We start from the raw sequence: 57,671 nt of genomic DNA, 5'->3' as shown, positions 1-57,671 counted from the left end.
CCATGAACACGAACTTCTCCGGATAAAGCCGTGTTCATAGACCCTGGATCAAGTCCAGGGTGACGACTGGAGGGGTAACCGGTAAAAGTGCCTCACAGCCCGGAGCCGCATATGACCGACGACCTCATTCTCCAGACCTTGCTGCCCACCACCCACGATCTCGGCGGGTTCAAGGTGCATCGCACCTTGCCGCACAAGGAGCGGACGATGGTGGGGCCGTTCATCTTTTTCGACCAGATGGGACCGGCGCACCTGCCGCCGGGCGAGGGGATCGATGTCAGGCCCCACCCGCACATCAACCTCGCGACCGTCACCTATCTGTTCGCGGGCGCCATCGATCACCGGGATTCGCTGGGCACTTTCCGGACCATCGAGCCGGGCGCGGTCAATCTGATGACGGCGGGAAAAGGCATCGTCCATTCGGAACGCTCGCCGGCCAGCATGCGTCCGGGCGGGCCGGAACTGTCCGGCATCCAGACCTGGCTCGCTTTGCCGCAGGCCAAGGAAGAAATGGACCCGGCCTTCGAGCATGTCAGCAAGGACGCCCTGCCGGTCGCGGAAGGAAGCGGTGCCCGCGCCCGGATCGTGATGGGGACGCTTTGGGGCTGCGCCTCGCCGGTCACCTGCCACAGCGAAACCATCTACGCCGACATCGCCCTTTCCGCGGGCGGAAGCATTCCGGTCGATCCGTCCGCCGAGGAGCGTGCGCTCTATGTCGCGGAAGGGGATGCCAGCCTCGACGGACTGCAGCTCGATCCGGGGACGCTCTACGTCCTGCGCCCCGGAACGCGCGCGACCTTGCGCTCGGAACGCGGCGGCCACGTCATGCTGTGCGGCGGCGCGACGATGGACGGGCCACGCCATGTGTGGTGGAATTTCGTCTCTTCCAGCCGCGACCGCATCCGCCATGCGCGGGAGGAGTGGAAGGCGGAGCGCTTTCCGGTCGTGCCGGGGGACAATGTGGACCGCATCCCGCTTCCCGAAGTGCCGAAGACGGTCAGCTATCCCTAGCTTGTATCCCGGCGAAAGCCGGTATCCAGAGGCTGGGCTCCGGCCTTCGCCGGAGCACTAAGAGGCGGTAACCGGCAGCTCCGGAACCAGCGGCTGCCCCGCCGCCTGCTTGGCCTGAATTTCCGCGATGGCGCGCTTCGCCGCTTCCATGCGCGCGCCCCGGCCCGGATGGGTGCCGTCGGACAGGAAGCCTGGGCCCATCGCGCGGCCGTAACGGTCCCAGAAGCCGGGCGCCGCGCCGATGTCGAAGCCCGCTCGCGCCATCAGATAGAGGGCGAGATAATCGGCTTCCTTCTCCGTCACCTTGATCTTGCCCGCGCTGCCGTCGAAGGTCTTCAGGAGGCCTCGCGAGACGTTCTGCGCGTCCAGCCGGGCGCGGTGGCCCAGGATGTTGTGGGCCATTTCATGCGCGACAATGAGGGCGAGCTCGTCGTCATTCTTGGCAAAGGCGACGATGCCGGTGGTGAGCTGCGCATAGGTGCCGTCAGCCGAGGCGTTAAGGCGGCGGGCGGGGATGAGCTGCACGCGCGACGCGCAGCCGGTTTCGGGCTGGAGCGTGATCGTGCGGGCTTGTCCGTCGCCGGCGATAATGAGGTCCACCGGGCCTTGGGCGAGGAGGCTTTCCAGCCGTTCCTCGAAGGCCTTGATCCGCGCATAGCTTCTCTTCTTCGAAGGCGCCGCGGCGAGCGTCTGACCGGCCATCGCGGCGATCCGGTCGCCGACCTTGAGGCCCGCACGCTCGGCGGCGGAGCCGGGGGCGACGAGAAGAACGACGGGCGTGTCGGTGAAGCCGAAGGTCGCGGCGACGATCTTGCGCGCCTTGGGGTCATATTGGTCGAGGGCGTGGATCGAGAAGCCCGGCACCGGCTCGACCTTGGGGCAGATTTCCCGGTTGGCGAGCGCGATGCGATGGCCGATGGTGGCGACGCGCTGGTCCAGGGCTTGTAGCGCGCGCAAGGGCGCGCCGGGTTCTTCTGCGCGAAGGGGAGCGGCGAGCGCCAGAAGGGCAAGGAAGGACAGGAGCTTGGGCATATGCGAACGCTAGACGAGGCCGGATGCCAAGGCGAGGGAGAACCGGCGATGAACGAGGGGCTGGAACGGATCGCGCTGTCGACGGGCGTCATGCTCGCGGTGCGGATGGCTGGGCCGCGCGAGGCCGATCCGATCCTCTTCCTCCACGGCTTTCCCGAATCGCACCGCACTTGGCGGCATCAGGTCGCGGACTTGTCGCGCGATCACTTCTGCGTCGCGCCGGATCAGCGCGGTTTTGGAGCGTCGGACAAGCCGGGCGCGGTGAAGGCTTACAAGACCGACAGGATCATCGAAGACTTGATCGCGCTTGCCGACCAGCTTGGGATCGGGCGCTTCACCCTGGTGGGCCACGATTGGGGCGGCGCGGCGTCGTGGCTCGCGGCGCTGCGCCATCCGGACCGGGTCGTGCGGCTGGTCATCGTTAATGCGCCGCATCCGCTCATTTTCCAGAAGAGCCTGATCGACGATCCGGAGCAGCGCGCCGCGTCCCAATATATCCGCGCCTTCCGCAATCCGCTGATGGAGACGGGGGTGAGGGCGATGGGATTGGAGCGCTTCTTCGAGAAGAGTTTCGGCGCGCATGTCGACCTTGCGCGCATTCCCGAGGAGGAAAAGCAGGCCTATCTCCGCGACTGGGGGCGGGAGGGGGCGCTCACCGCCATGCTCAACTGGTATCGCGCGTCGAACATCAAGGTGCCCAAGACCGGCAGGCGGGCGATGAAGCCGCTCTGGACGCACGCGCCTTTTCCGAAGCTCAAGATGCCGGTGCTGGTCGTCTGGGGCATGAAGGACAAGGCGCTGCTGCCGGTGCAGCTGGAGGGGCTTGATGCGCTGGTCGATGATCTGGCGTTGGTGCGGGTGGAGGATGCGGGCCATTTCGTCCCCTGGGAAAAGCCGGACGCGGTGACGGGGGCGATTCGCGATTTCCTCTCCACCTGACGCCTTCCTGGCGGACGGGATTTCGGGACGAGATGGCACCCTTCTCCCATGAGATTCCGGCTTCCGCCGGAATGACGACAGAAAGTGGGGAGTGGCGCTAGCGGGAGGGGTGTGGTGCTTTTCGCGGCGTGCCGCTATGCCGCGCCTCATGTCCGCGACTCCCGCCCGTTCGAAATCCCGCTCCGCCGCCCGGCTCGCCGCCGTGCAGGCGCTCTATCAGCAGGAGATGGAGAAGACGCCGCTGCGCACTTTGCTCCACGAATTCCACCATCACCGCCTCGGCGCGACGATCGAGGAGGTCGAATATGCCGATGCGGAAGTCGATTTCTTCGACGATGTGGTGAGCGGCGTCGACGCGCGCCGCGCGGAGCTGGACGGGATGATCGAGAAGAGGCTCGCCGAAGGCTGGAGCCTCTCCCGCCTCGACAAGCCGATGCGCCAGATCCTCCGCGCCGGCGCCTATGAGCTCGCCGCCCGCATCGACGTGCCGACCGGCAGCGTCATTTCCGAATATGTCGACGTGGCCCACGCCTTTTACGACAAGAAGGAAGCCGCCTTCGTGAACGGATTGCTGGACGCCATCGCGAAGGACGTGCGTGGCTAAAGCCCTCCCCCTCGACGGGGGAGGGTTGGGTGGGGGTGATGGTTGGCGTAGGGTGCCATCGTGAAAAGCCACCCGCCATCAGGATCGACGAAGCGCGCACGGGAATTGCGCGGTAATCCTACGGAAGCCGAAAAGACGATGTGGAAGTTGTTGCGGGAGGATTTCCCGGAGCAGCGGTTCCGACGCCAAGTGCCGATCCGGCATTATATCGCCGATTTCGCGAGTCATCGCGCCAAGATTGTTGTTGAAGTCGACGGAGGGCAGCATTCGGAACAAGCGGATGCGAACCGAAGCAAAATGATCGAGGCCGAAGGTTATCGTATACTTCGCTTTTGGAACAATGACGTTCTTGAGAACCATGAAGGTGTTGCTGAAGCTATCTTCTTAGCTCTACGTCCGGCATCACCCCCACCCAACCCTCCCCCATCAAGGGGGAGGGCTTTAGAACGCGACTTCATTTCCAGTCTGCGCGGCGTCGTCACCGATCCCGCCGCCCGTGGACTAATCGACGATGCCGCCGTTTTAGAAGTAAGCGGGACGAAGCTGGTCTTGACCCATGATATGATCGTGGAAGGGGTCCACTATCTGCCCAGCGACGCGCCGGAAGATGTCGCCTGGAAGCTGGTTGCGGTGAATCTGTCCGATCTCGCGGCGAAGGGCGCGGGGCCGCTCGGCCTGATCGCAGGCTATTGCCTTGCAGGCGATGCGGATTGGGATGACCGTTTTGTACGGGGATTAGGCGAGGCGGCCCGGACGTTCGCCGCGCCTCTGCTCGGCGGAGATACGGTGGCGGTGCCGGAGGGGTCGGCGCGCGTGCTTGGCCTGACCGCAATCGGCAGTGCGGCTCATGCGCCTGCGCGCAACGGGGCGCGACCGGGCAATCTTGTCTGGGTAACGGGCACCATCGGCGATGCCGGCGCCGGGCTGGACATTGCCGCAGGGCGCCTGGAGGGGCCGGGGGGACTGGCCGAACGCTATCGCCGCCCGATGCCACGCCTGGCGGCGGGACAGGCGCTCGCGCCCCATGTCGATGCGATGATGGACGTGTCGGACGGTCTGTTGATCGACGCTTCCCGCATGGCGGAGGCGAGCGGCGCTGCTTTTGTCGTCGATTTTGCCCGCATTCCCCTGTCGGGAGATTTCGAGATTGCCTTGGGCAACGACCGCCCGGCGCGCCTCCGGGCGGCGACGGCGGGGGACGATTATGAGCTCTTGTTCGCCGCCCCGCCCGAGAAGAGCGAAGAGATCGGCAGGATTGCCGACAGGCTCGGCCTTCTTATGACGATGATCGGCGAGGTCCGTGAAGGCCTGGGCCTCCGCCTCGTCGAAAATGGAGAGGAAATCCCGCTGCCCTCCCGCCTCGGCTACGAACACGGCGCCTGATCGCGACTCTTGCAACCGCGCGCGCCGCTGTTACACCTTGGCGCCAAACCGGGCATGCCAAAGCAAAGCAATCCTGCCCGGGAACAATCAGGGGAAGGAAACTCAATGACGGTTGTGCTAGTCGCCATCGCCTGCGGGATACTCGCAGTGCTCTATGGCTTCGTGACCTCGCGGCAGGTGCTCGCCGCGCCCGCCGGGAACGAGCGGATGATCGAAATCGCCGGCGCCATCCAGGAAGGCGCCAAGGCCTATCTCGGCCGCCAATATACCACCATCGCCGTCGTCGGCGTGGTGGTTGCTGCGCTGGTATTCTACTTTCTCGGTTTGACCGAGGCGATCGGCTTCCTGATCGGCGCGATCCTGTCGGGCGTCGCGGGCTATATCGGCATGAACATTTCCGTGCGCGCCAACGTGCGCACCGCCGAAGCCGCGCGGACCAGCCTGCAGAGGGGCCTCACCGTCGCGTTCCGCGCGGGCGCCATCACCGGCATGCTGGTCGCGGGCCTCGCGCTCCTCGCCATCGCCATCTTCTTCTACGTGCTGGTCGACGGCGGCGCCGAACCTGCCAGCCGTGAAGTGGTGGACGCGCTCGTCGCGCTGGCGTTCGGCGCTTCCCTCATCTCCATCTTCGCGCGCCTCGGCGGCGGCATCTTCACCAAGGCCGCCGACGTCGGCGCCGACCTCGTCGGCAAGGTCGAGGCGGGCATTCCGGAGGACGATCCCCGCAACCCGGCCGTGATCGCCGACAATGTCGGCGACAATGTCGGCGATTGCGCGGGCATGGCCGCCGACCTTTTCGAAACCTATGTCGTGACCGTCGGCGCGACGATGGTGCTCGTCGCCCTGCTCGTCGGCAGCGCGGCGTCCAATATCCTCAATCTCATGTCGCTGCCGCTCATCATCGGCGGCGTGTGCATCATCACCTCCATCATCGGCACCTACATGGTCCGTTTGGGCGCCAAGGAATCGATCATGGGCGCCCTCTACAAGGGCTTTTGGACCACTGCGATCCTGTCGGTCCCGGCGCTTTATATCGTCACGCAATGGGCGCTGGGCGACATGAACGCCGTCATTGGCGGCGCGGAACAAGCGGCGGGTCTTGAAGTCGAACCGCAGGTCGCGGCTGCGGCGGCGGGCTTTACCGGCTGGGATCTCTTCTATTCGATGCTGGTCGGCCTTGCGGTCACCGGCCTCCTCGTCTGGATCACCGAATATTATACCGGCACCAACTACCGCCCGGTGAAGTCGATCGCCAAGGCCTCCCAAACCGGCCATGGCACCAACGTCATCCAGGGCCTCGCGATCAGCCTGGAATCGACGGCGCTGCCGACCCTCGTCATCTGCGTCGGCATCATCGTCGCCTATCAGCTTGCGGGCCTCATCGGCATCGGCTTCGCGGCCACCGCGATGCTGGCGCTGGCGGGCATGGTCGTGGCCTTGGACGCCTATGGTCCGGTCACCGACAATGCGGGCGGCATCGCCGAAATGGCGGGGCTTGAGGATGCCGTACGGGTGCGCACCGACGCATTGGACGCGGTCGGCAACACGACCAAGGCGGTGACCAAGGGCTATGCGATCGGTTCGGCCGGTCTCGCCGCCCTGGTGCTGTTCGGCGCCTATACGACCGATCTCGGGCTCTACTTCCCGGGCGTGGCGGTCGATTTCTCGCTGTCCAATCCATATGTCATCGTCGGCCTGCTCCTCGGCGCGCTTCTGCCTTACCTCTTCGGCGCGATGGGCATGACCGCCGTCGGCCGCGCGGGCGGCGCGGTGGTCGAGGAAGTGCGCGGCCAGTTCCGCGACAATCCGGGCATCATGGAAGGCACCAGCCGCCCCAATTATGCGCGGACGGTGGACCTCGTCACCAAGGCAGCAATCCGGGAGATGATCATCCCTTCGCTGCTGCCGGTGCTGGCGCCGATCCTCGTCTATTACGTCATCAGCTGGACCGCGGGCCAGGCCAACGGCTTCGCGGCCCTCGGCGCCCTGCTCCTCGGCGTGATCGTCTCCGGCCTGTTCGTCGCCATCTCGATGACGAGCGGCGGCGGCGCCTGGGACAATGCCAAGAAATATATCGAGGACGGCAATTACGGCGGCAAGGGCTCGGAAGCCCATAAGGCGGCCGTGACGGGCGACACGGTCGGCGATCCCTACAAGGACACCGCCGGTCCCGCCGTCAACCCGATGATCAAGATCACCAACATCGTGGCCCTGCTGCTCCTCGCGGCGCTGGCGGGACACGGCGCGGGCTGATCGGCTGATCTTTTTCAAGGGAGAGGCCCGTCCGAATATTCGGGCGGGCCTTTTCTGTTGCGGCCGGTTTCCATCCGTCTATCAGGCGGCATGACGCGGATCGGGGCCTTCGAAAATCAGCTCGCGCAATTAAGCGCGGCGGGACGGCTGCGGCGGCTTTCGCCGCGCGCCGGACGGGATTTTTCTTCGAACGACTATCTCGGCCTGGCGGGCGATCCGGGGATCGCGCGCGCGGTGGCGGAGGCGGTTGCGGCGGGCGTGCCGGTGGGATCGGGCGGATCCCGGCTGCTCCGCGGCAATGCGCCCGAACATGAGGCGCTGGAGGCGAAGGCCGCGGTCTTTTTCGGAGCCGAAACGGCGCTTTTCTTCTCCTCCGGCTTTGCCGCGAACATGGCTTTGTTGTCGACCCTGCCGCAGAGGGGCGATCTCATCGTCGCCGATGCGCTCGTCCATGCCAGCGCCCATGACGGCCTGCGGCGGGCGCGGGCGGAACATGTTTTCGCCGCCCATAATGACGCCGATGCCTTCGAAACCGCGATCCGCGCCTGGCGGCGGCGGGGCGGCACGGGGCGGGTATGGATCGCCGTCGAAACCCTCTATTCGATGGACGGCGACCGTGCGCCTATTGATGCGCTGGCCGCTCTCGCGGAGGCGGAGGATGCCTGGCTGCTGATCGACGAGGCGCATGCGACGGGGGTCTTCGGCCCGGCCGGGCGCGGCCTCGCCGCCGCGCTGGAGGGGCGGGACAATGTCATCGCCCTCCACACGTGCGGCAAGGCCCTGGGCGTGGAAGGCGCCATCGTCACCGGTCCGCGCGTCATGATGGATTTTCTCGTCAATCGGGCGCGGCCCTTCATCTTCTCGACCGCGCCGTCGCCGCTGATGGCGGTCGCCGTTTCCGCCGCGCTCGACCGGATCGCGGCGGGCGACGATCTCCGCGCGCGCCTGGCGGAGCGCGTCGCCTATGCCGGGAAGCGGATTTGCGCGCCTTACGGCCTTCCCCGGCCGGACAGCCAGATCCTGCCCATCATTCTGGGCGGTGAAGGGCGCACCATGGCGGCCGCCGCAGCGTTGCAGGAGGCGGGGTTCGACGTGCGCGGCATCCGGCCGCCGACCGTGCCGGACGGGACGTCGCGCCTGCGCATTTCACTGACGCTCAACGCCGGGCTGGACGATATCGACGCGCTGTCCGGCGCGCTGGCCGATATCATGGAAAGGGTCTCTTGATGGTGAGCAGGATCATCGTCACCGGTACGGATACCGGCGTCGGCAAGACGGTGTTCGCGGCGGGCCTGGCGGGCGCGCTCGGCGGTTTTTACTGGAAACCCGTTCAATCCGGCATCGATCCGGAAGGCGACAGCGAGACCGTCCGTCGCCTCTCCGGCCTCGCCGCCAGCCGCATTCTTCCCGAGGCCTATCGCCTGCAATTGCCCGCATCGCCGCATCTTTCGGCGCGCGAGGAAGGCGTGGAAATCGACCTCGCGCGCCTGATGCCGCCTATCCAGGATGGACCCCTGATCATCGAAGGCGCGGGCGGCGTGCTCGTGCCCCTCACCGAAACGCTGCTGATCGCGGATTATTTCGCGCGGCTCGCGGCGCCCGTCATCCTCTGCGCGCGCACCGGGCTCGGCACGATCAACCACAGCCTGATGAGCGTCGAGGCGCTCCGCGCGCGGGGCGTGCCGGTGGCGGGCATCGCCTTCATCGGCGATCCCCATCCGGAGAATGAGCGGATCGTGCCGAAGCTCGCGGGCGTGCCGCATCTCGGCCGGCTGCCGATGCTGGACAGGCTGGACGCGGCCTCGCTGGCGACGGCGATGGCGGCGATGGATCTCGGCACCATCCGGAAGGCGATGTGATGTCCGCCGTCTGGCATCCCTTCACCCAGCATGGGCTCGGCGAGGATATTCCGCGCGTCGAGCGGGGGGAAGGCGCGCTCTTGCATCTCGCCGACGGCCGCACCCTCATCGACTGCATCTCGAGCTGGTGGGTGACGACGCACGGCCATTGCGAGCCGCGCATCGCAGCCGCCATCGCCGCCCAGGCGGGCAGGCTCGACCAGCTCATTTTCGCGGGGCACACCCATGAACCGGCCGAGCGGGTCGCGGCGGCGCTCGTCGCGATGACGCCACCCTCGCTCACCCGCATCTTCTTCTCCGACAGCGGATCGACCGCCGTCGAGGTCGCGCTCAAGATGGCGCTCGGCTACTGGCACCGGCGCGGCGAGGCCCGGCATCGCATCCTGGTTCTCGAGCACAGCTATCATGGCGACACGATCGGCGCGATGTCGATCGGCGCGCGCGGCGTCTTCAACCGCCGCTACGAACCCTTGCTCTTCGACGTCGGCACCATTCCCTTTCCCGCGCCCGGCCGGGAACAGGCGGCGCTCGACGCGCTGGAAAGCGCCGCGACGGGGCCGGACCGTCCGGCGGCCTTCGTCATCGAGCCGCTCCTTCTCGGCGCGGGCGGCATGCTGATCTACCCGGCGGCGGTGCTAAGGGAGATGGCGGCGATCTGCGCCCGTCACGGCATTCTCTTCATCGCGGACGAGGTGATGACCGGCTGGGGCCGCACCGGCAGCTTCCTCGCCGTGGAGCAGGCAGGGATCGCGCCCGACATCCTCTGCATCGCCAAGGGGCTGACCGGCGGCGCGCTCCCACTCGCCGCGACCCTTGCCAGCGAAGCCATATTCGAGGCGCATCTGTCGAACGACCGCGCCGATATGTTCTACCATTCGAGCAGCTATACCGCGAACCCGATCGCCTGCGCCGCCGCCGCCGCCAACATAGAGATCTGGCAGGAGGAGGACGTGATCGGCCGGATCGCCCGCGTCGGCGCCGCCCTGGCCCGCGGCCTCGAAACGCTCGCCGGTCATCCCGCCTTTGACAATCCCCGCCATATCGGTGCGGTCGCCGCGGTCGACCTGAAGGCCGGAGACGCCGGTTATCTGTCCAGCCTTGCGCCTGCCCTGCGCGCTTTCTTCCTGGAAAAGGGCCTCCTCCTCCGGCCGCTCGGCAACACCATCTATGTCATGCCGCCTTACTGTCTCACGGAGGAGGAAGCCGCCCGCATCTTCGCCGCGATCGCGGAAGCGGGCGACCGCTTCGGCCAGCCGGACTAGCCCCGCTTCCCTTTTGAAGCTCAAGTCGTTACATGCCCCGCAACTTTACCTGATATTGAAGAGACTGAATGGCCAAGGAAGAACTTCTGGAAATGCGCGGGCAGGTGGTGGAGCTTCTCCCCAATGCCATGTTCCGCGTGAAGCTTGAGAATGATCACGAAATTCTCGGCCACACCGCGGGCAAGATGCGCAAGAACCGCATCCGCGTGCTCGTGGGCGACGAAGTGCTCGTCGAGCTCACCCCCTACGATCTGACCAAGGGTCGGATTACCTACCGCTTCAAATAAGCGCGGGTCCGCCGGTGCGGCTCATCCTCGCTTCGTCCAGCCAGCGGCGCCTGGATCTGCTCGCGCGGATCGGCGTCGTGCCGGATGCCGTTCACAGCCCCGAGATCGACGAAAGTCCGCTGCCCGGCGAATTGCCGCGTGCCTATGCGCTTCGCCTCGCCGAGGCGAAGGCGCGCGCGGTGCCGCGAGAAGCGGGGACGATTATCCTGGCGGGCGACACGGCCATTGCGGTCGGCCGCCGCATCCTGCCGCCCGCCGACACGGAAGAGGTGCAGCGCCGCCTGCTCGGCCTTTTGTCCGGGCGGCGCCACCACGCCCTCTCGGCGATCTGCGCGATCGACGGCGCAGGCCGCGCCCGCACCCGCATCGCCGACACGATCGTCGCCTTCAAGCGCCTGTCGGATGCCGAGATCGACGCCTATGTCGCCTGCGGAGAGGGACTGGGCAAGGCAGGGGGCTATGCGATCCAGGGCCGCGCCGAGGCCTTGATCCGCACGATCGGCGGCAGCCATTCCGGCGTCGTCGGCCTGCCGCTCTTCGAAACCCGCGCGCTGCTCGCCGCCGCCGGCTATCCGCTGGCATGACCGGCGCCTAACATGGCTATGTGGCTGTTCGAGGACGGAATCGGGGAAAGCCGCGCCATCCGGATCCAAGGCGAGGGGATCGTCGAAGCCGCCATCGAACTGGATGAAACCCTGCGCGTCGGCACGGTGGCGCGCGGACGCCTTGCCGGCATCATGATTCCAGGCCGCCGGGGCCTTGTTCAACTCGATTGCGGGGTGGAGGCGTTGCTCGAGCCCTTGCCCGGCGGCCTGACCGAGGGCCAGGCCCTGCATGTCGAGATCGTGCGCGAGGCCCTGCCCGAGCCCGGCCGCCCGAAGCGGGCCAAGGCGCGCATGACGGACGATGCTTCCCGATCCGGCCCCTCTCTCCGCGACCGCCTGATCGCCGCCGGCCATAGTGTCGTGCCGCATCCGGCGCACGGCCCCGATCGATTCGAAGATGCGGGCTGGTCGGAACTGCTTGAGGAAGCGGAAACCGGCGAGATCGCCTTTGCCGGCGGCGCGCTGCGGATGGCGCTGACGCCGGCCATGACCTTGTTCGACGTCGACGGGCCATTGCCGCCTCTCGCCCTCGCCAAGGCCGGCGCCGCGGCGGCGGGGCGGGCGATCCGGCGCCTCGGCATCGGCGGGTCGATCGGGCTCGATCTGCCGACCCTCGCGGCGAAGGCCGACCGCCAGGCCGTGGCCGCCGCGCTCGATGCCGAATTGCCCCAGCCCTTCGAACGGACGGCGATGAACGGCTTCGGCTTCCTGCAGATCGTGCGGCGGCGGGAGCGCGCGTCGATCCCGGAACTTCTGCAATCCGATCCGGTGCAGGCTGCCGCCCGCGCCCTGCTGCGCCGCGCGGAGCGTTCTGGCGGCATGGGAGAACGGACCATCCTTGCCCATCCCGCGGTCGTCGCGGCGATCGCGGCGCGGCCGGACTGGATCGCGGCGCTGTCCGTCCGGATCGGCGCCACGGCCGCCTTGCGGGCCGATCCGGGCCGCGCCATATCGGCGGGCGATGTCCACAGCCAGCACCCCTGACCGCACCCGCGCCGTCTGCCCGCTCTGCCGCAAGCCGGAAAGCGCGGATCACGCCCCCTTTTGCAGTCGGGGCTGCAAGGATCGTGACCTCTTGAATTGGCTTGGCGAAGGCTATCGCGTCCCCGGCCTCCCCGCCGAGCCCGCCTCCGGCGATTTCGAGGAGAAATAAGCTGGACAGCCCGCCCGCCCCCTGCTTATAGCGCGGCTTCCGCTTCGCCGGACATGCCCAGGTAGCTCAGTTGGTAGAGCATGCGACTGAAAATCGCAGTGTCGGCGGTTCGATCCCGTCCCTGGGCACCATTACGTCTCATCTCCGAAACACGGCCATACAGAGATTGGGTGTTATCGCGGGCATGCAGCTTCATTTCGCCATGTGAATTGATCGGGCAAATTGGGCGTTAAATGGAGTGCTTCCTCCGCATTGACCACCAATTTCCTCTCCACGACGTCGTATCCGACCGGACTACGCCGCCCATCCACATGCCTTTCGCTTTGGAGGCTGCGATCTTGTCGCGGATGCCTTCGCCGGTCACCCCTCGCTCAAACTGCGCGAACGACAGGAGGACGTTCAGCGTCAGCCGTCCCATGCTCGTCGTAGTATTGAACGCTTGTGTCACCGACACGAAGCTCGCGTGGACTGCGTCCAGAATCTCTACCATGCGCGGGAAGTCGCTAAGATGACGCGTCAGGCGGTCCACCTTATACACGACGATCACATCTACTCGGCGCGCGCGGACGTCCTCTAGCAGCCGGTTGAGAGCTGGTCGGTTCATTGTACCACCGGAAAAACCACCGTCATCATAATCGCCCCGAAGCAGAGTCCATCTCTCGTGCTTCTGGCTCGTGATGTAGGCAGCACAGGCTTCCTTCTGCGCATCGAGGCTGTTGGAATGCCTGGTCCAGACCTTCTTCCGTGGACGTGCGGGTATAGATGGCACAACGGATTGGGTGGGATGGAATGCAAGGGGGAGCCACGCAGTTAAATCCCTGCGGGAGTCGAGTGTGTCAGTCCAAAAAACCGGGGCCCCGACCCACTTCGTTCCGGTCACTACCCTGGCGATCTGCGAAAGCGAAGCGTAGCGCTCCCCTTCATACTGAAAGCCGTCCTGAAGAACCAGAAGTTGAAAGGTGCGCCCCTGCCACTCGCGGACTATTCGCGTCCCGGGCTTGAGGGCAAGCCGACGCTCCACGTCCAAGTCTGCCGAGGAATCCAGCTGCTCGGCAGGGCACGTGAGTTCGAGCTGAAGCGATCGCGTATAGCCACAATGGGCCTTTTCCTGCTCCTTCCACCGGATGCCACGATAAAGAAGCTCATGACCTAAGCCATCCGGGAGCGGGTACCCCGAATTCTTGTTCCCACAACAGCCTGAGCTGGGGTGTTCTGATTGGGCCGCGCTTTTGCTCCCAAGAGATGTTCTTCGGCATGCCGTCTTCCCGCAATCTCATTGAGCCATACGTCTCGATGGAGCACCTGTCGTCTCAGAGGCTGAGAGTAGCCTCAGTCTCGATGGGCGAATTGCTCTGGGTCTGAAAGTGAAGCCAGCGGAATCTTGCTCCGCTCAATGTCTCTGCGTTCCGCGACAAATACAGGCCATCCCTGTCCGCAGATCGCATATCTGCTGGCAGCTTCTTTCGAGTGCGAGTCACATCACTGCAAAACTTCTTGCTTCTGTATGCCAGTCGAGCAAATTGCTCGCACTCCTCGTGAAAGCCGAGGAGCGGGGCGTGGAAACCCCTTCTTACAGTGCTCGGTCGACAGCATGCTGTGGCCGGGTGGCATGCGCGTATGTCCAGCCGGCAACGGTAAAGGCGCATGCGCCTGTCTGTAAGCAGGTTTCCAACATCCGGCTTCGGCCGTCGCCCCGAGAGGACATAGGAGCGACGTGGAAGCTGATCGAAGCGTCGCCCCTGAAAGGGAGGGACGATGCACAATCTAAAGAACGACCTCGTGTGGTTGGTAGCCGTGCTGGCAGCGGCACAGCCGGCTGCGGGTTTTGCCAATGGTAAGAACGTGGACCTTAGCGCCTATCGGGAGATGTCGCCTGAGCAGACACTCCCCTTCATTGCCAAGGCGTTGCGTGATAATCTTCTCGATGCCGGATCGGTCACGAACTTCTCGGCCTGTTACCCACCTGTCAAAGTCAAGTTCAAGGACGGCAGGCCTGTTCGTTGGACGATCATGTTATCCCTGAACGCGAAGAACAGTTATGGCGGCTATACCGGCCTCGAGCAAATGGCTGCGGTTTTCTATGCAGACAAACCCGTGATGTTGGGTTCAACCGGGATGTCTCCAAGCAGTAAGCTGTTAGGGAGTTGCACTCGCGTCTCGGACGCCGAGATCCAGCGGATGATCCAAGAATGAATCTGAAGTTCATCATCACTGCCGCAGGCCTCCCGCAGCTCGCAGCCTGCAGCGACGCTCCGACGACAGCGAAACAGCAATATGAGATTGTCAGGAGAAACGGCGGATCGCCGGCAGAAGTATGTGAGAAGGCTCGGATGGTAGCGGATGCCTATCTCCAAGCTCAGAATGCCGGAGAATACCGCACTTGGAACAGAACAGCTAACATCACGTGCGCCGTAGCGTATTACTAGAGGATAGATCCCTCTCTATAGAAGTTACGTCTCCTATAGGGCGGAAGGTGAACGTTGCACCTTCTCCATACATTCTAAAAGACGTTCGGCGTGAGATTTAGTCGTTGGACTAAGTGTTTAAGGCTCAGGGAAACGGGAGTTGTGAAGGAGATTTAGGGTGAATTAATGGCCGAGCCGAGAAGTTTAAATCGAAGCAGAATAGTCTACCAAAAACCTAGGCCTATCGCTATCAATGGCATCCGCTCCGTGTGATAGATTAGCAAATCGCCCAATGAGCTCGATACAAAGGCCGTGGCTACGAGTGATGTTGATCTTCACGGCACTCTTCTATCCAGCCTTCGAGCGCGTCCACCAAACGCTCGCGGTCAAACTCCCGTTTTCCGTATCGTTGACCGTTTCGTCCCATTCGCCTGCGAGTTTCTGTATCACTTTTCATCAAGCGCAACACGTTGGCAGATAGCGCAGCGCTGTCTCCAGCTGGGCCAACTAGCCCTGCCTCTGCCTCGGCAACGACGCGGCCACCTTCACCGTCCAGCATCGCCAGTAGGGGCTTGCCCGTCGTGAGGTAAGCTTGCACCTTGCCGGGGATGGTCATGCTCCAGATTGGCTCCTTGCGAAGCGACACGAGTAACGCATCGGCGCTATTTAAGAAGGAGGGCATTCGCTCCAAGGGGTATCGACCCAAGAAGATGATTTTGTCGCCTAACCCTCGACGCTTGACCTCCTCATGCACATGTGGCGCGGCCCGACCATCTCCGACGATAATCCACCGTAGCCGGGGGGTATCTCTCAGGGCTTCGACCGCATTCAGGATCGCCGGAAAGTCCTGCGCTTCCCCGATATTGCCGGCAAACAAGATCTTGAAATCGTCAGCGTACGGAACCAGTTCCGGCGGCATGGCAACTGGTATGTCCCCTCGATCGAAAACAGCTTCTGCCCATCCCGGAAAATAACGGAGCGCTTCACTTCCCCCTACCAACGAGGTGACTTTGGGTGAAAATGCACGCGATTGAAGCAGAATCCGATCACACCTTTTGTACACAAAACACACTAGGTGTGCGACCAAGCGGAGTAGGCGTGGGGACTTGACGACGCCGATGGCGGACAATGTGTCAGGCCACAGGTCGAGAATCCACATCAGCATGGGTGCCCGTTTGATGCGTCGCAACAGTATTGCGGGCAGCGCCGCTGTTATGGGTGAGGTTTGAAATACAAAAATTGCGTCGAATCGGCGCCCGCGCAAGCGCAGCGGGCCAAGGATCGAGGCGCTTAGCGCGAAGCTCAAATAGTTGAATACCAAGCGCAGACTTGTATTTCCACGCGGCACAATGGGGACGCGGATGACAGTAGCGTCTCCGAAACACCGGTAGGCTTTCCGATTTGAGCAAAAGTCGGGAAAGATGCGTCCTTCGGGATAGTTCGGCTCTCCGGTCAGCACGGTCACCTCGTGCCCCCGGCGCGATAGCTCGTCTGTTAGGTCGTTGATTCTGAAATTCTCTGGCCAGAAGTATTGGCTAACAATTAGAATCCGCACGGCTCAGTCATACTCTCGCCATACCACACGGCGGATGTAATCCGTGTAGCTGTGCAGGATTCGAACGACCTTAGCAGAAACGTTGGGCATCGAATAATCAGACACGAGGCGTAGGTCACGCTGTTCACCCCGAGCTTGATCTTCAAGGATGGATAACGACTGCCGGACCCGATCAAGGTTGAGCCCAGTTAGCATTACCGCACCTTCTTCCATGCCTTCCGGCCTCTCATGTGCCTCACGGATGTTAAGCGCAGGAAAATTAAGGATCGAAGCCTCCTCCGTGATAGTTCCACTGTCGGACAGCACTGCACGAGCGGATTTCTGCAGACGCACGTAATCGTGGAAGCCGAGCGGCTTTCCGAGTTGCACATGCGGGTGGAAGGAAACGCCGGCTGCATCTATTCGGTTCTTGGTCCGGGGGTGAGTTGAAACAATGACTGGCTGATCGTAGCTCTCGCCCAGATAATTCACGATATCGACGAGGCGGAAGAACGTGCGATCTGATTCGATGTTTTCCTCGCGATGGGCGCTGACGACGAAATATTGATGTTCAGTGAGGCCTAGCCGTGCAAGCACATCTGACGCGTCGATTTGAGGCATGTAGTGATGGAGCACTTCAAACATCGGGCTACCGGTCTTGATAATCCGATCCGCCGGCAGACCTTCGCGCAATAGATATTCGCGCGCGATATCGCTGTACGTCATGTTGATATCCGCCGTGTGATCAACGATCACTCGATTCGTTTCCTCGGGCACCCGCTGGTCGAAACAGCGGTTCCCTGCCTCCATGTGGAAGACGGGAACGCGAAGGCGCTTCGCAGGGATCACTGAAAGGCAGCTATTGGTGTCGCCTAGAACCAGCAAAGCATCAGGATTTTCCGCCTTCAGCACCTCTTCCATGGCAATCAGTATATGCCCGATCGTGGCCGACGGGCTGCCCTTGGCAGCCTCGAGGAAGCGATCCGGCATACGGATCCCGAGATCATCAAAGAACACTTGGCTCAGTTCATAGTCATAATTCTGCCCGGTGTGGACGAGCACATGGTTGCAGTGCTGGTCCAGGGCACACAGCACCCGCGAGAGCCGGATGATCTCCGGTCGCGTGCCGACGACGGTCATCACCTTCAGTTTGGTCATCGCTCTCATACCTTCATTGCGAAGGTGTCGGGTCGATCTCGATCGAAGATCTCGTTCGCCCAAAGCATCACCACCAATTCGCCCTCCCCGATATTGGTGATGTTATGCGTCCACCCTGGAATGGTTTCCACAACGCGGGCCTCTTGCCCTTGAACCACAATCTCATGGCACTCTTCGGTTTGAATGTGGCGGAATCCGAAACGGGCTGTACCGGAGATCACCAAGAACTTCTCAACCTTGCTATGGTGGTAGTGGTCGCCGCGCGTTACTCCGGGCCCGGCTGTGAAATAAGAGAACTGACCGCAATCCGGAGTCTTAAGCATCTCAACGAAGCGGCCGCGCGGATCAGCATGGATCGGAAGATGGTATTCGAAACATTCGGTGGGCAGGTAGCTGAGGTAGGTCGAGTAAAGTGCCCGCACGAGGCCGGTGCCCACACGTGGGGTGATCAAGGTATCGCGGCTTAATGGGAAGCTCCGTATAATATCCGCGACTTCGCCCACGGTGGTTTCGTATACCGGCGCGATGTGGTGATAGCCGGTTTTGAAGCTAGCTTCGATCAGGCGCAGAAAAGTATCGACGACATCGTCCACATAGACGAGTTGCAACGCTGCCGCAGCGTCGTGCACTTCAATAGGTTCGTCGCGCGCCACGCGGTGGCAGAACGTAGCAACAGCAGAATTATAATTTGGCCGAGCCCACTTCCCGAAAACATTAGGCAGTCGGAAGATTGCGACTGGAGAATTCATTCTGCTTGAATAGTCTAGTTGGGCATCTTCTGCCGCTGCCTTGCTCTGACCGTAAGGGTGATCATGGCCCGCCTGAATAGAGGAGGAATAAAGGATTGGCGCACGATTGCCAGCCCGGGCCAGCAGGTCGCAAAGTCGCTGTGTGAGCTCGACATTTCCCATCGCAAATTCGAATTCTTCGGTGGCACGGTTCACGCCAGCCAGATGAACGACTACATCTGCGTTCCGGACCGCGGCACTCCATGCATCCTGGTCATCGTCGCGACCTAGGCGGATTACTTCGTGGCCCAATTCTCCAGCCCGAACTACGACATTCTTTCCAAGAAAGCCGTTGGCTCCGGTAACCAAGAGCCTCACGCGTAGGCATCCTCAGAGATTGGTTCACCCTTTAGAACTTTCTGGATCAGCGGCAACTTGCGGAGAAGCGCCTTCATCTCCTCAACGTCCAAACGATGTGTATTATGCGAGTTGTATTCCTCGCTCTGGCTGAGGCGCGCCTCTCCCTGATCTATAAACTTGTCGTAGTTTAGGTCACGACCGTCCGGCGGCACACGAAAATACTCGCCCATGTCGTCGGCAACTGCGCGTTCTTCGCGGCTCAGCAGGGATTCGTAGAGCTTCTCCCCATGACGGGTGCCAATGACGCGTACTTCATGATCTGCTTGGTTGAGAAGATCCTTCAGCGCCGCAACGAGCGTGTCGACGGTAGCTGCCGGCGCTTTTTGGACGAATATGTCTCCATTGCCTCCATTGTTGAAGGCGTAGAGCACCAATTCGACCGCATCTTCGAGCGTCATCATGAACCGTGTCATGCTCCCATCGGTGATCGTGATGGGCCGGTTTGCCAGTATCTGATCGACAAACAGGGGTATTACGGAGCCGCGTGAAGCCATGACATTTCCGTAACGCGTACCGCAGATGACCGTTTGTGTTGTGGAGAGATTGCGCGAGGAGGCGACCATCACCTTCTCCATCATTGCCTTGCTGATCCCCATGGCATTGATGGGGTAGACCGCCTTGTCCGTCGACAAACACACTACTCGTTGCACTCCCGCTGCAATTGCGGCCGCCAATACATTCTCAGTGCCGAGAACATTGGTCCGGACGGCTTGCATCGGGTGGAACTCGCAAGACGGCACCTGCTTGAGAGCTGCGGCATGGAAACAATAATCTACACCGCGCATGGCTGCCGCGACGCTACCTTCATCGCGAACGTCCCCTAGGTAAAACTTTATGCGAGAGCTGCTGTACAGCTTCCGCATATCATCTTGCTTCTTCTCGTCGCGACTGAAGATGCGAATTTCGCGAAGGCCGGAATCCAAAAAGCGGCGGAGCACAGCATTGCCGAACGATCCAGTGCCGCCGGTGATAAGAAGCGTTCTATCATCGAACATGATTGTTCCTTTATCAGGCGGCGAGCGCGGAGCGCACGATCTGCTCCTTGGTTTCGGGATCCGGGTAGTTGATCAGAACTGCGCGATAAGCCCCCTTGAACACGAAGAGGCTGCCTGCCGCCGCGCCGACCACACCCACTTGCCGAATGAGAGACTCAACATCCGCCAGAGACCCGGCGCCACCGAGGAAAGTAACGGGCACCGGTAGTACGTCGCGCATACGGCGAGCGAGCTTCAGGTCATAGCCGCGCATCGTTCCATCAAGGTCGATAGAATTAACGACAATCTCGCCAGCGCCCAGTTGAACCGCATCTTGCGCGAAGGTCACGGGATCAAGCCTGTGGGCACGGCTCCCGTTGTGTGTTCGCAGTTCATATCCGCTGAGCCTCTTCTTCCTCAGATCGAGCACAACGACGACGCTCTGGCGTCCAATCTCGACGGCGATCTCATTGATCAGCTCCGGCCGCTCCACGGCTGCAGCGCTGAGAGCCACCTTCTCGACTCCAAGACCAATGATGTGCTTCGCCTGCTCGGCGGTGCGTACACCGCCGCCGTAACAGAGTGGCATTCTGCATTCGGCCGCCAGATGTGCGATTACTTTGTAGTCTGGCTCCACCCCCTGCACAGTTGCATCAATGTCGAGAACGATAAGTTCGTCACTCTCTTTCTCGTTAAATATTTTCACCGCGTTAATCGGGTCGCCGACGTATTTTGGATCCTTAAAACCCACCGTTTTCACAAGGCCGCCTTCATGGATCAGCAGGCAAGGAGTAACGCGAGGCCGTAGCACGTCCTAAATCTCCGCAAAATTCTTAAGCAGCATCGCACCGAAGTGATGGCTCTTTTCCGGGTGAAACTGGACCCCCCACACATTATCGCGCCGAACTGCGCAGGCGAACGGCGACCCGTAAGTCGCGGTGGCAACCCTATCGGACAGGTTGGCGCATTCGTAATAGAAGGAATGTAGGAAGTAGAAACGTGCATCGCGCTCTAGGCCGCGGAAGAGCTTTTCTTCACCACGCGGTTCCACATCGTTCCAGCCCATATGCGGAAGCGGTAGGTCGTTCGGGGCCGGCATGGAACGAAAATGGCGAACAATCCCAGGGATCCAACCCAAGCCTGGTCCCTCGCCTTCCTCGCTTGTGTCAGCTAAGATCTGCATGCCAACGCAGACGCCAATAACGGGGACCTTCTCGTGAATGACCTTTTCCTCAAGCAGCGGCCGCATCCCGGACGCATCGAGTAACTCGATCGCGTGATCGAATGCGCCGACGCCTGGCAGGATGATCCGCTCAGCATCGCGCAATTCCTCAGCTGTACGCGCCGCCTTGGCGGGCAGATTCATTCTCTTGTACATGTTGAGGAACGCGCCGATGTTCCCCAGACCGTAGTCAACAATCGTGGTCAACGGACGATCGCCCGCTGGACGCCGGCGAGGCGAAGAACCTTGGCTCCTAAATCCATAATAGCCATGTCATTCTTGTAATCACGGAACGTTTTCTTGGGTGCGTCATGTAAGGCACGAAGTTCAGATGTGGTGATCCCAAGCTTTGTCGCAATGTACTCGAAGTCCTGGATGATCGTTTCAGGATCATATGCGGGAACGGCAACCTTCTGCAGTGCCTCTTCCCGGGTCATTTGCCCCGTCAGGACCAGGCTAGAAAAATGCGCTCGTCGTTTGTCATACCCGAATTTCGTCGGTAACCAGTAGCTTTCGTAAAAGCGAGTAAAGCGGGATTCATAGTGTTTGTGCGCGTAACGCTGCCAGCCGAAGCGGTCCACCAGTTCCTGCATCGCATCCTCTTTGCGGTAAGGAACGTAATTTAGCGGCTTCACGACCCGCACCCCCTTCGCAAACCGGTACCACACCTTGAAGCGTAAAATCCCCGCGAGGGGGAATTTCTTGAGCGGGCGGGTGCCGAATTGACGATGAATGTCCTTAAGCTGGCGCAGGTCGGAAGCATGGTAATGCCACTCCAACGGCTCGCGCACGCACTCGGTCGAGTAATTCGCGCCAGTCAGGATATACTTTACCTTGTTCTTCGCAGCGAAGTTATAAAGCCCAGCGAAAAAAGCGTGGTCTTGGGGGGTGTCAAGATGGGGCACATTGGCTTTAAAGAACGCAAGTTGAAGATCTCTCATCTCCGGCCAGTCAACGACCTCAGTGAAGAGATCCAGATCTAAACCGTCAACAAGCTTCTCGATATTGTTCACAGCCTGCTGGGAGTTCCACCCAGCGTCGACATGATACAACAAGGGCCGCAGGCCGAATTTTTCCTTAGCGATATAGGTGACGTAACTGCTGTCAACACCACCGCTCAGGCCGATAAGGCAGTCGTGATCGCGCCCTTTGCCTTCACGTTTGATCTGCTCGACTTGCGACATGATCTCGCATTCACCCCGCTCGTCAGGATGCCAGTTCGGCAAGATGTTGGTATAATAATTATTGCAATAGTCGCAGCGTCCATCGCCATCAAACACAATGAGAGAGTCCGAGGTGTCCATAATGCAATTTGTGCAGATCTGGTAGGATCGGGCACTCGAGGCAGGGGTAGCAATATTCATGAATATATCCAAAGAAAACGACGCTTAGATTCGTGTGGACTAGGCCTGTCAACATCCGTGTTGCCAAGGTGTCATCGTAATGAGGTGAATGCCGGTTCAAGTCGAAAACTGTCTCGCCGAATGGTCTTAATCAACAAGAGTCGCAAAGGCAGGGATATTGTCTCTGGACGGCCTTTTGTGGCGCTCGCCACTGTGAAGCCTGCGTATTCGAAAAGCTTTTTCCATTCGTCATGTGAACGAAAGCGCACTCCAACACCAAAGGTGTTAGCTCGAAAAGCAGGGATGAATCTTGCAACTTGGCGACCAATAAACGAGAGAATACGGCTGCCAGTAATCGCATATATGAAACGGCCACTCGCATTCGGCACAAAGGATTCGTATATATATTCGTTTACAAATATTGCTTTTGACCTGCCATGCCATGTGCGCACGGCCTGACTTTGCAGCATACGTGTCTCGAGTTCATTACGTCCTACTAGATGGTGCAAGATGAGATTGAAGCAAACGACACCTTCGTCCCCTTCGACCTCAGGCAGCAAGGCATCACCTAATCGCCCCTCAACAGCCATATCCCGACACGCTTGGATCGACTGCGGATCCTGGTCAATCACGCGTACGGGTTGACCAATAGAATCAGCAAGCGCGCGCGCGAAGTACCCGCAGCCACCACCTATGTCGACAACGACACCACAGCCATTGGTGTCCTGCATCAACCGGGCATAATCACGAACTTGATCATCAACGAATTCGGTGTGGTAAAACGCTTCGATCTGCTCGGACGACAGTTTGCGCTGCGCGATCGCTTCCATTGAATCTCTCTGCTCCTCAGGGACTTTTCCCTACGGGCGGTACGGCATGTTGTAAAGTTGAAGGGTCCTCGCGCGGCCGAGGCGTCACGCCCTTCTCGGTGTGGTGCATCCCCCGCCGCCGCGGAGCATGGATGACATCCGAGCCGTTATGGCGAGTCTGTTATGAGTGCCGACCACACGGCAGGCCCTTGTCGTCGCGCCACTTAGCATAAGCTGTCACCGTCCCAGCAATGTCATCATGCAACTCTGCGGCACGACGATCGGCGAAATCTCGGATGAGGGGTACAGCTTCCCGGGCACCGCTGCCTATCCACCAAATTGGGTGAGTTAGAAGCTGAACTGCTCTGCCTTCAGCGATAGCAGGATGGTCCAACGGGTGCCCATGATGCCAGCCGCCGTTGCTATCTGAAATGTAGGCGATTTCAGAGAAGAATGCAGGCTCATACGTGTGCCGCCGACCGGCGAAGTTCCCGGTTAAATTGAGTAGACTTGGCGCTGGACGGTGAAACGAAATAGTATGAATCGATCTTCCGCATATGTCGGCGAGAATATCGCATTCGGCCGCAGCGGCACTTTGTAAATCCTCATCATGCAGAGTCTGCGTTGCATCAAAATGAAGACCGATTTCATGACCGTGCTCAATAATTCTCCGCAACAATCGTCGGCTGGCTAGGGACGCAGGGTTGTAGAGTCCGGTCGATATCAGAACGAAATAACTGCTGGACACACCTATTTCGGCTTCTAGCTCAGCCATGGCTGCCGCTTTTTCAAGGCAGAGATCAATATCATGACGGAGGTACAGGTGAGGCTTGTCTGACTCCAGCTCACTCAGCCTCACATCACGAAAGCCATGCGAGAGTAGCTGCCTTAGGAGCGCACGATAGTCCGCACTACTGAAGCCGCTCAACTTTCTAGTCAGCATGACTGACCAGTTTCTTAAGCGCGGCGCGAACTTGTCGAAATTCCGCATCAGGCTGTGCAGGAGATCCCATGACGGTTGCGCCGTCTTCCACCGATTTCACAACGACAGCCCCTAATCCCACTACCGCATCTTTCCCAATTGCCACTTGATTGATTATCGTGGCCGAAGGGGCAATCCATGCCCGATCACCGATCCGAACACCTCCGCCAATCATGGATTGCGCAATAATAGCCACGTCCATGCCTACGACCACGTTGTGAGCGATGTGGACTTGATTATCGATCCTTGCACGTGCTTTGATCCATGTCGCTTCCAACGTGCCCCGATCGATGCTAGTGTTCGATCCAATTTCCACGTCATCATCAATTACGACCCCCCCGATGTGTGGAAACTTTTCCAGCTCGCCATGCTCATTGCGTTCATAGCCGAAGCCATCGGCGCCGATCACGGTTCCACCGGCAATGGTGACCCTCCGCCCTACTTTAACGTCGGCTACCAAGACCACGTGCGGATGAACTCTTGTGTCTGCCCCGACGACGCAGCCAGGTCCGATTACGCAGTGAGCGCCGATCGCAGCGCTCGGATCAATCTTGGCGGAGCCGTCCACAGTGGCTGTAGGATGAATGCCTCTCTCCCAATCTTTTTGTGAGAAAAATCTCCCGACTGCCCGCATGAAGGACAATCGGGGATTTTGCGCCACGATTAGTGTGGTTTCGCTGGCCTCGGGCCATGAGGAAGCAATCTTTTCGTTGCAGATTATCGTTGCCGCGGAAGTGCGGGTCACAAGGTCGGCTAAGGCGTCGTCCGCGGGAAGGCGGGAAAGAAAGCCAAGCTGGCCCTCTCTTAAGGAGTGAAGGGGCGCAACCTCGAAGCTGCGCCGCAAACTGTCGCCTCTGATAGCGCCATCTGTTGTAGTGGCATCTCGTATATCCAAGGCTGTCGGAGCGCCTTCTGGGGCCATTGATCGATTTCCTCTTTTAGACTCTGTAGCGTCGATGCGAGCTCTACCGTACCCCGGCTCGTAGATAGCGTGGGTTTGAATTGGCTAGAGAGCCGTATCTTGCTGGAAGTTGACAGCTAATGGGCGCTCGTTTCCAATATTGGATCGACCATCTCGATAGACATTCCCGAGTAGGTTCCATTTGGGTCTCGCGAGACGGAAAAGCACCAGCCATGCGGCGCCGCCAAAAGATATCATGTAAGTTGATAAATGGACGTTCGTAAGCATGAGGCCAATCGGCACCATCAAAACGAGCAAAACCCGTAAATTCCATGTCGAGGACGTGCGATCAATCGCCCGCAGGAAAATGGCGATTGCCACAGAAACCACGATAACACCGATCGGTCCTCCTGCAGCAATCCCTTCGCCGACGAAAGGATTGGCGTTCAAGTTCACACGGCTGTCCGAGCCATAATAGTCGGCTCCCACAATCTGCCCCAAAACCGGCCAAAAACGATCTTGTTGGAAAGCAGCCGGGGGAGGGACTATCGCATTTATTCCAGTGATATTGCTCCACCAGGTATATCCCTTGAAGTGGAACGTGTCGAAATATTGGGCGAATGTCTGGGCAGGAATAGCAATCGTTCGAAGAAGAACAAGATCGGCGACAAACCTAACAAAGCTCACAGATTGTGTGAAAAAGGTCGCGACTACGCATAGCAAAGATAGGCCGGCAGTCAGGTGATAGGTTCTAATTCCCTTGAAACGAAATATTATTCCGGCTCCAATCATGATCAAGGGGATGACTAGAGATATCTTGGAGGCGTCGACCATGTATGAGAGAATGAAGCCGGCCACCCCAATGGGCACGAATAGTATCTTTGACCGATCACAAAGGCCAATCGCGACCATCAGAGGGCAAAAGAAGTAGCTGTGATAAGCCCTTACGTAACCCATAACACCGCTGGTGGCGTCGGCCGCGGCAAAGCGTTGGGTGTAAACGTCGTCTACGCTGGAGAATTGTAGAATTTCACTGTACGCGTAGTAAATGCCCGCAGATAACAGACCGAACGAGAAAAGAACAATAGTCGCGAGGTTTCCGTCGGCGCGAAAATGTCGTGATCGCTCGCGGGGTAACGTCAAATTACTGACGCTGCTGATATAGATGAGTCCCAATGAGAATGCCAAAAGGGCTGGTAGATAGGTGTAGTATGGAAGGGCCCCAATCATGAACGTTATCGCGAGAGATGGAACAAAGGCTATCGTATATAGAAACCATATGATAATTGCAGAGGGCCGGTCAGGTTTGTACGGCAAGAACCACGAAGCTAATGCCGTCAAGCTGTAAATGGCGGCTAATTCAAAGAAGCTTAGATCTTTGTAAATTAAACCAGTATAGCCCCATTCAACGCTAATGTAGGTGTAATATACCCATCTAAATACGTACAGATAGAGAACCCCTACGCCTACATTGAGTACGCGTTGAACAGGGAGCAATGCCCTACTCGAAGAGAGCGCGCTCGGCTGGGGAGGCATTTCAACCCGCATTACGAATAACTGGAGAGGTCGTCCACGTAGTCGTGGCGATCATACTGATAGTTCTCTGGTACTCATTAAACACGTCTCGCCACGACCACATGGTTGAGAGCCTCTCACGACCTTGCTTCACCAGCACGCGATAAAGATCCTTATTTCCTATCAAATCAATCACAGCATCAGCAATCGACTTGGCGTTAAGGGGATCAAAGTATATCGCCGCATCCCCGCAAACTGCGCGGGAAAAATCACGATCTGAGGTCAAGATTGGTTTGCCATGAAACATGGCCTCCGCATAGGGCAGACCAAACGTCTCAAGCAAGGTTGGCATTAGCAGGGCATCGGCGGATCTAAAAAACGCCGCAACGGCAGCTTCCGGTATACGGCCGACGTTAAGGATGGCGGAGTCTAGCTCTTTTGCCGTACACCGGCCTAGGAAAACTTTGGCAGCTGGGTGTTCATCTTCGTTTAACGTCGTCATGATCACGGTGCGCATTCCGGAGGCTTGCAGGAGTTCCGCTACCTCCTCCAAAATCTCGATATTTTTATGAGGGTAGTAATTGGCCGGATAGATTAACTTGAATGCGTCGTCTGGAGCCTCAAATCTCCAATTGAGATTATCTGAGACGGGGATGTCCACGGCTGGGGGCACCACGACAACATTCGAGAGTCCATACTGGCCTTCTAGTCGGGCCTTCATGGCATCCGTCTGAGCCATAACCACGGTGGCATGTGACAGGTATTTTTCGAAGAAATATTGCTTCACACTAAAGAGCAGGCGTTCTTGCCAGCGCAGTCGGTCCCAAACCTCCGAGTCAGGATATACCGCATAAGGCCAATCGAAATTGTATATCTGAGGGACGTTAGACGGGATAACGACGTCACCAAAGTTCAGAATCGCGTCGATACGATGCCGCGACAGCAACCGGGGAAAAATCACGCGATAGAGCAGGACAGTTGCGAGATTGCTATGTGCCCAGGAGGGGACATCGATAACCGTCAGCTTCTTGCTCTCATAATGAGAGTAGGCGTCACGATCAGGCGTGAGAATGAAATAATGGTCTTCTGGACCGCTATCCGCGAGCAAGCGAAGGTAGGTGTCGAAGATCACCTTCCCCCCCCCCACCTTCGATTTCAGGCCGTTGATTAAAATGTTGGCCATGGCCTATCCTGCGGCCAGCTTTGTTGGCGCGAACGCCGGTTCGAGTTCCCCGGTGGCTCGACGGGCCAGCATGTCCCAGTCAAGCACCTCCGTGAAGGTGCGGCGTGCTCCTTCTTGCATCCGGCCAAGACGAGCGGGATCGCGGAGCACGCTTTCGAGGGTGGCAGTGATCTTATCTACGTGGATGTCCTCGGCTGGCAGTTCGATAATGTTGCCATAGGGATTCATATAATAAGTATCCTGCGCGCCCATATTGCCGACGATCAAGGGGAGGCCCATCGAGACCGCCTGCACCCACAGGATCGACTGACTGGCCGGAAATACCGCTAAGTCGGCCATGTCCATGTACCTGAAAAGATCTGAATTATTCAACCAGCCGACAAAGTGGATATGCGGATCCCCGCTGGCCGCCTGCTTGAGTTCCCCCGCATAAGCCTCCTCGCCGATGTTGGCTGCCCCCACTATGATCAATTCTATGGGTAGGTGCTTCAGCCTGCGCACCGCCTCAATGAGGATTTCGGTGCGCTTCAACCTGGCAAATTTGCCACCCGAGAATATGACGACGGTGTCCTCGCTTATCCCCAACTGTCGACGCAAATCGCGCCCCTCATTTCGCGATGCGATCGCCAATCCAAGGTCCATGTCTGCCCCAAGCGGCAGAAGCTCCATCCGGTCGCGTGGCACTGAATAAACCTCATGAAGAAAATCCGCCGATGCTGGCGTGACCGGATAAATGGCGTCGAGAGAAGGCATCCCAATGCCAAGAATACTCTTGCGAATAATGCCGTGCAGAACCTTAATAGAAAGAAGATTTCTCCCAGAATTGCTATAATCCGCATGGTAGTCCATCACGAAACGGCAATTTGGATTATCTTTCTTGTACCGAACAACCTCAATCATATCGGGCATGATGTCCAACATAAACACCATGTCTGGGCTCTCGTCGTAGATAATGTTCCTTGCACCTCTGAAGGATCGCAGTTTATGCAGAAGATTTAGCCGGTATGGCCGCCGTATTACCTTTAGACTGCCAAGCTTTTGGATCTTCCCCTCTCGCTTGGAGTCATATTTGTTAGCTATAAAATCAAATACACTTTCAAAGGTCGAGGTAAGGATAGAAACCTCGTGCCCGTGCTTCAAAAAATACTTCGCAAGAATATTCTCCTGGGACGCAATATTCTCATCGAAGATGTCGCACATGATGAGTATTTTCAACTTTAGCTCCAAGCGGCGTATGTGGCAGTCGATCCGTATCAGTTTTGCCGGGGCTGGGTGCCACCGTGCCTCCGTCCCGTTGCTAAGTGGCAGGGCAGCTAAGAAGACTGCTATTCAACCTGCCGCCAGCGATTCCCCACGCGCAGTAGCGCGATTGCGCTCCCCGGCTCGACTCGCAGGTTACGGTCTTCGCGGAGCGCTATAGACTCTCCATGCGATATAGAGAAAGCAACTTCAGCAATTAACACAATGCTCTGACCCTCATAGCCGTTCTCAAGGCGCTCAATAGGGCTGGTCTCAACCTTGCGGAACAAGCGCTTTGGCGAAACAATGGGGGCTGGTCCCGGTGACAGCGCCTGGGCCGTCGCTGTAGCAAAAGTGGAGCCGACTGGAACAACATTGTCTTCTACTCTGACGCCGCTACCCCCATCATCAATGATCGAAAGATCGTCCGTTCTCAATACGTTGTCACGACAGATGCCGGTCCGAGCTTGAGGGTTTAGGCTGATTCCAAAGCGGCCTTCGACAATGTTGTGGTGAATGAGGGTAACGATTGCCGCCGAGTAGATACCATTGCCTTCGTTGCCGATGATTTCGTTTGAAGCGATTTCAGCACGCGGGATATTCTCGCCGGCTACTTCGATCCCAACCGCAAAATCGGTTATAATATTACCGCGGATCGCAAAGCTATTCATCCACTGCGATTGGAAGCGCCGTACCAGAATACCGTGCGTACCCTTCGCAGGCGAAGCGGTCAGGCGATTGTCATGGACTGTGGCAGCGACGCAATCCGCTAGCCAGAGCGCAGCTGCGTCGCAGTTGCGAATTAAATTATCGGCGATCAATGTCGCGTCGCCTCGTCTCGGGCGAGCGGTAGTCTGAATGCTCGCGATACCATAATAGCAACCATCAATCAGGTTCCCGGAAACCACGGCATTGCCGTAGCCGCTGATTCCGATTGCGGCCGGTACAGCGCTGCCAGAAAAAGGAAACTTTCTGTCACTATTGGTATTTACGACTCGATTGCCCGTGACGATTATATCATTCGTTGTCTGTAGATAGATGCCGCACCCGTAGAAGCGTGTTCTGCCATCGGTGAGGACGGCGCCGCTTATGTCCGCTATGTCGTTACCCTCGATCGTCATGGCGTCGATCTGACCATCGGGATCGACTCGATCATGCGTATCGCTAAGATAGACCATTATCCCATATGCGGGGTATCCACGGATAACATTCCCTCTGATTAAATTAGCGCGCTGTACCTTTCCGCGGGATACTGTTTGGCAGCCGATTGCCGTCCCCACGCCGCTTAGACATTGGTTATGTGAAACGATATTGCGGGATGAGCCGCCGGCTATGAAAATGTCATAACCAGTTTCTGATTGGCGCTCACTGCCGTCTCCTGAAATGAGGCTATCTTTAAAGAGGTTATCCTGAATACGGCAGTCGTCACTGTCGAGAAGCAAGACTCCGCCCCGACCAAGCTGGCTGAACAAGCAGTCGCGCACCACTGCACGCTGGGTTTCCGCGACCGCGATCGCCCAGCCCTCAAACAGATTTGGCGCCACCTTTGCCGGCACGAGATGAAGGCCGACGAAAGCACAATCTTCATGCTGCGTAACCAGTAGATTGGCGCCCAATCCAGATTTTCCGTCGAATAGTAGCTGCGAGCGTGCGCCGCATCCGACGATCCGCTGTCCAGGTCTGTTGAGCGCTAATGTACGGGTGATGCGATACCCGTTCGGCGCAGGCGGTACGAAAACGCACTGTTCCGCTTCGATGGCACGTAAAAAGGCGTCAGTATCGTCTGTGCGCCCATCCCCCTTGGCTCCGAAAGCAAGGACGGATCGACTTGGATTTTCCTCGTCCATTGCAAAGGATGGCGTGGAGGCGACCGAACTGGATGACGCGGCAGCTAGTACAGTCATCATCGACGTTCGCCGCGAGATACCAATCATCGATCAGATGCATCCTTTGCGCTGGACATCGTGCGCGTGCGGAGATTACCGCTAGCAACGTAGCCCGCAGCGAAGTAAACCATATATGCTAGGGAAGTCGCGATCGACAAGCACGCAGTTGCTTGGGTTAGATTGAAAGCACTCCAATAAGACACCGACAGTGCCAATATATTCCCAGTAAGGTTAACAGCGCTGAACCAGTATCGCAAGTAAGGACGTGTGGTGAGCGCAAAAATCCTGGCCACTGGCGCCACCGCTAGATTGAGAATTGCCGCGGGTGCCATTATGGCCGCCAAAATGCCGGCCTCCCGCCATTCTGGCCCAAAAATGAACGCGAAAATTTCTGGACTCACTAACATCGCTGGGACACCAACGGTAAAACCTACTCCGGCTATAAGTCCTACGCTACGAATGAAAAATGGCCGTACCAGAGAGGGCTGTTCCCGGGCATCTTGAGCAAGGCGTTCGTAAAACAGATCACTGAGACTGCGAAAGACAAATGCCACCGGCATATCCAGCGTCCGACGCATCAGAAAGAACATGCCTAACCCAGCAGGGCCGAATAGATAAGTGACTCCCGCTGACTGAACGAAGGCCACAGCACCGTCGATTGTTTGGGACGGAAGAAGAACAAGTGGGAATTCGCGATAGCGATAGAGCGTGAGACGCTGCTCTTTCCAAGACAAACGAATTGCGCGGTAGCCCGAGAGCAGATCCGAGCGCTTGGCTAGATGCGCCGCGTTGCCGACGCGGCCAAGGACTTCTCCAGCTGCTAGTGCTACCCAGCTAGGTAATACGACGCCCAGCCCAACTTGCACTGCTCCCCGTATGGAATTCAGTGTTACGCTCGCTTTTCCGATCACAAGAGTCTGTCGGCGCCGTATTTCCCAACTCTGAAGTATTTGAACCACAGCCTGCGTGAGCAGTAGAGCAAGGAGGAGCAATGGGGCGCTAAATGGTAAGTTGCCGAACCCCATTAAGTCGCAGAGGATCAGTCCGGTCATTATGAGTGCTGCGACAGGCGAAAGCACCAAAGAGATCAGGAGAGCTCCTCGGGTTAGCCGCCGGGCGTCTCGTTCAGACAAAGCGGCAGGAATGGCAAAATCGTAGTTAAGGAAAACTAAACCGATCGCTGCGACGGAAAAGGCGTAGAAGAGCCCATAAAGTCCAAACTCGGCCGGGCTATAGAGTCTGCCTATCAAGGGGCCTGCGAGCAGATAGATGCTCTGACCCAAAGCCGTATACGCCATCATCCCCCCGACGCGCCGGGTAAAGGGCGAGCGCAGAATAGTGTTACTGCTTATCATAAAGGATGCGTTGGCTCCCGCATTAGTTGCGGGCGTTCTTGGCAATGGCCTCTACTATGTGATCCTGTACTGCGGTATCTAAGAATGGATGCATGGGTAGGCTAATGACCTGCCTCGCCGCAATTTCACTTAGCTCAAGTGACCCGACCACCCGGGATCTATCCGCATAGGCAGGTTGCCGGTGTAGTGGAATCGGATAATGCACCGCTGTAGGAACGGCCGCAGCATTCAGTGCATCGATCATCTCATCGCGATTATCGACCAAAATTGTGAACTGACCCCAGACCGACGTCCGGTCCGCGGGCACTTGGATTAGCCGTACACCCGGGATATTCTCTAAAAGCTCGCAGTAACGATTACCGATTCTTATGCGGGCGGCGACTTCTTCCCCAAAGTTGCCTAGTTTCGCTAAGAGGATCGCAGCCTGAATCGTGTCTAATCGACCCCCAACCCCCACCCGGTCATGCTGATAACGCTTGCTCTGTCCGTGAATTCGGATTTCCCGCATTGCCTGTGCAAGACCGGCATCCGATGTGAAGATCGCACCTCCGTCGCCATAACAGCCCAATGGTTTGCTCGGGAAAAAGCTGGTGCAGCCAATTGTCGATACCCCACAGCTGCGTCTTCCTTTATAAAGCGCACCAAAGCTTTGGGCGGCATCCTCTATCACGGTGACGCCTCGTCGTTCGGCGATCGCATTGATGGCGTCCATGTCTGCGCATTGGCCGTAAAGAGATACGGGCATGATCGCTTTAGTAGCAGAACTTATCGCCGCCTCGATCAGTGCGGCATCGATATTGCAGTCGGTCAGATTGATATCGACAAATACCGGCGTAGCCCCCACCAGAGCGATTACCTCTGCAGTGGCCGCGAACGTGAACGGGGTAGTTATGACCTCGTCGCCGGGACCTATGCCCAACGCCATCAGCGCGATGAGCAATGCTTCAGTGCCTGACGCGACGCTTATGCAATGGTCGACTGAAACATAAGCGGCAAGCTCTTCTTCAAGTTCCAGGATTTCTGGGCCCAAGATGAATCTGCCGTGATCGAGTACTGTCGCTATCCGTTTATCGACAGCAGGCTTCAACATACGATACTGCGTCTTCAGATCGATGAACTCGATATCCTTAGCCATGCTGTTTGCATCTTTCCGTATCAATGATGTAACTTTGGTTGCAGGCGCATTGGACATCGCCGTGACCTGCCAGACGTAATCCGCAGGCGCACATCCATCCGATCCGTCGTGCGGGCACGCCAACCATTAGTGCGTGAGCCTTGACGTCGCGATTTACGACACTCCCCGCACCAACAAAAGCATACTCTCCGATCGTAACACCACACACGATCGTACAATTTGCGCCAAGCGTGGCGCCTCGCTTCACGAGGGTTGGGCGATACTCGTCTTTCCGCGAAACAGTGGACCGAGGATTGTATACATTGGTAAAGACCATGCTCGGTCCGCAGAATACGCCATCCTCAAGTCGCACTGCATCGTAAACCGAGACATTATTCTGAATTTTGACATTGTCGCCGATCACGACATCGTTCGCTACAAAGACGTTTTGACCAAGAGAACAGTCTGCCCCGATCCGCGCGCCCGCGCAAACATGTGTCCAGTGCCAAATTCGGGTGCCAATTCCGATTGTGGCCCCAAGATCGACAATTGCGGTTTCGTGAACGATCATCAACCGCGATCCAACGGAAGGGCTATGCGAACACCATCGCGTGCGGATCGGTAAAGTGCGGTCAGCAATTCAAGGGATTGGAGACCGGAACGCCCGTCTGTTTCTGGTTCATCCCGCCCTTGCAGCACATCAATGACGTTACGGTAATAAAGTGGATGACCAAAACCATACACCGAAGTTGTATGATAGCTAGCCTCATGGATCATTTCATCTTGGGGGTCGGGTTCCGCGAAGTTCCAATGCTGAACCTCGTTCACCGCCACGCCGCCAATGCGCACGGATCCTTTTTCACCCAAAACCGTAATGCTCCCTTCCAAGTTTTGCGGATAGGTTAGCATCGTTACACTGAGGCTACCCAAAGTTCCCGAGCGCCAGCGAAGGCTCGCCACTGCAGTATCTTCAGCTTCGATCTTACGCCCTAGGGCCGCAGAATAAGCCTGAACGCTTTCAACCGGCCCAACGAGCCAATTCAAAAGGTCAATGTAATGGCTCGCTTGGTTCATCATTGCTCCGCCATCGAATTCCCAGGTGCCGCGCCATTTTGCCGCGTCATAATACTCTTGAGGGCGAGTCCAGAATACGTTGAGAGCAACAAGGTAAATCCGCCCGAAGCGCCCGGCATCCACCGCGCGTTTCAGCATTTGCAACGTCGCATTTCGGCGGTTTTGTTTGACGACGAACAAGCGGACCCCAGCTTCATCGCATTCACGAACCATTCGCAAACCATCGGGCCAGCGGGTAGCCATGGGTTTTTCCGAAATCACGTGGCGCCCGCTGCGCGCGGCGGCAATCGTATGAGCTGGATGCAGTCCGCTGGGCGTGGTCAGGATCACCACGTCGGCCGACGTGGAAGCCAGTAATGTCTCTATTGAGCCATGCCCCTTGGCCCCCGTCGCTCTCACTGCAGCTGCAAGAGCTTCTTCGTCGGTATCGCACACATCTATCAGTTCGGCGTCGTCGGCATGCGCGGCAATCGCCTCGAAGTGATTTTTGGCAATTCGTCCGCAACCAACAAGCGCGAAACGAATCTTACGATCTCTTATAGGTATGTAGGGAAAGTTCATGGCCTCAGGCCTTTACCACGTTGGACGACGCGGCCAAGCGCCCTCGTGTGTCAACGATCAGGGGCGAACGTGCAGCCAGGAAGTTGTAGTCAAATTTATCGTGGTCGGTAGCGAGCAAAATACAATCGAAATCATCAATATTTTGTTCCGTTAGTTCAACACTGCTCAAATCAAAATGATGCTCTCGCGTCTCTGGAAACACCGGAACATGAGGATCGGAGTATTCGACTACAGCGCCCGCTTCTCGCAATTTCTCCATAAGAATGACGGAGGGAGATTCCCTCATGTCGTCCACATTTTTCTTATATGCTATGCCGAGCACAAGTATTCTACTTCCTTTAACCGGCTTACACCGCTCGTTCAATGCTGCGGCAACCTTTGCCATTACATAGTCAGGCATGGCAGAATTCACTTCACCCGCCAGCTCAATAAAGCGAGTGTGAACGCCAAATTCCCGAGCCTTCCACGTCAAGTAAAACGGGTCAATGGGTATGCAGTGCCCACCCAAGCCTGGGCCTGGCTGATAAGGCGTGAACCCAAATGGCTTCGTGGCCGCAGCTGCGATAACTTCGTGGATGTCGATATCCAGTTTGTCCGCAACAATTTTCATCTCGTTGACAAGTCCGATATTCACAGCGCGGTGAATGTTCTCCAGCAGCTTGGTCAATTCAGCGGCGCGAGTGGAACTTACCGGAACTAAGCGATCAATAACATTGGCATAGAGCGCCAGGCCAACGTTCAGGCACTCGGGAGTGCTGCCGCCAATTATCTTTGGAATAGAACTGGTTGTGAAATTAGGATTGCCTGGATCCTCCCGCTCCGGAGAATAGGTCAAAAAAATCTCTTTGCCAACTGACAGTCCTGCGTCACCGATGCGCGGTTTAAGTTCTTCTTCAGTGGTGCCAGGATAGGTTGTGCTTTCCAGAGAGATGATTTGGCCTGGGCGCAGATAAGGAAGCAGTGAGTTCAACGTGTTGAGGACAAACGACAGATCGGGCTCCCGGTGCTTGGTCAAGGGCGTCGGCACGCAAAGAATAAGAGCGTCAACTTCGTTGGCGCATGAAAAGTCTGTAGTTGCGACAAACCCGCGGTCACGTGCGGCCGCGACCTGGGTCGACGAGATGTGCTCGATGAGAGATTGTCTCGAGTTAAGGCGCGCGACCTTGCCTGCGTGAATATCAAATCCTACAACTGGGAACCCCACTTCGGAAAATCTGAGGGCTAACGGCAATCCAACATAGCCCAACCCCACGATTCCGATCTTGGCCGATCGTTCTCGCAATCTAGCAATCAAATTATCATGAATCACAGATACCTCCGAAGCAGGAGCGCTTATTTTGAGCCATAGCCCGAAATCATAATTCTAATTGTCTTAACGGCAATAAGGATGTCTATCCAAAGCGAAAAATTCTTGATGTAATAAAAGTCGTAGAACAATTTGCTCTTTACCTGATCGATATCTGCAACGTGGCCCAAGAATACTTGCGCCCAGCCCGTGATTCCTGGGCGCACGATATGTCGATACCGGTAAAATGGAATTCCCTCTTCATACCACCCCGACAGGATGGCCGCCTCAGGTCGCGGTCCGATCCAACTCATTTCGCCCTTAAGAACATTGAGAATTTGCGGCAGCTCATCAATACGCGTTCTTCTTAAAAACTTACCAAGGCGCGTGATGCGATGATCATTGTCTACTGTAATCGCATCTTCATAATTCAGCGGTTCATTCCCACCGTTGTTGCGCATCGTCCGAAATTTATAGACGATAAAGGGCTTGCCCCGGAAGCCAATCCGTTGCTGCCGGAATATAGCGGGGCCTCCGGAATCAATGCGAATTAGAGCCGAAATTAGCAGGAAAAGCGGAGCGAGTATTGCCAACGCGACGGCGGCTGTAACTCTATCGAGCGCATGTTTCGGCACCATGTAGGCGCTTGGCGGCGAGAGGGTTCCAAAACTCGTCTCAGATAGATGCTCGAGCTCCACCCGCCCCGTCAGTGACTCAATCAAGTGTTTGGTATGATACACCGGGATGCCGGCCAGCGCGACGTCAGCTATCCAACGTTCCCAAGTCTGAGGAAGATCGCCTTTCAAGTCGGCAGTTACTGCCTCCACGTTGGGTGTATAACTATTTTTGGGGTCGATCCTTACCCAACGCACCCCGGCCAACGACATCAACTCTTGGGTATTGGTGCCGGAAGGCAATACTCCGATGGTCAGATCTTTTCGACCCGATACATGAGAGTATCCGAGATAAAAGATCACGACAGCAGACAGGTAGGCCCCTCCAAGAACCCATCGACTATAATCCAATCGCAATACAAGGAAGGCGGTGATCAATAGGCCGAATGTAACAGAGAAGCCTGGAATGATTGCAGCGGCTTTTTCTACTCCGGGATACCTTCCAACATTACGAATTAGGAAAATACCTGCGGCAATTGCAATTGCTCCGCCCCAGAACGTGTTCATCAGTGCAGTGATTCCTTGGACGGACTCAGAGGCCCCAAAAATTATCAGACGCGCAAAGGGCGGCAATGATGCCGCTACCAAGCCCCAAAATATCTGCCATCTTAATCGATGCCAATGACTGCTGTGTGGGAGGATGCTGTGATTCATCATACGAATTGAGTGGCCGGCGTTCCTTCGAAGCTCCACTCTCAGAGTAATCTGCTCTCCGGACTCGCTGTCAGGTGGTGCAACTGGGTACGTTCTTTGAGCTCGCCAGATCGGAGCGTACGGCGATCCAAGAAGGTGCGCCGAGCGAAGTTGGTGCGACTAGCAGGGAGTGTGGCTGTGGGCAAGTAGGCTCGTGAGGGGGTTCGCCCAAGCTGTTCAGCCGCTGTCACGGTGGAGCTTCTGCGTCTTCGATTCCTTCTTGCTCGCCGTTGTGGTTGCCCCCGGAGAAAGATCGTCTAAGAGATTCTCTATGTCTATCCGCGCCATCTATCCGTGGGCCAAGTTTAGCCTGTCGTTGACCCTCCTGATCGCTTTGCTGGCTGGGCTGTGGATAGCTGGCGGCGCTTCTCGGCCAGACGTGTTCGCGCAAGTCGTGGTGCGGGGCATCGCGTGGTTTTTACTTTTAGTTGCTATCATTTTCGTGAGGCGTTCGTTTCCGGCCGAAGCTATGCCCGTGATAATAATCTTAGCGGCTGCGTTGGCGATGATTCTCCTGCAACTGGTGCCTCTGCCGCCCGAAGTGTGGTTAGCCCTTCCTGGGCGCACGGTTTTCGCCGACGCAGCGGAATTCAGTCGTCAAGGTCAGCCTTGGAGACCCTTGTCGATAGTTCCCGATGCCACGATCAATTCAGCATCTTCTCTAGTAGTTCCTATCGCAGTTCTCCTTTTTGCTGCTAACGTGACCAGGGCAGAGAGGCGCTTAATGCCCGCAATTATATTGTTTCTAGTATTCGGTCACGCGTTTGTCGGATTTCTACAGTTCTCTGGAATTGACTTTAAGTTTAGGTTGATTAACGATGTTGGCGGCGTAAGTGGACTTTTCGCTAATCGGAATCATTTCGCCTTGCTCATGTCGATCGGTTGTCTCGTGGCACCCGTCTGGGCTTTTCAAGACAGCGCTAAAATCGGGTTCCGCAGCCCAATAGCAGTAGCATTAATTCTATTGTGCATCCTTATCATATTGGGAAGCGGATCTCGATCTGGACTGATGTTGGGACTGGTAGGTGCCATGCTTGGTTTTATTATTATTCGGAGCAGCGTGCGACGGATACTTAAGCCTGCTCCGCGATGGGTTATTCCTGCCCTTATGGCAGGTATTCTGGCTTTGGTTGCAACTTTCGTGCTCGTCAGTATCGCTGCTGATCGCGCGGCGTCTGTTGACCGCGTAGTTGCGCTTTCGGCAGAAGAGGAGGTGCGTTTTAACGTGCTGCCAGTGATCTGGGATGTCGCCCTTCATTACTTCCCGGCTGGAGCCGGCCACGGCTCGTTCGATTCGATTTATCGATTGCACGAGCCTTACACCTATTTGAAGAGCACTTACCTTAACCATGCGCACAATGATTTCCTTGAGGTTGTTCTCGAGGGTGGGGTGGGTGGCCTCCTTGTGCTTACGGGGGCTCTTGCATGGTGGGGGCTCGCAAGCATTCGCGTATGGCGCGCTCCTTCCAGCTCCGAGATCCGGCTCGGCAGGTTTGGGGCGGCTTTGCTGCTGCTAATCCTTATCGCGAGTGCGATTGATTATCCGGCGCGAACACCTCTGATAATGGCGGTGGCTGTTCTCGGTGCCTTATGTCTCAACTGGGGCGTGAATGCTGCGCGTTCGCCTTTACCCGCGCCATCCCAGCATCTATAGACCCCCGAATACCTCTTATTGGTGGACTAGCCACAAATATGCGCCAGATTTCTGTTGTTTTTTGTATTGCCCTCGCCGCTGCGGGCTGTGGCCGTAGGGAGCCACTTGTTGCAAGTGGTGGGCTTGTTGTTGTCGAGGATAGTACGGTGCTTCCTGCACCTGGTCGGGGCGACCTTACGGCGGCTGACAGACCGGCGCTCATTGGTCCGCTAGACACGATTGAGGTTGATGTCTTTAATATTCCAGACCTAAAGCGTGAAATGCAGGTGGACGCGAGCGGCCGCATTGCGATGCCACTGGTGGGCACAATTGACGCGCGAGGCAAGAGCGCTGGCGAGCTCGCGGAGGCGATAGAAGCAGCGTTGCGAGCGAACTACGTCCGTAACCCGCAGGTGACGGTCAATATCAAGAACTCGGTGAGTCAAGTGGTGACCATTGATGGCCAAGTTGTAGAGCCGGGTCTCTACCCTGTTACTAACCAGATGACGCTGATGCGAGTCATCGCGTCAGCCAAGGGTCTATCTGAGTTCGCCCGGCAAGACGACGTTGTTATTCTGAGGACGGTCGGCAACCAGAGGATGGCCGGCTTGTATAACGTGGCGGCTATCCGTCGCGGTGTATATGAGGATCCGTTAGTGTACGCGAATGATGTTATCGTCGTGGGTGATTCTCCGCAGCGCCGGCTGTTCCGCGATCTTGTTGCGGTTTCGCCTCTTATTGCATCGCCGCTGATTGCAATTCTTCAATAGGGTCTCTTAAATGAATTTGGCGAGTTCGAGCTTCCTTGGCGATGAGATGATCACCGGCGGGATCCCAATTAATCGTGCTGGATTTGAACCAGAAGCGGAGCCTTTGATCCGCCGATACCTGCGCATCATTATGCGGCGCCGCTACGTGATATTGGGTGCGACAGCGCTGTTCTTGCTGCTCGGTCTCGTCATAACTCTGCTGATGACCCCGAAGTACACGGCCGTCTCCACAATTGAAATCTCGCGAGAGTCGAACAGGCTAACGAATTTTGAAGGTGTCGAGCGCGAAACTGGCGCGGCCGACCAGGAATTCTATCAGACTCAGTACGGTCTGCTGAAGTCGCGCACTCTTTCAGAGCGGGTTGCGACACAGCTCCGGCTTGTCGACGATCCTTTGTTTTTCGAGCGCTTCGGTGTGTCCTCGGAGGATCCCGCATTCGAGCAGGTCAATGGCCGATACACGGCAGCGGGCCGTGAAACGCGTCAGAGAGTTGCGGGCGAAATCTTGCGAAGCAACCTTTCGGTCTCCCCCACTCGCTTGTCCCGTCTTGTCGACATCGGCTTTACCAGCTCTGATCCGAGCTTCTCTGCGCGTGTTGCGAACTCATGGGCGGAGAATTTCATTCAAACGAATCTCGAACGAAAGGTTCAGGCGACGTCTTACGGCCGAAATGCTCTCCAAAAGGAACTTGCGCAAGCAAAGGACCGGCTGGACGAATCGCAGCGGCAGCTGGTCGCCTACGCGTCGCAGCAGAGAATCATAAATCTTCCCGCAGAATCCGGCGACCGTTCAGCCCCGGAGCGCTCGATAGTCGCTGACGAGCTGGCGACGCTCAGTGGCGAGCTATCGAAGGCTACAGCCGAGCGCATCCAAGCTGAGGCACGATACGTTCAGTTGGGGCGGAATGGGGCATCCCCTGAAGCTCTAAGGAATCTGGCCATCAATAGCCTTCGTCAGAATCGCGCCGAACTAGGTGCCGAATATGAGCGCCTTCTCATGCAGTTCGAGCCAGAATATCCTGCAGCGCGCGCCCTGCAATCTCAGATCAGGGAGGTGGACAATAGTATAGCGCGCGAAGAGGGCCGAGTGTCGCAGTCGCTCTTGGCGGATTATCGCCAGGCACAAGCCAGAGAGAACTCACTGAAGGCTCGTGTTGAACAGCTCAAATCGAACTATCTTGATTTAAGGCGGCGTAGCATTCAATACAATATCTACCAGCAGGAGGTTGATACGAACCGCACTCTGTATGACGGCCTGCTTCAGCGGTATAAGGAGATTGGGGTCGCGGGAGGTGTTGGAATTAACAACGTATCTGTTGTTGACGCTGCAGATGTGCCTGAGAAGCCCTCAAGCCCCCGCCTTCTGGTCAATGTACTCCTCTCTTTGTTGGTGGGGCTAGCCGTCGGCGCGGGTATCGCGCTCGCACTTGAGCAACTGGATGAAGCGATCGCTGATCCGCGCGAAGTTGAACGCCTTCTGGGACTGCCACTTCTGGGCTCCATACCCAAGATCGAAGATGTGACACCCAAAGACGCGTTGCTGGACCGTAAGTCAGATCTTGTTGATGCCTACATCGCAATACAGACAAACCTCGCCTTTACGACTGAACATGGCGTACCTCGTTCGCTTTCGGTCACATCAACAAGGCCTGCCGAAGGGAAGTCCACCACGGCGCTTGCGCTGGCTACGACCCTCGCTCGTGCCAAAAAGAGAGTTGTGCTTGTGGACGGAGATATGCGCTCGCCGTCCGTCCATTATCTGGCGGGGGTTGGGCACGAGGTGGGGCTGAGCAATTTTCTGGCCGGCCAGGACGATCTGGAACCTCTCCTCTTTCAAATGAAAGAATTCGGACTTGTGGCGATGTCGGCTGGACCAATCCCACCTAACGCCGCAGAATTACTTACCGGTAACCGTTTGAATCTCCTCCTAACTCGCTTGCTTGAGCAATATGACCATGTAGTCATCGACTCGCCGCCGGTGATGGGTCTAGCAGACGCCCCTCTGATCGCGAGCCGCGTGGAAGGCGTAATCTATGCTGTCGAATCTCACGGTATCCGGTCCAGTCAGGTTAAGACAGCTGTTGGCCGTCTCGCCGCCGCTAATGCACGGATTTTTGGCGCGGTTCTGACGAAGTTCGACGCCGGAAAGGCCAGCTATGGATACGGCTACGAATATGGCTATGGCTACGGTCGTCAAGTCGCTGAGCAAGGCTGATGCAGCGCCGGACGGCATTGAGGCGCCGCCCCTCAGCTGGACGGGCTATTAGGATCGTAATTGCTCTAGGCGCTGCCGTAATTGGCTATTATGCTATTACCCATACCCTCGGGTATGTGTTCCGGGCAAAGGCGCCAGAATTGGCGTATCGTCTATCTCCCTATGATGCTCGCGTCGCTGGCCAACTCGCAATCAAGAGATCTGGCTTGAATGCAAACGTTCGCCACCGCCGCGATGCCGACAGGTTGGCATCGCAAGCTCTTCGCAGAGATCCGACGTCGGTACCCGCCATTGTCGCGTTGGCATTCAGTGCCGAGATACAAGGAAACAAGGAGCTCGCGAGACGGCTGTTTACTTATTCCAACACATTATCTCGACGAGATCTCCGCACTCGGCTGTGGCTCATCGAAGATGCTGTTGCTCAAGAAAATATTCCTGCTGCGCTGGAGCACTACGACGTCGCCCTTCGCACGTCGCGCTCAGCACGCGCTTTGCTTTTTCCAATTCTTGCGAGTGCGATTGATGTGCCGGATGTCAACGTTCAACTCGCAAATACGTTAGCCAAAAATCCGCCTTGGCGTCTCGACTTCGTTGAATACGCAGCTGTGAACGCACCCCCGAATGCCTGCCTGCAGCTTTTCAGGCGCTTGACGTCGGCGGGAGTTGCTGTGCCGTCCACAGCCAGTCAAAACTTGCTTAGTTCTTTAGTCAAGGCTTCCCTTTTTGAAGAGGCTTGGAGCTTCTATGCATCTCTTCGCAAAGGGGTTGATCGGACTCGGTCTCGTGACCGAAATTTTGCCACTGAGGTTCAATTTGTCCCTTTCGATTGGGAGGTGGCCGATGGGGCTTCTGGGATTTCGGCGTCGATACAACGGAAGGGGAAACAGGGAATATTCGACTTTTTTGCCCCGCCGAGTGTTGGAGGTCTGTTGCTGCGGCAGCTTCAGCTGTTGACGCCAGGACCCTACGTAATCGAAGGTAGGAGCGTCGGCATCGACCAACCGCCACAGTCGCGGCCTTATTGGGCGCTGAGTTGCTTGAACGGGCAGGAATTGGGTCGCGTAACGTTGCCGCCCTCCTCGCACAATGATGGTAGCTTTACGGGTCGATTCATCGTGCCCCCGGGTTGCGATGTTCAATTCCTGAGCCTGCTCGCGCGGCCGTCGACGTCGATCACTGGGGTGGTGGGGGAAATTGATTGGGTGGTTCTTCGTTCTGCATTATAGAGTGCGGAGGATCTGTCCTCCTTGAACCGGGTGAATCGCCGATGCGAATGTCAGGGGCTTCTAATGCGGCTACGCCAATGGGCCGCCTCGCTCTCGCGTGCGCAGCAACTATTTGGCTAGCGTCTCCAGTTCAAGCTCAGAACGTATTCGTGGGCGATATCGAATCTGCTGATGAGGTTTCCTCCGAGGTCAAGGCATCTGTGCCCCGTCAAGGGCAAACTGCAGAATCGCTGTCGGGGCCGATAGGCAAGCGTAAAGGGCGAGATCAGGCTTATGCGATGGATCCTATGGGGCGCGTCAACAATCGAATAGCAAACCGAGTTGAAACGCGACTTCGCAATCGAATCGATCGCAACTATAGCCCTGCGATGACATTCACGGGTTCTTTGGAAGCGGCATCAGAGGCAAGATTAACCCGCGTCCGGACCAGCGGAGATGACTGAACTCAAGTGCTCGCATGAGGCAGACAGGCCGGAGCGGTGGCATTCGTCATTCCGAGTGCGATGTAGTGCGGCTATTTCACGAGAGAATTCTAACGGCCGTCTGGCGCTGGTTTCTTAACCTTCGCTATCCCTTGGCTCCCGCATGCGCGCATCGTGATCGCTGGTGAACGGGAGGCAGCAATCAAGAGAGCGAAAGAGAGAGACCATTCTCGCGGACAGGTAACTGCGCTAGTGTGCCGTAAGCGAGGGCTTTCTCGACAGGCCGCAGGGACCCCGCTATGAAGCCTGTCGATTCAAGCGCCTCGTGAGAATACTTCGGGACCGGCACTAAGCCGCTTGGCGAAAAGCCTCGGCGGCATGTCAGTCACCATGCTCTCGCCTACTCGTGCGTTGTTAGCACTTGAAAACCTCACGCGATGCCTTGAAATGCCTTGAGAGAGTCCGCGTCCTTATGATCCTTAAGCGTATTCTAAACGGCCGGAATCGCCGCAACGGCGAGTACGCTGTTGCAGATGGCAGCAGGATTTATGCCATCGGCGATATTCACGGTCGATCTGACCTCCTCGTTCACCTTCTTTGTCTGGTCGAGGAAGATGGTCGTGCGCGTGGCTCAAAAGAGACTCGACTGATTTTCTTGGGAGATTTGGTCAACCGTGGTTCAAGTACAAGGGAAGTGGTGAATAGGCTGATCGAAGTTGGGGAGCGTCACGAAAATACCATATTCCTCAAGGGTAATCATGAAGAAGTTCTGGTCAGCGCATATCATGGTGACCGACAATCGGCTCGTCTGTTTCACCGTATTGGCGGGAGAGAAACTCTGATTAGCTATGGAGTTTCTCCGGATGAATATGATCAATGCGGACTGGACGATTTGATTCGTTTGATGATCGAGTATGTTCCGGAAGAACACGTTCGCTTTCTCGACAGCTTTAGAAATTGGTATGCTAGTGGCGACTATCTCTTCGTTCATGCTGGAATTCGTCCCGGAATACCGATTGAGCTACAGAAGGAGAGCGATTTCAGGTGGATTAGAACGGAGTTTCTAGAATCTAAACTCCGTCATGGCTACATGATCGTTCATGGCCACAGTATCTCACATAATGTCGACGAACAGCCTAACCGGATTGGAATCGATACCGGAGCCTACGCCAGCGGAAAGCTTACTGCGATGGGACTAGAGGGCACAAAGCGATGGTATCTCAGCACCTAATGGTGACTAATCCTCAGAGTTCCCTTCGCAATAAAAAGGGCGGCAAAAGCCGCCCTTCTCTTTACAGTCATTTGAAAGCGTTACGCGCTCTCGGGCTCTTCATCATCAACAGCGGCCCAGATGCCGAGGCCGAGGGCGACGACAGCCAGCAGCGGGATGATGAAGCCGCCGGCAAGGTTCTCGCCTTCGACTTCGGCGCCGACGCGGGCGTTAGACAGCGACAAAGCGCTGGCGGCCGTGCTGGCATTGGCGACCGCCGGAACGACGATCATCGAGGCCGCAACGGCGGCCTTCAGGGCAGTCTTAGCAAAGCTCATAATATGCTCCCACTTACAAATTCATGCGATTCCGTCGACATGCCTACGTGAGGAATGTCATTTTCGCAACGGATAAAACGTGCATTCTGTCGCAGAATTTAGCCGTTTTCGGCGCTTCTGCCCTTAACTGTGGGCCAAAAGCCTCACTGAATGGCGTCGAAAGCAAACCCGTTCATGTGTCGAATCCTGTGGCGATTTCATCCAGCCAGACTGCCGCCACGCCATCGGACGGCGCGCGCCAATCGCCCCGGGGGCTGAGGCTGCCACCGGCCGACACCTTGGGGGAATTTGGCAAGGCGGAACGCTTGAATTGGCTCGTTTGGAAGAAACGGGTCAGGAATTCTTCCAGCCATTGGCGGATCGTTTCGAGATCGTAGCCGCGTTTCAGCGTCTCCGGGAACCCTGCCGGCCACAGGCCTTGGCCTGTATCCTTCCAGGCCTGCCAGGCGAGGAACGCCACCTTGCTTGGCGGCTGGCCGCTGCGCAGGATGTGGAACAGGAAGAAATCGTGGAGTTCGTAGGGACCGATGCGGTCTTCCGTGCTCTGCATTTCGCCCTGCTCATCCGCCGGCACCAGCTCCGGCGAAATCTTGGTGGCGAGAATGGCCTCCAGCACCCGGTTCGTATCGGCGTCGAACTGGCCGCTCTTCACGCACCAGCGGATGAGATATTGGATCAGCGTCTTCGGTACGCCGGCGTTGACCCCGTAGTGACTCATATGGTCGCCGACGCCATAGGTGCACCAGCCGAGCGCCAGTTCCGACATGTCGCCGGTGCCGATCACGAAGCCCCCGCGCTGATTGGCGAGGCGGAAGAGATAGTCGGTGCGCAGGCCCGCCTGCACGTTTTCGAAGGTGACGTCATAGGCCGGCGCGCCGGACGCGAAGGGGTGGCCCATGTCTTTCAGCATCTGGGTCGCGGCCGGGCGGATATCGATTTCCTCGCCGGCGATGCCGAGCGCCTTCATCAGCGCCCAGGCATTGCCCTTGGTCGCTTCGCCCGTCGCGAAGCCCGGCATGGTGAAGCCGAGGATGGTCGAGCGCGGCAGGCCGAGATAGTCGCAGGTCTTGGCCGCGACGATCAGCGCATGGGTCGAATCGAGGCCGCCCGACACGCCGATGACGAGATGCTTGCCCCGGGTCGCCTGAAAGCGCTTGGCGAGGCCTTGAACCTGGATGTTGAAGGCTTCGTAGCAATCCTGGTCGAGCTGTTCCGGGCGATTCGGCACGTAAGGGAAGCGGCGCAGGTTTCGCGCGAACCCGATGTCGGCGAAGCTGGGCTTGTGTTCGAACAGGATGCGGCGGAAGCGGAATTCGGGATGCCCCGCCGCGATCGCATTGTCGTTGAAGGTCGGCATCCGCATCCGCTCGAGCCGCAGGCGCTGGACGTCGACATCGGCAATGGCGAGTTCCGGCTCCAGCTCGAAGCGGCTCGATTCGGCGAGGAGTTCGCCGGTTTCGTAAATGCCGCCCTGTCCGTCCCACGCGAGGTCGGTCGTGCTCTCGCCGGGGCCGGTGGCGGAATAGACATAAGCGGCGCAGCAGCGGGAGGATTGCGAGGCGCAGAGAAGCGCCCGTTCGGCCGCCTTGCCGATGGTGATGTTCGAGGCGGACAGGTTGCAGAGAATCAGCGCCCCGGCGAGGGCGCCCAAAGTCGATGGCGGCTGCGGCGCCCAATAATCCTCGCAAATCTCGGCATGGAAGATGAAGTCGGGAAGGTCGGACGCCTCGAAGAGCAGGTCGGTGCCGAACGGCACGGTCTGGCCGGCCACCCCCATCTCGAGCCCGGTGAGGCCGACGCCGGGCGCGAACCAGCGTTTCTCATAATATTCGCGGTAATTGGGAAGGAAGCTCTTCGGCACCACGCCGAGAATGCGGCCGCGCGCGATGGCCAACGCGCAATTGTAGAGCCGCCCGTTCCGCCGCACCGGCGCGCCGACGAGCAGGACGGGCGAGAGGCCTTCGCTTGCCGCCGCGACTTCGGCGATGCCTTGCTCCACCCGGTCCAGGAACGCTTCCTGCAGGTGAAGATCGTCGACCGCATAAGAAGAGATATTGAGTTCCGGAAAGACGAGCAGGTCGCAGCCGCGCTCATGCCCCTGCCGCGCCAGCGCGATGGTCTGCTCGACATTGAAGGCGACGTCCCCCACCGAGGCGATCGGCGTCGCCGCCGCGACGCGCACGAAGCCGTGCCGATGAATTGCCGCGAACGGCGCCTTTTCCCGCCCCATCAGAGCCTCTCCAGCATCATCTCCACTGCCACGCGCAGCGATTCGACGCGGGTAGCACCTCTTCCGCGCGGACCAAAATGCGCCTCGCGGTGGATTGTGGGTTGGCTGGTACGGGCGCTGGCGAAATGCACAAGGCCCGGCTCGTCTCCTGAATCGGCGAAGCCGGTGATGGAGACAGCAATGTCCGCGTTGGAATTGCGCAGCGCGCCTTCCGCCATGGCTATCGCCACGGGTTTCGATACGGCGCCTTCGCTTTCCAGCATTTCCTTCGGCACGCCCAGCATGTCGGCCTTCGCCTCGTCCGTATAGGTGACGAAGCCGCGTTCGAAGGCGTGGGCGACGCCCGGCACGTCGGTCAGCAATGAGGCAAGGAGCCCGCCGGTGCAGCTCTCCGCCGTCGCGAGCGTGACGCCGGCTTCGCATGCGCGTTCGAGGAGAAGGCAGGTCTGTTTCTCAAGTTCCGTAGGAAGGGCGGGGGATAGGGTTTCAGCGTCCGACACGATGTCTCCGGCAAGTCTACAGTCATTGTGCGCCGGACCGGTGGCAGCGGGCGGCGTCACGTCTCGTGGAGCGGGAACCGGCGCCCCGGCCCGAATGTTCCACCCCCATAATCAGTGAAGCGGCAAGGCGCCCCGCCGCCGCCGCGAAGAGGAGCAAATGGCTAGATTGACGCGCAACACTATCCTCTGGGCCGCAGTCGGCGCCGCAGGTGCGGCAGCGGCCGGCGTGATCGGCATCATGGCCGGCCGCCGCCGGTCGAACGGCGAGGAGAATCTTCCCGCCCCGGCGCTGAAGGGCGACACCGTCCCGGGCCCGGTGGGCACGTCGGGCAATGTCCGGCCGGCCGGCCGGGGCCAGATGCGGGATCCGCCGCGCAAGTGGGACAAGGTGGACGAGGCGTCGGACGAGAGCTTCCCCGCGAGCGACCCGCCCAATTACGCGCCGCACATCGATTGATTGGGCTAGGGGGCGGCGGGGGGAAACGGTCCGGCCGCCTCCATTCTTTCCGCCAAGGCGCGGGTCTGCACCCGAAGGTCCGGCACGGCGACGATTTCCCACCATGCGCTCTTCGTCATAGGACCGATCGCATAGAGGGTAGCATTCGCGTCCCCTTGAGCATCAAACGCACGGCATCCGGCGTCGACATCTATCCCGATCCGGCACGCGTCGGGGCGAATGCGTCCCGACGCGATGAGGTTGCGGATGAGAAGGTCCGGTGCGTGGGTGATATCGCTTTGCGGGCCGGTGCAGTTGACGATGCGGCGGACGCGTAGCGTTTCCGGTTCTGCAGAATGTCGAGGGCGCCAGGAAATGTCGGCGCCTTCCTCGGCTCCAGCCAGAGACACTATTTTGCCGGCGGCCACGCGCAGCCGATCCTCCGCGATCATGCCGTCGATCCGGGCGGCGATCTCGGGCGCGATGCGGTGGCGGTGGACGTCCCACCAGGGGCGGAGATGGCGGAGGAAGCGGCGTCGTTCGCCTATCGTCGCCTCCGACCACAGGCGCTGGGTGTGGGGGCGGAGCGAGTCCACCGCGGCGCGCCAGCCATGCGTGCCCGCACTCCCCCGCACCGCCTTCAGCAGGGGCAGGCAAGCGGGCACGAGGCCGTCGGGAGCCGGGACGCCGCTCGCCGGAGCAACATGGGCGCGGGGAAGCAGGCCGCGCCGGGAGAGCGCTAGGATGTGGCCCCGGAAGCCGCCCGTATCGAGCATCAGCGCGGCGTCGATGGCGGTAAGCCCGGTGCCGATCAACAGCACCATATCCTTATCGGTCAGGCCGTCGAGGATCGGCCCGGCCCAGGGGTCGGCGACATAGACGCCTTCGGGAAGGTGCGCGCGGGCGATGAAGCCCGGCACGTCCGGCGCGAGGTTGCCGATGGAGAGGATCGCGATATCGGCCGGAATCCGGCTGCCATCCGTGAGGATAACGACTTCCTGGGTGCCCTCTTGTGCGACGTCTACCGCTTCGCCGGTCACGAGGGAAAGGCGTGTGCCCTGTTCGCGTCGCGCGGCATCCAGCTGCTCCGCAAGATAGGTGCCATAGACGCGCCGCTGCGCGAAGCTGTCCGGCCCGCCAAGGCCTTTCGCCTCCAGCCATTCGGCGAAATGGGAGGGACGGTCGGGATAGGCGCTCATGCCCGCTGCGCGGACGTTGAGCAGGTGTTCCGCGCTCGGCGTCGAATAAGCGACGCCGCGTGCAAGCCTGTCGCGCTCGATCAACGTCACCCGCGCATCGGTGAGGGCAAGGAGGTTGATGGCCTGAAGCGTCCCCGAATAGCCGCCGCCGATGATCGCGATGTGTGGCGTCATTCCCCTGCTATGTCCATGTCGTGCGGCACTTCGTCGGCGAGGCTGAGGCCATCGAGGATGCGCGCGGTTTCGTCGCGCACCATCAGCATCACGCGGTGCAGGCGGCATTGCTCTTCGGAAATGCAATTCTCGCATCTCTCATAGGCAAGGCGGCTGGCGCAGGGGAGCAGCCCGAGCGACCCGCGCGTCAGGCGCACGATTTCGCCATAGCTGATCTCCGACGGCGGGCGGGCGAGCCAATAGCCTCCCTCGCGCCCCCGGCGGCTGGAGATGAGCCCGGCGCGGGTCATTTGCGACATCATCACGGTCAGGAATTTGGGCGGAATGTTCTGCGCCGCGGCGATCTCGCTCAAGCGGACGGGCCCGGCGCCGTGGCGGTCGGCCAGATGGAGCAAGGCCCGGATTGTGTACCGCGTCCGTTGAGAAAGCATGGCGTCCCCATGAACGCCCCGGTCCCGGAAGGCAATGCGAAGCGGCGCGAAGCCTGATAGGATGGGCGCATGACAATGCTCGAAGACCGCCTTGCCGCCCTCCGCGCCGCCTTCATCGACCGCAGCGCCGCCGATCTTGCCATGCTCGACGCCGCCGTCGCGGCCGAGCCGATGGACCGCGCCGAAGCCGCACGGATCGCGCACCGATTCGCGGGGGCCGCCGGCCTTTACGGCTTTGGCGCGCTTGGCGAAGCGGCATCCGCGCTGGAAGCCGCGCTGAACGAGGGGGCCGGGCGTGACGAGGTCGAAAGCCGGCTGGGGAGGGTGCGGGCGGCCGGCCCGCCGCGCTGAGGGAAAAACTTCCGCTTTCGCCAAGAAACCGGTGCCGGGATCGCGCGTTTTCGCGGCGGTCCGTCCCCTTTCGGACTGGTGCCCGGTGCCGCTGCTGGCGCCGCATCGGCCGCGACGTGCTCCGGGCACGGCGCGGCCACGGGACCGATCAGAGAAAATCGTGCTGGCGGTACCAGTCGACGAAGCGCGGCACGCCCGCTTCGATCGATGTCACCGGCCGGTAACCGAGATCGGCCTCGATCGCGCTGATGTCGGCATAGGTGTCGCGCACGTCGCCCGGCTGCATGGGCTTCAGCACCCGCTCCGCCTTTCGCCCGCACGCGGCCTCGATCACGTCGATCAGGCGGCCGAGCTCTTCGCTCTTGTTGTTGCCGATGTTGTAAAGGCGGTGCGGACCGACGCTGCCGCCCGCCTTGGGCCGTCCATCGTCGGGCGGCGGATTGTCGAGCGCTGCGATCACCCCCGCAACGATGTCGTCGATGAAGGTGAAGTCGCGCCGCATGTCGCCATGGCCGAACACGTCGATCGGCTCGCCGCGCAGGATTTTGCGGGTGAAGGTCCAGACCGCCATGTCCGGCCGGCCCCAGGGGCCGTAGACGGTGAAGAAGCGCAGTCCGGTTTGCGGCAGACGGTAGAGATGGCTGTAGGTCTCGCTGATCAGCTCGTCCGCCTTTTTCGTGGCGGCATAGAGAGAGATGGGCTGGTCGGCGCGATCCTCGACCCGGAAGGGCAGGCTGGCATTGCCGCCATAGACGGAGGAGGAGGAAGCGTAGACGAGGTGCGCGACGGCCCGATGCCGCGCGGTTTCCAGCATGACGAGATGCCCGGTCAGGTTGGAATGGGCATAAGCCAGCGGATGATCGATCGAATAGCGCACGCCCGGCTGCGCGCCGAGATGGACGATGCGGTCGAAATCGACGCCGCTCAGCGCGCGTCCCAGCCCTTCCGCATCGGCGAAATCCGTTTCGATGAGGCGGAAGCGATCCTGTGGCAGGGCAGCGATCCGCGCCCGTTTCAGGTCGAGCGCGTAATAAGGCGTGAAATTGTCGATGCCGACCACGCTCTCGCCGCGCTCCAGCAGGCGGCGGGCGACATGATAGCCGATGAAGCCCGCGACGCCGGTGACGAGGATCGCGGACACTGCCTTAGCCCTTCCGCGCCGCGATCCAGCGGTCGATCTTCGCCTCCAGCACGGAGAGGGGCAAGGCGCCGCTGTCCAGCACTTCGGCATGGAAAGCCTTGAGGTCGAAGCGGCTGCCCAGCGCCTTTTCGGCCTTCGCGCGCAATTCCAGGATTTTCAGCTGGCCGATCTTGTAGGCGAGCGCCTGGCCAGGGATGGCGATATAGCGTTCGACCTCGATGGTCGCGTCGGTGCGGCCCATCGAGCTGTTGTCGAGCATGTACTGGATCGCCTGATCGCGGGTCCAGCCCTTGGCATGGATGCCGCTGTCGACGACGAGCCGCATCGCGCGCAGCATTTCATCGTTGAGGCCGCCGAAGCGCTGATAGGGATCGGTTTCGAGGCCGAGTTCGTCCCACAACGTCTCGGCATAAAGCGCCCAGCCCTCGACATAAGCGGTGTTGCCGCCGAAGCGCATGAAATTGGGCAGCGCCTCATTCTCCTGCGCCAGGCTGATCTGGAAATGATGCCCCGGCGCCGCTTCGTGGAGGTAGAGCGTCTCCATGCCCCAGACCGAGCGCGAGGGGAGGTCATAGGCATTGTAATAGAAGATGCCGGGCCGCGACCCGTCAGGCGTGCCCTGATTGTAGGAGCCGGCGGCGTCGGTCTGCTCGCGGTGCGGCGGCACCGGGCGGATTTCCAGCGGCGTCTTGGGCAAGGCCGCGAAGATCGCGGGCACGCGCGCGTCGACCGTCCGGCCGATTTCGTAATAACGGTCGCGCAGCCATTCGGCGGATTGCGGCCGGAATTGCGGGTCCGTGCGCAGATGTTCGAAGAATTGCGCCAGCGTGCCCTTGAAGCCGACCTTGTCCTTGATCCCCTCCATCTCGCTCCGGATGCGCGCGACTTCGCGCAGGCCGAGCGCGTGGACGTCATCAGCCCCGAGCGGCAGGGTCGTATTCTGTTCGATGAGCGCGGCATAGAGCCGGTCGCCGCCCTTCATGTGGACGAGGCCGACGCCCTCGCGCGCGACGGGCAGATAATCGTCGCGCAGGAAATCGCGCAGACGTGCATAAGCGGGGAAAATCTCGTCCCGCACGACCTTTTCCGTTTCGGTCTTGAGCCGCGCCCGATCGGCCGCCGATATGCCTTCGGGGAAAGTCTTGAGCGGCGCGGTGAAGGGGGAATCCGCCAATGGCTGCTTCAGCTGAAAATCGAGCTGGTCGATGATGTTGCGCACCACCAATTTGGGCTGGGTGACGCCGCTCTTCATGCCCTCGCGGAAACGGCCGACCGCGCGGTCGATATAGGTCGCGAATTCGCGGTGGCGCCTGATGTTGTTTTCATAATCCGCGACCGTCTTGAACGGTGCCGCGCTCTGGCCCGATGCGAGATCGGGGTAGAAGGTCTGGAAGCCGTTGAAATGGTCGATGGGCCGCACCGCCGTCAGCGGTAGCAGTTCGGGGGACAGGTTCTTCAGCGTCGATTCCGTCTGCCAGCGAAAGGTGTCGTAGGCGAGCCGGTCGGTTTCGGACAAGGCGTTGCGATCGATCGCCCTGAGCCGCCTCAGCTCCCTTTCCGCCGCCGCCCGTTCCGCATCGAAATAAGCGTCGGTGATATAATCGCCGAGGCGATCGGCATAGCGCATGTCGCCCCGGAACAGGGCGTTGAGCGGGCCGCGCTTCAGGCTGTCTTCGTCGCTGTCGCGAAACAAAGCGTGGAGCGCGGCATGCGCATCTGCGGCCGGTTTCGCGGTGGCGGCAGGTGCGGCGGGCGCCACGGACTGCTGCGTGCCCGCCGTGGTGCAGGCCGCGAGTGCGGTGAGGGACAGGCTGGCGGCAAGGACGGCGAAGCGGTTCATTCGATTCTCCTGACGGGCGGGGAGGGCCCGGTTGCGGACCAATTCCGGCTTTTGCGGCGGCGCGCCGATCACATCATCCCCGTGGCGCCGCCGCCCCAGGGGCGTTCGCGAAACCATTTGGTGATGACATATTTGACGCCTTTTTCCACCGGCATGCCGGTGTGGAGGGAATAGCTGTTGGGATAGCCCTGCGCCGTCAGATTGTTCCAGGCAAGCAGATTGCCGGTCTTCGGCGTGATCTTGACGCCCGCTTCGGGAAAGGCGGTCTGGCCGCCCGCTTCGGGCTCGTTCAAAAACATCATCACCGTCCAGGTGCGCTGGCCGCCGCTTTTTTCCTGGTCCGGCCAATAAGGCTGGTCGGTATAGAAGAAATCGTGATGCGGCTTGAACTGCTGGCCTACCGCATAACGCTGCCCCTGGATCGTCTCGCCATGGCTCGGATGGATCGGCATGAGATCGGCGATCTTCCGCTCGATCTTCTGGACGAACGGATCCCAGGGGTTGAGGTTGCCGCTTTCGCTGGTGCGGTAATCGGGATCGACATTGGGGCCGAGCACGCCCGAGGGCTGGCGCACCGCGTCGATCATCTTGATCAGCATCGCGCATTCGCTCTCGTCCAGGAAATTGCGGGCGACGAACAGGTCGAGCTGGGGCGAGGGGACTTTCACAACATTCGCCGTATGCGACAGCCTGTCGCTGACGATCCTGCCGATTTCCGCCTTGTACATTGATATCTTCCGCTGGTTGGACGTGCGCCGTTCCTGCGGCAGAGAAGGGGCTGTTTTCAAGCGAAAAGCCCGGAGCGTGCTCGTGAAACGCCCCGGGCTTCTTTTCCCGCTCTCGCTTTTCCGGACGGAGCCTAAGGCTCCGTCCGAAGCGATTACCAGAAGAAATCGTAGATCACGTCGATGACTTCGCCATTATAGGTGTCGACGAGCAGCACGTCGTCATAATAGCGGACCCAGCGCGTGCCCGGATAGGCCGGCGGCAGGCGATATTGCCACGGATCGTTGATCCAATAGCGGTTGCCGTAGAAAGACGAACCGAGGAACAGGCCGATCGACAGGCGGCTATAGCTGTGCCGGTGGGGCGCATAATAGCGGCCGACGCGGAAGGCGTTGCGATTCTGGTAGCGGTAGCGCTGCCAGTCGTAGCGATTGTCGCTGCGCCAGCCGCGATTCCAGCGCTGTGCCTGCCGGCGGTCGTCGCGGCGGTCCCAACGGGTGTCGCGGCGGTCGTTCCGCCAATCGTTATTATTGTCACGGCGGTCGTCACGACGCTCGCTGCGTCCGTCCCGCCAATCGCCACGCCTCTCGTTGCGCGCATCGCGCTGATCGTCGCGCCGTTCGATGCGGGCGTCCCGGCGATCGTCGTTCCGCTCGATGCGGGCATCGCGGCGATCGTCGTTGCGTTCGATCCGGGCATCACGCTGGTCGTCGCGGCGTTCGTTTCGCGCGTCGCGGCGATCGTCCCGGCGTTCCGCACGATTTTCGCGGCGCTCCGTGCCCTGCTCGCCACGGGCGCCCTGGCCGCCGCCGAGGCGGGCCTGGAACCGGGCGCGGGCGTCGCCGCCGGCATCCTGCGCCGCTGCGGGGGCGACCGCGGACACCGCCGTCGCGGCCATCATCAAAACCATGAATGCCTTTCGCATTGCATTACTCCATTACAAACCGGCTCCACATGCGTCGCCGGCACAAGACGGGTTGTGCGCCCGTCCGGATGAGCCGTTGCTGAACCGGGGCGGCAGCCTTTTGTAAGGAAAGCGCCTCATTCGCCGCGCGGCGGACGGCGCAAGGCGGGCACGATACGCGCGGCCTCCGCGGGGTCGATGCCGGGCGCGGGGGCCCCGTCGGCGCGTTCCCGCCCCGCCTGGATGGACGCCGCCCGCCGCACCGCCCGCCGGACGCGGGGATAGGTGCCGCAGGGGCAAAGATTGGTGAGCGCCCGGTCGATCTCCAGGTCGCTGGGATTGGCGTTGCCCACGATCAAGGCCGCCGCCGCCATCACGAAGCCTGGCGTGCAATGACCGCATTGGACGGCCCACTCGGCGGCAAAGGCCTGCTGCACCGGGTGCGAACGATCGCGCGATAGCCCTTCGATGGTGGTGACGAAGCCCCCCTCGACCTGGGCAATGGTGACCTGGCAGCTCCTGACCGCCTGGCCGTCGATGATGACCGTGCAGGCGCCGCACTGCCCCATGCCGCAGCCATATTTGGTGCCGGTCAGGTTGGACGCATCGCGCAGGGCGAAGAGAAGCGGCGTTTCGGGATCCATCCGGTAATGGACAGGCTGGCCGTTGACGGTGAAGCGGGTCATGCCGCTCTTTTAGGCGCGGCCGTTGCGCGCTGGAAGAGGGCGCCCGGACCGCATTCCTGCCCTTTCGGCTTGAAAGCATGGGCCTTCGCTGGTATCGGCCCCGCGACGACGCTGCCCTTTTGGACGGCGGCGACCCTTTTTCATTGAAGTTGTTCTGGCTTGGGGCGGGCCATTCGGTTCGCCAAGGGCTTTTGATCGGAGAGTGACGAGAAGCATGCAAATCATCGTTCGCGACAACAATGTCGACCAGGCGCTCCGCGCGCTGAAGAAGAAGCTCCAGCGCGAGGGCGTGTATCGCGAGATGAAGCTGCGCCGTCACTATGAAAAGCCGTCGGAAAAGCGCGCCCGCGAGCGTGCCGCCGCCGTGCGCCGCGCCCGCAAGCTCGAGCGCAAGCGGATGGAGCGCGACGGCGCCCGCTAAGCGGCGCTGACGCACCTTTGCGAATCGGCGGGTCGCGCCCGCCGCCTTTCACACTCTCGCAGGATAGACGCGATGTCCGTCACAGCCGTTCCGATTCGCCCCTTGAAGAAGGGTTCCGTCGTCAGGCTTTGGGCGGGCATTGCGATTCTCTGCGCCGCCGGCGCCGGTCTCGCTTATGTGGGAACCGAAGGGCAGCGCGCGGCCGACCCTGCTTCCTTCCTGGCCGATAATGCCGAAGAAGACGGTGTCGTCACCACCGCTTCGGGCTTGCAATATAAGGTGCTGCAGCAGGGTGCGGGGCCGCGTCCGGGCGAAACCGACATGGTCGCGGTCGACTATGAAGGCCGCATTCCCGGCGGCAAGGTGTTCGACACGAGCGCGGGCCGCGGTCCGGCGACCTTCCCGGTCGTCGGCGTGGTGCCGGGCTTCAGCGAAGCGCTTCAGCTCATGCAGCGCGGCGCCACCTATCGCATCTGGCTGTCGCCCGAGCTCGGCTACGGCGCCGAGGAGCAGCGCGATCCCCAGACCGGCGAGGTCGTCATTCCGGCCAATGCGGTCCTGGAATTCGACCTGACGCTTCGCGACTTCCAGCCCATTCCCCCCGAACAGCTCCAGCAGCTTCAGGCGATGCGCCAGATGCAGCAGCAGATGGAAGCGCAGCAGGGCGGGGCGAAGGCCGAATAGCTTCATTGTGCCCCCGGCCTTCGCCGGGGAGCGCCTTAGACGGTCAGGGTTCGGCCGTTCCCGCCGCCAGCCCATTATCCTCCTTCGATTTCTGTTCCAGCGCCGCCTTGATCATCGCGACGATCGGATCGGCGAGCGCCAGCCCCATGATCCCGAGCAGGGCGCCGAACAGCAATTGCGCGCCAAGGACGAGGGCGGGGGCAAGGTCCACGGTCTTGCGCGCGACGTAAGGCACGATCAGATAGCCGTCGACGATCTGCACGACCAGGTAGACGCCGATCGCCCAGAGGCCCGCCTCGAAGCTCACCGAAAAGCCGACCAGCACGATCAGGACGCCCGAAATGATGGCGCCGATATTGGGCAGGAAGGCGAGGATGCCGGTGATGATGCCGAGGATCGCCGCCATCGGCACGCCGCCCGCCATCAGCAGGAGCCAGGTGCCGACGCCCTCCACCGCCATGCCGAGCAGGCGTCCCGCCATCAGGCGGCGGAGCGTATGGGCCATGTGGCCGGTCGTGCGGTAGAATTGATCGCGGCGGCGCATCGGCAGCATCCAGCCGACGCCGCGTTCGTAGATGCGCGGTTCGACCGCGACGAAGATGCCGATGATGAAGATCATGAACAGGCTGGTGATCGCCCCCAGCGCGCTCGACACGGCCGTGGTGAGGCGCCCGAGCGACCCCATGATCTG

Annotated in this window: 55 protein-coding genes, 1 tRNA gene and 2 pseudogenes (1 of these 58 running past the window's edge); 25 read left to right on the top strand and 33 right to left on the bottom strand. The window is 59.4% G+C overall.

Annotation, left to right across the window (positions count from 1 at the left end; translation table 11 throughout):
• Positions 1-111: 111 nt before the first annotated feature.
• Complete coding sequence (locus IC614_RS08860) at positions 112-1,011, top strand: pirin family protein (protein ID WP_200970973.1); 900 nt, start codon at positions 112-114, stop codon at positions 1,009-1,011.
• 57 nt (positions 1,012-1,068) lie between these two features.
• On the opposite strand, the gene IC614_RS08855 is transcribed toward IC614_RS08860, so the two are convergent.
• Entirely contained in the window at positions 1,069-2,043 is a 975-nt protein-coding gene (locus tag IC614_RS08855; RefSeq protein WP_200970972.1) for a M48 family metallopeptidase, read from the bottom strand.
• Here IC614_RS08855 and IC614_RS08850 point away from each other — a divergent pair, their 5' ends adjacent.
• The 13 genes and pseudogenes from IC614_RS08850 (at position 2,044) to IC614_RS08790 (ending at position 12,519) form a co-directional block, all read left to right on the top strand.
• Positions 2,044-2,982 carry an alpha/beta fold hydrolase gene (locus IC614_RS08850; RefSeq protein WP_226372615.1) on the top strand — a complete coding sequence of 313 codons (939 nt, stop codon included), beginning with the start codon at positions 2,044-2,046 and terminating at the stop codon, positions 2,980-2,982. It abuts the gene before it with no gap.
• 148 nt (positions 2,983-3,130) lie between these two features.
• On the top strand, positions 3,131-3,586 hold the full coding sequence (gene nusB, locus IC614_RS08845; protein WP_200970971.1) for a transcription antitermination factor NusB: 456 nt from the start codon (positions 3,131-3,133) through the stop codon (positions 3,584-3,586).
• Positions 3,587-3,724: 138 nt separating this feature from the next.
• Positions 3,725-3,919, top strand: a pseudogene (locus IC614_RS12410) (DUF559 domain-containing protein); the annotation flags it as partial.
• A 123-nt stretch (positions 3,920-4,042) separates the two neighbouring features.
• On the top strand, positions 4,043-4,969 hold the full coding sequence (gene thiL / locus IC614_RS08835) for a thiamine-phosphate kinase (RefSeq protein WP_200973170.1): 927 nt from the start codon (positions 4,043-4,045) through the stop codon (positions 4,967-4,969).
• Positions 4,970-5,074: 105 nt separating this feature from the next.
• Positions 5,075-7,222 (top strand): sodium-translocating pyrophosphatase, encoded by a 2,148-nt coding sequence (locus IC614_RS08830; RefSeq protein ID WP_200970970.1) that lies wholly within the window; start codon positions 5,075-5,077, stop codon positions 7,220-7,222.
• 90 nt (positions 7,223-7,312) lie between these two features.
• Positions 7,313-8,449 (top strand): 8-amino-7-oxononanoate synthase, encoded by a 1,137-nt coding sequence (locus tag IC614_RS08825; RefSeq protein ID WP_200970969.1) that lies wholly within the window; start codon positions 7,313-7,315, stop codon positions 8,447-8,449.
• Between the two features lie 2 nt (positions 8,450-8,451).
• On the top strand, positions 8,452-9,081 hold the full coding sequence (gene bioD, locus IC614_RS08820) for a dethiobiotin synthase (protein ID WP_200973169.1): 630 nt from the start codon (positions 8,452-8,454) through the stop codon (positions 9,079-9,081).
• On the top strand, positions 9,078-10,343 hold the full coding sequence (locus IC614_RS08815) for an adenosylmethionine--8-amino-7-oxononanoate transaminase (protein ID WP_200970968.1): 1,266 nt from the start codon (positions 9,078-9,080) through the stop codon (positions 10,341-10,343). The genes bioD and IC614_RS08815 overlap by 4 nt, the downstream gene beginning before the upstream one ends.
• 68 nt (positions 10,344-10,411) lie before the next feature.
• Positions 10,412-10,630, top strand: a complete 219-nt coding sequence (infA, locus tag IC614_RS08810; protein WP_010162480.1) for a translation initiation factor IF-1 — start codon at positions 10,412-10,414, stop codon at positions 10,628-10,630.
• Between the two features lie 14 nt (positions 10,631-10,644).
• Positions 10,645-11,214, top strand: coding sequence for a Maf family protein (locus IC614_RS08805; protein ID WP_200970967.1), 570 nt, complete (start codon positions 10,645-10,647; stop codon positions 11,212-11,214).
• Between the two features lie 12 nt (positions 11,215-11,226).
• Positions 11,227-12,219 (top strand): ribonuclease, encoded by a 993-nt coding sequence (locus tag IC614_RS08800; RefSeq protein ID WP_200970966.1) that lies wholly within the window; start codon positions 11,227-11,229, stop codon positions 12,217-12,219.
• Complete coding sequence (locus tag IC614_RS08795; protein WP_200970965.1) at positions 12,197-12,388, top strand: DNA gyrase inhibitor YacG; 192 nt, start codon at positions 12,197-12,199, stop codon at positions 12,386-12,388. The genes IC614_RS08800 and IC614_RS08795 overlap by 23 nt, the downstream gene beginning before the upstream one ends.
• A gap of 55 nt (positions 12,389-12,443) precedes the next feature.
• A tRNA-Phe gene (locus IC614_RS08790) sits at positions 12,444-12,519 on the top strand.
• Positions 12,520-12,617: 98 nt separating this feature from the next.
• Here IC614_RS08790 and IC614_RS12470 read toward each other — a convergent pair.
• A pseudogene (locus tag IC614_RS12470) lies at positions 12,618-13,526 on the bottom strand (recombinase family protein); the annotation flags it as partial.
• 617 nt (positions 13,527-14,143) lie between these two features.
• On the opposite strand from IC614_RS12470, the gene IC614_RS08775 reads away from it, so the two are divergent.
• Positions 14,144-14,581: a hypothetical protein gene (locus IC614_RS08775; RefSeq protein WP_200970964.1), complete on the top strand. Its 438-nt coding sequence runs from the start codon at positions 14,144-14,146 to the stop codon at positions 14,579-14,581.
• Positions 14,582-15,109: 528 nt separating this feature from the next.
• On the opposite strand, the gene IC614_RS08770 is transcribed toward IC614_RS08775, so the two are convergent.
• From IC614_RS08770 to IC614_RS08675, 20 genes are all read right to left on the bottom strand, one after another.
• Positions 15,110-16,348 (bottom strand): glycosyltransferase family 4 protein, encoded by a 1,239-nt coding sequence (locus tag IC614_RS08770; RefSeq protein WP_200970963.1) that lies wholly within the window; start codon positions 16,346-16,348, stop codon positions 15,110-15,112.
• 3 nt (positions 16,349-16,351) lie between these two features.
• Positions 16,352-17,485 (bottom strand): non-hydrolyzing UDP-N-acetylglucosamine 2-epimerase, encoded by a 1,134-nt coding sequence (gene wecB, locus IC614_RS08765; protein ID WP_200970962.1) that lies wholly within the window; start codon positions 17,483-17,485, stop codon positions 16,352-16,354.
• A 5-nt stretch (positions 17,486-17,490) separates the two neighbouring features.
• Entirely contained in the window at positions 17,491-18,591 is a 1,101-nt protein-coding gene (wbjC, locus tag IC614_RS08760) for a UDP-2-acetamido-2,6-beta-L-arabino-hexul-4-ose reductase (protein WP_200970961.1), read from the bottom strand.
• Positions 18,588-19,628: a polysaccharide biosynthesis protein gene (locus IC614_RS08755; protein WP_200970960.1), complete on the bottom strand. Its 1,041-nt coding sequence runs from the start codon at positions 19,626-19,628 to the stop codon at positions 18,588-18,590. Before IC614_RS08755 ends, wbjC begins: the two co-directional genes overlap by 4 nt.
• 13 nt (positions 19,629-19,641) lie before the next feature.
• Positions 19,642-20,418 (bottom strand): AglZ/HisF2 family acetamidino modification protein, encoded by a 777-nt coding sequence (locus IC614_RS08750; RefSeq protein ID WP_200970959.1) that lies wholly within the window; start codon positions 20,416-20,418, stop codon positions 19,642-19,644.
• A 3-nt stretch (positions 20,419-20,421) separates the two neighbouring features.
• Positions 20,422-21,036 carry an imidazole glycerol phosphate synthase subunit HisH gene (gene hisH, locus IC614_RS08745; RefSeq protein WP_200970958.1) on the bottom strand — a complete coding sequence of 205 codons (615 nt, stop codon included), beginning with the start codon at positions 21,034-21,036 and terminating at the stop codon, positions 20,422-20,424.
• Positions 21,033-22,193 carry an N-acetyl sugar amidotransferase gene (locus tag IC614_RS08740; RefSeq protein WP_226372614.1) on the bottom strand — a complete coding sequence of 387 codons (1,161 nt, stop codon included), beginning with the start codon at positions 22,191-22,193 and terminating at the stop codon, positions 21,033-21,035. Before IC614_RS08740 ends, hisH begins: the two co-directional genes overlap by 4 nt.
• Before the next feature lie 71 nt (positions 22,194-22,264).
• Positions 22,265-23,002, bottom strand: coding sequence for a class I SAM-dependent methyltransferase (locus IC614_RS08735; protein WP_200970957.1), 738 nt, complete (start codon positions 23,000-23,002; stop codon positions 22,265-22,267).
• A gap of 160 nt (positions 23,003-23,162) precedes the next feature.
• Positions 23,163-23,756, bottom strand: coding sequence for a polysaccharide deacetylase family protein (locus IC614_RS08730; RefSeq protein WP_207791107.1), 594 nt, complete (start codon positions 23,754-23,756; stop codon positions 23,163-23,165).
• A 157-nt stretch (positions 23,757-23,913) separates the two neighbouring features.
• On the bottom strand, positions 23,914-24,885 hold the full coding sequence (locus tag IC614_RS08725) for a UDP-3-O-(3-hydroxymyristoyl)glucosamine N-acyltransferase (RefSeq protein WP_200970956.1): 972 nt from the start codon (positions 24,883-24,885) through the stop codon (positions 23,914-23,916).
• Between the two features lie 84 nt (positions 24,886-24,969).
• Positions 24,970-26,400: a hypothetical protein gene (locus IC614_RS08720; protein WP_207791106.1), complete on the bottom strand. Its 1,431-nt coding sequence runs from the start codon at positions 26,398-26,400 to the stop codon at positions 24,970-24,972.
• Between the two features lies 1 nt (position 26,401).
• Complete coding sequence (locus tag IC614_RS08715) at positions 26,402-27,562, bottom strand: glycosyltransferase (RefSeq protein WP_200970954.1); 1,161 nt, start codon at positions 27,560-27,562, stop codon at positions 26,402-26,404.
• A 3-nt stretch (positions 27,563-27,565) separates the two neighbouring features.
• Positions 27,566-28,777 carry a glycosyltransferase family 4 protein gene (locus IC614_RS08710; RefSeq protein ID WP_200970953.1) on the bottom strand — a complete coding sequence of 404 codons (1,212 nt, stop codon included), beginning with the start codon at positions 28,775-28,777 and terminating at the stop codon, positions 27,566-27,568.
• Positions 28,778-28,887: 110 nt separating this feature from the next.
• Positions 28,888-30,735, bottom strand: a complete 1,848-nt coding sequence (locus tag IC614_RS08705; RefSeq protein ID WP_200970952.1) for a right-handed parallel beta-helix repeat-containing protein — start codon at positions 30,733-30,735, stop codon at positions 28,888-28,890.
• Positions 30,732-31,988 carry a lipopolysaccharide biosynthesis protein gene (locus IC614_RS08700; RefSeq protein ID WP_200970951.1) on the bottom strand — a complete coding sequence of 419 codons (1,257 nt, stop codon included), beginning with the start codon at positions 31,986-31,988 and terminating at the stop codon, positions 30,732-30,734. The genes IC614_RS08705 and IC614_RS08700 overlap by 4 nt, the downstream gene beginning before the upstream one ends.
• 76 nt (positions 31,989-32,064) lie before the next feature.
• A complete protein-coding gene (locus IC614_RS08695) occupies positions 32,065-33,177 on the bottom strand; it encodes a DegT/DnrJ/EryC1/StrS family aminotransferase (protein WP_318962368.1) in 1,113 nt (370 codons plus the stop codon).
• Positions 33,170-33,727: an acyltransferase gene (locus tag IC614_RS08690; protein WP_200970950.1), complete on the bottom strand. Its 558-nt coding sequence runs from the start codon at positions 33,725-33,727 to the stop codon at positions 33,170-33,172. The genes IC614_RS08695 and IC614_RS08690 overlap by 8 nt, the downstream gene beginning before the upstream one ends.
• Entirely contained in the window at positions 33,727-34,791 is a 1,065-nt protein-coding gene (locus IC614_RS08685) for a Gfo/Idh/MocA family protein (RefSeq protein WP_200970949.1), read from the bottom strand. The genes IC614_RS08690 and IC614_RS08685 overlap by 1 nt, the downstream gene beginning before the upstream one ends.
• A gap of 4 nt (positions 34,792-34,795) precedes the next feature.
• The gene (locus IC614_RS08680; protein ID WP_200970948.1) at positions 34,796-36,100 is read right to left on the bottom strand and encodes a nucleotide sugar dehydrogenase; all 1,305 of its coding nucleotides are present in this window, start codon (positions 36,098-36,100) and stop codon (positions 34,796-34,798) included.
• 23 nt (positions 36,101-36,123) lie between these two features.
• The gene (locus tag IC614_RS08675; RefSeq protein ID WP_200970947.1) at positions 36,124-37,257 is read right to left on the bottom strand and encodes a sugar transferase; all 1,134 of its coding nucleotides are present in this window, start codon (positions 37,255-37,257) and stop codon (positions 36,124-36,126) included.
• 457 nt (positions 37,258-37,714) lie between these two features.
• On the opposite strand from IC614_RS08675, the gene IC614_RS08670 reads away from it, so the two are divergent.
• From IC614_RS08670 to IC614_RS08650, 6 genes are all read left to right on the top strand, one after another.
• Positions 37,715-39,097, top strand: a complete 1,383-nt coding sequence (locus tag IC614_RS08670) for an O-antigen ligase family protein (protein ID WP_200970946.1) — start codon at positions 37,715-37,717, stop codon at positions 39,095-39,097.
• Between the two features lie 38 nt (positions 39,098-39,135).
• Complete coding sequence (locus tag IC614_RS08665) at positions 39,136-39,846, top strand: polysaccharide biosynthesis/export family protein (protein ID WP_200970945.1); 711 nt, start codon at positions 39,136-39,138, stop codon at positions 39,844-39,846.
• A gap of 10 nt (positions 39,847-39,856) precedes the next feature.
• Positions 39,857-42,061 carry a GumC family protein gene (locus IC614_RS08660; RefSeq protein WP_200970944.1) on the top strand — a complete coding sequence of 735 codons (2,205 nt, stop codon included), beginning with the start codon at positions 39,857-39,859 and terminating at the stop codon, positions 42,059-42,061.
• A 206-nt stretch (positions 42,062-42,267) separates the two neighbouring features.
• Positions 42,268-43,287, top strand: a complete 1,020-nt coding sequence (locus IC614_RS08655; RefSeq protein WP_200970943.1) for a tetratricopeptide repeat protein — start codon at positions 42,268-42,270, stop codon at positions 43,285-43,287.
• Between the two features lie 149 nt (positions 43,288-43,436).
• Positions 43,437-43,730 carry a hypothetical protein gene (locus IC614_RS12280; protein WP_207791105.1) on the top strand — a complete coding sequence of 98 codons (294 nt, stop codon included), beginning with the start codon at positions 43,437-43,439 and terminating at the stop codon, positions 43,728-43,730.
• A 451-nt stretch (positions 43,731-44,181) separates the two neighbouring features.
• Complete coding sequence (locus IC614_RS08650) at positions 44,182-44,940, top strand: metallophosphoesterase (protein ID WP_200970942.1); 759 nt, start codon at positions 44,182-44,184, stop codon at positions 44,938-44,940.
• A gap of 80 nt (positions 44,941-45,020) precedes the next feature.
• Here the strand turns inward: IC614_RS08650 and IC614_RS08645 are convergent, their stop codons facing one another.
• From IC614_RS08645 to IC614_RS08635, 3 genes are all read right to left on the bottom strand, one after another.
• Positions 45,021-45,257: a hypothetical protein gene (locus tag IC614_RS08645; RefSeq protein ID WP_200970941.1), complete on the bottom strand. Its 237-nt coding sequence runs from the start codon at positions 45,255-45,257 to the stop codon at positions 45,021-45,023.
• A 172-nt stretch (positions 45,258-45,429) separates the two neighbouring features.
• Entirely contained in the window at positions 45,430-47,487 is a 2,058-nt protein-coding gene (locus IC614_RS08640; protein WP_200970940.1) for an NAD(+) synthase, read from the bottom strand.
• Positions 47,487-48,047 carry a CinA family protein gene (locus IC614_RS08635; protein ID WP_318962355.1) on the bottom strand — a complete coding sequence of 187 codons (561 nt, stop codon included), beginning with the start codon at positions 48,045-48,047 and terminating at the stop codon, positions 47,487-47,489. The genes IC614_RS08640 and IC614_RS08635 overlap by 1 nt, the downstream gene beginning before the upstream one ends.
• Before the next feature lie 97 nt (positions 48,048-48,144).
• Here IC614_RS08635 and IC614_RS08630 point away from each other — a divergent pair, with 97 nt between their 5' ends.
• Positions 48,145-48,444 carry a hypothetical protein gene (locus IC614_RS08630; RefSeq protein WP_200970939.1) on the top strand — a complete coding sequence of 100 codons (300 nt, stop codon included), beginning with the start codon at positions 48,145-48,147 and terminating at the stop codon, positions 48,442-48,444.
• 5 nt (positions 48,445-48,449) lie between these two features.
• On the opposite strand, the gene IC614_RS08625 is transcribed toward IC614_RS08630, so the two are convergent.
• Positions 48,450-49,796, bottom strand: coding sequence for an FAD/NAD(P)-binding protein (locus tag IC614_RS08625; RefSeq protein WP_200970938.1), 1,347 nt, complete (start codon positions 49,794-49,796; stop codon positions 48,450-48,452).
• Positions 49,793-50,227 (bottom strand): RrF2 family transcriptional regulator, encoded by a 435-nt coding sequence (locus IC614_RS08620; RefSeq protein WP_200970937.1) that lies wholly within the window; start codon positions 50,225-50,227, stop codon positions 49,793-49,795. Before IC614_RS08620 ends, IC614_RS08625 begins: the two co-directional genes overlap by 4 nt.
• A 69-nt stretch (positions 50,228-50,296) precedes the next feature.
• Between IC614_RS08620 and IC614_RS08615 the strand changes: the two genes are divergently transcribed.
• The gene (locus IC614_RS08615) at positions 50,297-50,578 is read left to right on the top strand and encodes an Hpt domain-containing protein (protein ID WP_200970936.1); all 282 of its coding nucleotides are present in this window, start codon (positions 50,297-50,299) and stop codon (positions 50,576-50,578) included.
• A gap of 148 nt (positions 50,579-50,726) precedes the next feature.
• On the opposite strand, the gene IC614_RS08610 is transcribed toward IC614_RS08615, so the two are convergent.
• From IC614_RS08610 to IC614_RS08590, 5 genes are all read right to left on the bottom strand, one after another.
• Positions 50,727-51,719 carry a GDP-mannose 4,6-dehydratase gene (locus IC614_RS08610; protein WP_226372613.1) on the bottom strand — a complete coding sequence of 331 codons (993 nt, stop codon included), beginning with the start codon at positions 51,717-51,719 and terminating at the stop codon, positions 50,727-50,729.
• A 4-nt stretch (positions 51,720-51,723) separates the two neighbouring features.
• Positions 51,724-53,559 carry a DUF885 domain-containing protein gene (locus IC614_RS08605; protein ID WP_200970934.1) on the bottom strand — a complete coding sequence of 612 codons (1,836 nt, stop codon included), beginning with the start codon at positions 53,557-53,559 and terminating at the stop codon, positions 51,724-51,726.
• Between the two features lie 68 nt (positions 53,560-53,627).
• Positions 53,628-54,287, bottom strand: coding sequence for a prolyl hydroxylase family protein (locus IC614_RS08600; protein ID WP_200970933.1), 660 nt, complete (start codon positions 54,285-54,287; stop codon positions 53,628-53,630).
• A gap of 152 nt (positions 54,288-54,439) precedes the next feature.
• Entirely contained in the window at positions 54,440-55,195 is a 756-nt protein-coding gene (locus IC614_RS08595) for an RcnB family protein (RefSeq protein ID WP_200970932.1), read from the bottom strand.
• 131 nt (positions 55,196-55,326) lie between these two features.
• Complete coding sequence (locus tag IC614_RS08590; RefSeq protein ID WP_200970931.1) at positions 55,327-55,875, bottom strand: (2Fe-2S)-binding protein; 549 nt, start codon at positions 55,873-55,875, stop codon at positions 55,327-55,329.
• 214 nt (positions 55,876-56,089) lie between these two features.
• Here IC614_RS08590 and rpsU point away from each other — a divergent pair, with 214 nt between their 5' ends.
• Both rpsU and IC614_RS08580 read left to right on the top strand, forming a co-directional pair.
• Complete coding sequence (gene rpsU / locus IC614_RS08585; protein WP_010162663.1) at positions 56,090-56,296, top strand: 30S ribosomal protein S21; 207 nt, start codon at positions 56,090-56,092, stop codon at positions 56,294-56,296.
• Between the two features lie 72 nt (positions 56,297-56,368).
• Entirely contained in the window at positions 56,369-56,980 is a 612-nt protein-coding gene (locus IC614_RS08580) for an FKBP-type peptidyl-prolyl cis-trans isomerase (RefSeq protein WP_200970930.1), read from the top strand.
• A gap of 43 nt (positions 56,981-57,023) precedes the next feature.
• Here the strand turns inward: IC614_RS08580 and IC614_RS08575 are convergent, their stop codons facing one another.
• Positions 57,024-57,671 carry the 3' portion of an AI-2E family transporter gene (locus IC614_RS08575; RefSeq protein WP_200970929.1) on the bottom strand. The gene runs 426 nt beyond the window's last position, so the window shows 648 of its 1,074 coding nt (coding positions 427-1,074); its start codon lies off the right edge, out of view — the gene reads right to left on this strand; its stop codon occupies positions 57,024-57,026.

The organism is Sphingosinicella flava (genome assembly GCF_016025255.1).
Taxonomy (GTDB): domain Bacteria; phylum Pseudomonadota; class Alphaproteobacteria; order Sphingomonadales; family Sphingomonadaceae; genus Allosphingosinicella; species Allosphingosinicella flava.
The sequence above is the reverse complement of the archived record's forward strand: the minus strand, read 5'-3'. Positions and strand labels throughout refer to the sequence as shown.

Coding starts and splice junctions, on each gene's coding strand:
- IC614_RS08860 (WP_200970973.1), top strand. CDS start 112: ATGACCGACGACCTCATTCTCCAGACCTTGCTGCCCACCACCCACGAT.
- IC614_RS08855 (WP_200970972.1), bottom strand. CDS start 2,043: ATGCCCAAGCTCCTGTCCTTCCTTGCCCTTCTGGCGCTCGCCGCTCCC.
- IC614_RS08850 (WP_226372615.1), top strand. CDS start 2,044: ATGCGAACGCTAGACGAGGCCGGATGCCAAGGCGAGGGAGAACCGGCG.
- nusB (WP_200970971.1), top strand. CDS start 3,131: ATGTCCGCGACTCCCGCCCGTTCGAAATCCCGCTCCGCCGCCCGGCTC.
- IC614_RS08830 (WP_200970970.1), top strand. CDS start 5,075: ATGACGGTTGTGCTAGTCGCCATCGCCTGCGGGATACTCGCAGTGCTC.
- IC614_RS08825 (WP_200970969.1), top strand. CDS start 7,313: ATGACGCGGATCGGGGCCTTCGAAAATCAGCTCGCGCAATTAAGCGCG.
- infA (WP_010162480.1), top strand. CDS start 10,412: ATGGCCAAGGAAGAACTTCTGGAAATGCGCGGGCAGGTGGTGGAGCTT.
- IC614_RS08800 (WP_200970966.1), top strand. CDS start 11,227: ATGGCTATGTGGCTGTTCGAGGACGGAATCGGGGAAAGCCGCGCCATC.
- IC614_RS08795 (WP_200970965.1), top strand. CDS start 12,197: ATGTCCACAGCCAGCACCCCTGACCGCACCCGCGCCGTCTGCCCGCTC.
- IC614_RS08775 (WP_200970964.1), top strand. CDS start 14,144: ATGCACAATCTAAAGAACGACCTCGTGTGGTTGGTAGCCGTGCTGGCA.
- wecB (WP_200970962.1), bottom strand. CDS start 17,485: ATGACCAAACTGAAGGTGATGACCGTCGTCGGCACGCGACCGGAGATC.
- IC614_RS08755 (WP_200970960.1), bottom strand. CDS start 19,628: ATGTTCGATGATAGAACGCTTCTTATCACCGGCGGCACTGGATCGTTC.
- IC614_RS08740 (WP_226372614.1), bottom strand. CDS start 22,193: ATGAATATTGCTACCCCTGCCTCGAGTGCCCGATCCTACCAGATCTGC.
- IC614_RS08735 (WP_200970957.1), bottom strand. CDS start 23,002: ATGGAAGCGATCGCGCAGCGCAAACTGTCGTCCGAGCAGATCGAAGCG.
- IC614_RS08730 (WP_207791107.1), bottom strand. CDS start 23,756: ATGGCTGAGCTAGAAGCCGAAATAGGTGTGTCCAGCAGTTATTTCGTT.
- IC614_RS08725 (WP_200970956.1), bottom strand. CDS start 24,885: ATGGCCCCAGAAGGCGCTCCGACAGCCTTGGATATACGAGATGCCACT.
- IC614_RS08720 (WP_207791106.1), bottom strand. CDS start 26,400: ATGCCTCCCCAGCCGAGCGCGCTCTCTTCGAGTAGGGCATTGCTCCCT.
- IC614_RS08715 (WP_200970954.1), bottom strand. CDS start 27,562: ATGGCCAACATTTTAATCAACGGCCTGAAATCGAAGGTGGGGGGGGGG.
- IC614_RS08705 (WP_200970952.1), bottom strand. CDS start 30,735: ATGATTGGTATCTCGCGGCGAACGTCGATGATGACTGTACTAGCTGCC.
- IC614_RS08700 (WP_200970951.1), bottom strand. CDS start 31,988: ATGATGGCGTATACGGCTTTGGGTCAGAGCATCTATCTGCTCGCAGGC.
- IC614_RS08695 (WP_318962368.1), bottom strand. CDS start 33,177: ATGGCTAAGGATATCGAGTTCATCGATCTGAAGACGCAGTATCGTATG.
- IC614_RS08690 (WP_200970950.1), bottom strand. CDS start 33,727: ATGATCGTTCACGAAACCGCAATTGTCGATCTTGGGGCCACAATCGGA.
- IC614_RS08685 (WP_200970949.1), bottom strand. CDS start 34,791: ATGAACTTTCCCTACATACCTATAAGAGATCGTAAGATTCGTTTCGCG.
- IC614_RS08675 (WP_200970947.1), bottom strand. CDS start 37,257: ATGAACACGTTCTGGGGCGGAGCAATTGCAATTGCCGCAGGTATTTTC.
- IC614_RS08670 (WP_200970946.1), top strand. CDS start 37,715: ATGTCTATCCGCGCCATCTATCCGTGGGCCAAGTTTAGCCTGTCGTTG.
- IC614_RS08665 (WP_200970945.1), top strand. CDS start 39,136: ATGCGCCAGATTTCTGTTGTTTTTTGTATTGCCCTCGCCGCTGCGGGC.
- IC614_RS08660 (WP_200970944.1), top strand. CDS start 39,857: ATGAATTTGGCGAGTTCGAGCTTCCTTGGCGATGAGATGATCACCGGC.
- IC614_RS08650 (WP_200970942.1), top strand. CDS start 44,182: ATGATCCTTAAGCGTATTCTAAACGGCCGGAATCGCCGCAACGGCGAG.
- IC614_RS08645 (WP_200970941.1), bottom strand. CDS start 45,257: ATGAGCTTTGCTAAGACTGCCCTGAAGGCCGCCGTTGCGGCCTCGATG.
- IC614_RS08640 (WP_200970940.1), bottom strand. CDS start 47,487: ATGGGGCGGGAAAAGGCGCCGTTCGCGGCAATTCATCGGCACGGCTTC.
- IC614_RS08630 (WP_200970939.1), top strand. CDS start 48,145: ATGGCTAGATTGACGCGCAACACTATCCTCTGGGCCGCAGTCGGCGCC.
- IC614_RS08625 (WP_200970938.1), bottom strand. CDS start 49,796: ATGACGCCACACATCGCGATCATCGGCGGCGGCTATTCGGGGACGCTT.
- IC614_RS08620 (WP_200970937.1), bottom strand. CDS start 50,227: ATGCTTTCTCAACGGACGCGGTACACAATCCGGGCCTTGCTCCATCTG.
- IC614_RS08615 (WP_200970936.1), top strand. CDS start 50,297: ATGACAATGCTCGAAGACCGCCTTGCCGCCCTCCGCGCCGCCTTCATC.
- IC614_RS08605 (WP_200970934.1), bottom strand. CDS start 53,559: ATGAACCGCTTCGCCGTCCTTGCCGCCAGCCTGTCCCTCACCGCACTC.
- IC614_RS08600 (WP_200970933.1), bottom strand. CDS start 54,287: ATGTACAAGGCGGAAATCGGCAGGATCGTCAGCGACAGGCTGTCGCAT.
- IC614_RS08595 (WP_200970932.1), bottom strand. CDS start 55,195: ATGGTTTTGATGATGGCCGCGACGGCGGTGTCCGCGGTCGCCCCCGCA.
- IC614_RS08590 (WP_200970931.1), bottom strand. CDS start 55,875: ATGACCCGCTTCACCGTCAACGGCCAGCCTGTCCATTACCGGATGGAT.
- rpsU (WP_010162663.1), top strand. CDS start 56,090: ATGCAAATCATCGTTCGCGACAACAATGTCGACCAGGCGCTCCGCGCG.
- IC614_RS08580 (WP_200970930.1), top strand. CDS start 56,369: ATGTCCGTCACAGCCGTTCCGATTCGCCCCTTGAAGAAGGGTTCCGTC.